Source organism: Rothia sp. HMSC066G02, from assembly GCF_001813145.1.
Taxonomy (GTDB): Bacteria; Actinomycetota; Actinomycetes; order Actinomycetales; family Micrococcaceae; genus Rothia.
This window is the reverse complement of record NZ_KV811583.1, coordinates 182,662-239,391: the sequence shown is the minus strand read 5'-3', so window position 1 is coordinate 239,391 and position 56,730 is coordinate 182,662. Positions and strand designations below refer to the sequence as shown.

The following is a 56,730-nucleotide window of genomic DNA, read 5'->3' as shown; positions in this document are numbered from 1 at the left end:
GTAACGATACCGGCGCGAAGGCCCGTAAAAGGTCCCGGACCGGTACCGGTCAGAATTGCATCCAAATCTTCGCCGCGCACGCCAGCGTCCTGCAGGGCCGCCTGCGCGTAGGGACCCATCACCTCGGCGTGGGAGCGGGTATCTTCACTCTCGTAGCGGGCGAGGATTTCGAAGGACGCACCGGCTTCGGAGCCGTGCACACGGGCGAGCGCCACAGATGCGGTGGCGGATGAATCAAGGGCAAGTACTAGCACCCTATCATTCTAACGCGCGGGCTCTAGGCGCTCTGCAGGGCCTCTTTCAGTGCGTCAAAAGCGTGCTCCCAGCGGGGGCCGAAGGCGCGCACCCGCAGCAGGCGAGGCTCAGGGGTGTCCGCTTCCTCGTCGCTTTCGTCCTCGTCTTCGTCGTCCCAGCTGAACTCTTCGGCCCCCGAGTAGGCGAAGCGTGCATCCGCGCCGGTCAGGCGGGTGAAGTCCAGCTCCAGGCGGGAATCGCTCAGGTGCTCAGCCTTATCGCGGCCCCACTCAATGACGGTCACAGAGCGCGGCAGGGAGAACTCCAAATCCAGGTCGTCGAGCTCTTCGGCGCTGGAGAGGCGATAGGCGTCTACGTGCACCAGGTCGGGGCCGCCGGGTCGGGGGCCGTCCGGCAGGTTCGGGTGCACGCGCGAGAGCACGAAGGTCGGTGAGATAACGCCTTCGCGCACGCCCAGGCCTTCACCCAGGGAGCGGGTGAACGTGGTCTTGCCCGCACCGAGCTCGCCCGAGAGCAACAGTACGTCCCCGGCGTTCAGGTGCTGCGCCAGGGTGAGCGCCAGGCGGCGGGTATGGTCGGGGCCGGTCACATCCAGGTCGAGTGCGGCAGAAATGTACTCAGCGCTCATTAGTCCTCCTGCTCCTGCCCGGTACCCCACAGCTCGTTCAGCTCAGCTTCAACCCAGGAGCCGCCAACGTAGAGGCGCTCCACGCGGGACGAAATGCGGGTCACGATTTCGTAGTTAATGGTCTGTGCGGCCTCCGCCCACTCTTCCACAGGCGGGTTCTCACCGGCACCAAAAAGGATGGCGGGCGCACCCAGGTACCCCAGGGCAGGGTCACTCAGGCCGGGTTCGCCCAGGTCAACGACCATCTGGTCCATGGCGATGCGGCCGACCACGCGGTAGGTCTTGCCTTCCGCGTTGTTAGGCCCGGAGCCGTTCTCCGCGTTCTGCGCGCCCGGGTAGATGCGCACCGGCGCGTTCTCCGCAATACGCGGCACGCCGTCAGCGTAGCCGAGCGGCACCAGCGCCAGGGTGGTTGCCTTGGGAGTGTGATAGCGCAGACCGTAGGAAACGCCCTGACCTGCAGGAACTTCCTTCACGGCGGCAATGTAGCTGCTCACCGTCATGACGGGCTTCAACCACAGGTCCTCAGCGGTGACCTCCGGCAGCGGGGAAAGACCGTACAGCGCGAGGCCGCAACGCACGCCGTCACCGAGCAGACGCTCCTCCGTATCCCAACCCTCCAGCGAGGCGGTCAGGGTCGCCGGGGAGTTCGCCAAATGCACGATCTTCGGGTCCAGGCCAGCCTCACGAGCCTGAGCCACAAAAGTATCCAGGGCATCGAGCTGCTGTGCAGTCTCGGCGCGGGTCGGCTCATCAGCAACCGCCAGGTGGCTAAAAATACCCTCAACCGTAATCAGTCCAGACTCCTCCAGACAGGCGGCGCGAGCCACCAGTGCAGGCCAATCCGCCGCGGTAGCACCGTTACGACCCAGACCGGTATCAGCCTTCAGATGCACGATAGCGCGCTCGCCGGTGCGTTCAGCGGCGGCGGCTACCGCCTCCAGGTCCCAACCGGAAACACCCAGACGGATCTTCTCCTGCAGAGCCGCCTCAAAATCGGTGGAGGGAGTGTGCAGCCACGCCATGAGTGGCGCCTCAATACCGTCAGCACGCAGTTCCAGCGCCTCGTTCACGTGCACCACACCCAGCAGGTCAGCACCGGCGGCAATAACCGAACGTGCCACCGGGTACGCGCCGTGACCGTACGCATCCGCCTTAATCACTGCAATGAGCGCGCGGTCGCCAATAAGTTCCTTGAGTCGGCGCACATTATGTTCTAGCGCATCAAGGTCAATGGTGGCGCTTCGCTCTGCCTCTGCCGGGGTGCAGGGCGGGCAGTAGAGCGGTTCGGCAGGCTGCTGAGGGTGAGTCATGGTCCTTCACGGTCCTTCTGACGGCGGGTACTACAGGCTGCGCTTGGACAGCCTCTCTTCTACTAAATTCTAGACCTCCCGGTGTGCGAAAGTCCTATCGCGCTACACTAGGTAAGGTACACCTTTGAGAGAGGAAAGCATCGATGAGCACTCTGCCGCCGGTTCGGACGGTTCACGTGTATTCCATGCACACCGACCCTTTTGCGCAGCCCGGTAGCGGAGATGCAGGCGGCATGAACGTCTATATTGCCCGGTCGGTGCATGCCATGCTGGAGCTCGATCCCGAGCTACGGGTTGAGGTTTTCACGCTGGACCGCGGTGAGGCGCTTCCGGCTGATTCGCCGTTCCGTCAGCCTCCTCAGCCCGGCGAGCGCATTGTGCGCCACAGCCTTGATATTCCGTCTGCTCGTGGTCTTTCGAAGAACGAGTTGGCTACGGTCACCGATGATTTTGCTCGGGCGTGCGTGGAGCAGGCACTGTACACCCCGGATATTATTCACGCCCACTATTGGCTGTCTGGTCAGGCTGCGGCTCGCGCATCCCAGCTGTGGTCGGCTCAGGGCGCCGGCTTCCCGGTCCCCGTTCTTTTCACTCCGCATACGACGGCTGCCGCCAAGGATGCGCGCCGCGGCGAAGGTGAAGCACCCGAGCCTGAGGAACGCTACCGAGCCGAGCGCCTCATGAGTAGCTCCGCGAGCCGGGTGATTGTGAATACTCCCCTGGAGGCGCAGCAGATGGGCGAGTACTACGGTACGGACGCGCAGAAGCTTGCCATTATCCCCCCGGGTGTTGACACCTCGATTTTCCATACGATTCCTGGCGTGCATCCGCTCAATGACACCTCGGAGACTCGTTGCCGCATTGTGTTTGCCGGTAGGCCTCAGCCGTTGAAGGGCCCGCATCTGCTGGTGGAGGCGCTCGCGCTGCTCCCCTCCGACCTGCAGGTGGACGTGGATATTATTGGTCGCTCCGATTCGGATTATGAGCGCCGCCTGTTGCAGCGTGCAGCTGAGCTGGGTGTGGCAGAGCGGGTGCATTTGAAGGACCCGGTTCCGGCGTCTGAGTTGGCGAATATTTTCCGTGCCGCCGATATCGTGGCGTCCCCGTCGTCGTCTGAGACGTTCGGGTTGGTGGCTCTGGAGGCGCAGGCGTGCGGCGCGGCGGTGCTCGCTACGGATGCTGACGGTCTGCGCTTTGCGGTGGAGAACCACCGCACGGGCCTGCTGGTGGCGCCTCGTACTCCGCAGCGTTGGGCTGCAGCTATTGAGCGTCTGGTGCGTGCCCCATATCTGCGTCATTCGTTGGGTGCGAACGCCGCGGCGCGTGCCCGCACGATGGGTTGGGAGCAGACGGCGCGTAAGACCCTGGAAGCTTATGCCGAGGTACGTGAGGGTATCTCGCAGTAATGTATTTTTCACGTTGTGAGGAGTTTTAATGTCTTTCTCGATGAGCCGCGATGAGTTCGCCGCGTACCTGGATTCTGTGCGTATTACCGGCGAGGTGGCAACCGCCCGAGAGAATAACCTGGACCACATTCAGGGTTTCCTGGATGGTAATGAGCACCTTGAGTTTGGTGTGCAGTGGACCCGCGAGTGGGATTACGATTCGGTGTTTGAGGTGATGGTCCGCCGCGCGGGCCTGAACCCGGACCGTTCGCATACTCACGGCCAGGACACTATTGGTGCTGAGCAGTGCATCAGCGCGCTGGAGGAGTACGCCCGTATCTTCGGTGAGGCGGTGCGTGCGGGTTCTCGTATTCTATTTGCGACAGGTCACCCGGCGGGCCTGTTCCCCATCTATGCGGTGATGGCTGCGGCTGCGAAGGCTGCCGGTGCTGAGGTTCTCCAGATTGAGGAGGGTGAGCGCTTCCTGGACGGCGATGTCCGCCAGATTATGGATGTCGTGATGTTTGAGCAGTACGGTAATCTGCAGCATACGCATTTCCCCGGCCCGATGCGCATCGCACTGGATCAGTTGAAGGCGCGCGGTGTGACTCCGGATCTGGTGGTTTCGGATCACGGTATGGCTGGTTATGCTTCCTCGACCTGTAAGTTGCTGACGATTGGTATTGCGGATTGTAATGATCCGGGTCTGTTTGTGGCGGCTGAGCAGGGGGACCTGCCGGTGTGCGTGCCGATGGACGATAACGTTCCGCCGCGTCGTTATGAGCCGATGATTGATTTCATTTTGGATCGTGCGGGGCTTGAGCGTCCTTAATGTCTCTTTTACACCGTGTGTGTAGGGTTTGTTATTGAGCCTCCGGGGGTTGTCGTTTTATGTGCCGGTTATTGTTTTTTCTGCAGGTGTGTGAAACAGTCTGGTGTTTTTAGGAGTTTCTTAGCTCCACTAGGCATTCTTCTCGGGGGCTCTTATTCTCTTCTTTTTCTGTGATTGATTTCATCACACCGGAGCGACTTTGCCTCTTCATTCTTCGAGACGGAAGACCCCCGACCCCGTAGAATAGTTTACGGAACACGTTTATGCGCTCTGTGGGCTCATATAACGCTCCACTAGGCGTCTTACCAGCGCCTTTGCCGTAGTCTCTGCCATTATTTTCACTCAGTAAGATTAAGGGTTCACTCATTCATCAGGACAAAGACTAGGACACGATTCCCTATTCACCGATAATTAGGGGTAAATGTGCCTATTCGCCGCTCTCAGTCCACGACACAGGACAAATTTCCGGGGAAGATTACACCGTTGAAAGTACAAGATCGTCTTAAAAAAATGTGGGGTTCAGACTTCGTCGTCAAGCGAAGCTGGCATCCCAAGGTTCAGCGTGCCCTTTACTTTGGCGATTTTCTCGCCATTGCTATTGCGGTTGTCGCTGCGCATCTGATTCGTTTCGGGTGGGAGAATGCTGACCTGCCCTATGTGAACGTTTGGCCTATTAACGCCCTGGATGGCCGTATTCCCGCTATTGATTACATCTTCCTGGGCGTTGGTATGGTTGTCGGCTGGTGGTTTATCCTCCAGGTGAACGGCTCCCGCAGCCTGCGCATCATGGGGTTCGGCACTGAGGAGTACCGCCTCATTACTCGCGGTACTACTTACTTTTTCTGCCTGCTGATTATTGTGGCGTTCTTCCTTAAGGTTGACGTCACCCGTATGTACCTGCTGATTGCTTACCCGCTGGGTCTGTTCCTTCTGCTCGTTGAGCGTTGGCTGATTCGTCAGGGTCTGGTGCGTTCGCGTACTCGCGGTCGTGCGTTGACTCGCGTCATGATTATTTCTGATGTGACGACCGGTCAGCACCTGTACAAGAACCTGAAGGATGTGGTTGCTTCCGGCCTGTCCCCCGCTGCGTTCTACCTGCCCGGTTTCACCCCGGGTACTACTGTTGCTGGCGCTCCGATTCCGGTCCTTGGTTACAGCACTTCTCCGGCTGACATTATGGAGGCCATCCGCGAGAACGATATTCACATGGTCGCGGTTACGAATGGTCACCACTTGAGCCCGGATCAGGTTCGTCTGCTGGGTTGGAAGCTTGCTGATGCGCATATTTCGCTGATTATGGCTCCTGCGACGACCGATATTGCTGGTCCGCGTATGCACATGCAGCCGCTGAATGGTCTGCCGCTGGTGCACGTGTCGACGCCGCGTATTACCGGTCTGTCGGCGTTCTTCAAGCGCGCTGTGGATGTTGTGTCTTCGGGTCTGGGTTTGATTCTGCTGTCTCCGCTGTTCCTGGTGGTGGCGCTGCTGGTCAAGCGTGATGGCGGTCCGGTCTTCTTCCTGCAGAACCGTGTGGGTCTGAACGGTGAAATGTTCAAGATGGTGAAGTTCCGTTCGATGCGTACTGACGCCGAAGAGGTTAAGAAGCGCCTCCTGGAGCAGAACGAGGGTAATGGTGTGCTCTTCAAGATGAAGGACGACCCGCGTATTACCCCCATCGGCAAGTTCATCCGTAAGTACTCGATTGATGAGTTGCCTCAGCTGTGGAACGTGTTCATTGGCGATATGTCGCTGGTGGGTCCGCGTCCTCCGCTGGTTGAGGAAGTTGAGCAGTACGAGGACATTGCGTACCGCCGTCTGCTGGTGAAGCCCGGTATTACCGGTCTGTGGCAGGTTTCTGGCCGTAGTGACCTTTCTTGGGAAGAGTCGGTTCGTCTGGATCTCTACTATGTTGAGAACTGGTCGCTTACCGGTGACCTCATTATTCTTCTGCGTACTGTCCGTGCGGTTTTCGCTAAGGAAGGCGCGTACTAAGAAGAGTTGGGGGTCTCTCGCTGGTATGTATGCCGTTTTTGAAGATGCTGTTCCGGCACAGGCAGCTTGGCATCATCCATTGATATAAACGCACAGAAGGGGCGTGAATCCATTTCCGGTGGATTCACGCCCCTTCCTTTGTGCCTTCTGCCTGGTTCATTGAGAGACGCTCTAGAATCTCTGGAGGGCGTTAGGCTGGAGGCGGCGTACTGGGCGCCTCTGCCCTATTCGGCGATGAGTCGCGCAATGACTTCGGGGAGCATCTCCGCGACGCGGGTTGCCGGGGCGGGGCCCAGCAGCGCGTCCTTGACGCTTCCGGTGGTGCTGGCGCGTGCGGCTTCACCGTGCAGGTAGACTGCGAGCGCACCGATGGAGGCGTAGGTGCAGTCTTCCAGGGCTTCTCCGCGGACGTCGAAGGCGGCTACGGTTTGGGCAAGCAGGGCGCCGTAGATGCCGGTGAGGGTGTCGCCGCTGCCTGCGGTGGCGAGCCAGGGGCTTCCTCCGGCAACGCTGTAGGTGGCGCCGTTGGGTGCCGCAATGAGCGTGTAGCCGCCCTTGAGCATGACAGTGGCGCCGGAAAGTTCGGAGGCGGCGCGCACCCAGCGGAAGGGTTCTGCGTCGATATCCTTGCGGCTGGGTACGATGGCGTCGCCCAGGTGCTTCTTCCAAGTTTCGGGGGCGAGCTCGTGCACGATACGCAGGAAGCGTTCGAGCTCTGCGGCGTGCGGGGTGAGGATTTTGTGGGAGCCGAGGTGCTTACCGGTTGCCAGGTATTCTGCCGCCAGGTCGCAGGCGCCCGCGTCGAGGATGGCGGGTTCGGGCGAGTGGAGCAGGTAGCGGTTCTTGTCCAGCGAGTCGTGGCTAGAGCCGGAGCCGCCGGCCCAGACGGTGACCCTCTGCAGGGCGGGGGCGCCACTGAAGTAGACGGTTTCGGGGTTGTGGGCAATCATGAGCTGGCGTAGCTCGTGGGAGTTGGCACCGAAGCGAACCATACCAACGCCGGTGTTGAGGGCAGCACGCACACTCATGAGGGCTGCGCCGGGGTATTCGAGGCTTCCAGTGAGCATGCCGAGTACGCCGCGAGTGTACTTGTGGGAGTGCTCGTCGGGGATTTCGATGAGTTCGCGGTAGTCTTCGCGGTCGAGAACACGCAGGGCGGGCTTGTGGGCGTCGAGGGCTTCGGGCACGCCCAGGTCGTAGAGTTTGATGTCTCCGGAGTGGACGCTGTGGCTGGTGCCTGCCGGCAGCTTGTGACCGATGAAGGTGACGGTGCGGTCGGCACGCAGGGAGGGTTCGTGCACGGTTCCGCGGTTGTTGTCGACTCCGGAGGGGGTGTCGACGGCGAGGACTGCGCCGAGCTTACCGTCGAGCTGCGCGGCGCGGAGTACGCCAAGGTATTCACCGGCGCTACCGCGTACGGCGCCGCTGGAGCCGGTACCCAGGATGCCGTCAATGGTCAGGTCGTAGCCTGCAAGCTGTTCGAGGGTATGTTCGGGGTCGAGCACGCGGGTGCCTTCGCCGCCTTCGCGGGCGATGAGTTCGAGGTTCTTTTCGCTGGAGTCGAAGATGACTGCATCAACGCGGTGTCCCTTGGCGCTGAGGCGGGCGCCGGCGTAGATGGTGTCTGCACCGTTGTTGCCCGGGCCGATGAGCAGCAGGATTTTTGCTGTGTCTTTGCCGTGGAGTAGCTCCTGTGCTTCGGCTGCGACGGCGTCTGCGGCGCGTTGCATGAGGTAGCCGTCGTAGTCGGCGGCTTCGATGTAGGGCTTTTCTGCTTCGCGTACCTGGGAAGCAGTGTAGATGAGCTTCATTGCTGTCTCCTTGGGTGGCACCGTGCGGGCCTTAGGGGTCACCGGGTGTGGTGTTGATGTGGCTCTGCGTTAATCGTCGGTGGCGTTAGTTTTCGTCGGTGTCGTCGCCGGCGATGACGCTGAGTCGGTAGCTTTCGGGGTTGAACTTTTGCAGGTGCGCCAGTTCTGCGTCGCTGAGGTATTCGGCGGTTGCGATGGCGATGGCCATGGGTTCGTCGTGGGTCAGCGAGAGGTGGATGCGGTTGATGCCGAGTTCTTTGGCTCGGCGGGCGATGGTGCCCTGAATGATGAGGTAGGGCTGGCCGCTTTCGGCGGTGGCGACTTCGCAGTCTTGCCAGTTGAGTCCGGCGGGTGCTCCGAGTACTTTTGCGACGGCTTCTTTGGCGGCAAATCGTACGGCTTGGGAGCGTACGTTCCGGGTGCGTTCGTTGGGGGTGAAGACGCGGCGGACGAAGGCTGGTGTTTCGGTCACGATTCGCTCGAATCGTTCAATGTTGACGGTATCTACGCCGATTCCCATGATCATGAGCTGCACCTTTTACGGTAGGGGTGGTAACCGCGTCCTGTTTGCGGTTTCTCTTGTTTTAAGTCTAGCGAGATTCGTTTCTTTTAGGTGGGATAGCGTCAAATATGACGCATGGTTGATGCCTGTTTCACAGCGTCATTTGTGTTGGTTAATCCACGAATAACCGCCCGATTAAACGACAAGGGCGGTGGTTGAGTTCTTAGAGAACTCAACCACCGCCCTTTCGTTATCGCCGAGGCGATTTCCGAGGATTACTCCAGATGATTACTTCTGAGGACTACTCCACGGTCACGGACTTTGCGAGGTTACGCGGCTGGTCAACGTCCAGGCCCTTAGCTTCTGCCAGTGCGCATGCGAAGATCTGCAGGGGCACAGTTGCCAGCAGGGGCTGCAGCAGCGAGGGGCATGCCGGGACGGTGATGAGGCGGTCTGCGTAGGGCTTGACGGCCTCGTCGCCTTCCTCGGCGATGACGATGGTGAAGGCGCCGCGAGCGCGCACTTCCTGGATGTTGGAGACGACCTTGCCGTGCAGGGAGTCGCGACCGTTTGCGGAGGGAACCACTACGATGACCGGCTGGCCTTCATCGATCAGTGCGATGGGGCCGTGCTTGAGCTCGCCTGCTGCGAAGCCTTCAGCGTGGATGTAGGTGATTTCCTTGAGCTTGAGTGCGCCTTCCATTGCGACGGGGAAGCCCACGTGGCGGCCGAGGAAGATCACGGAGGAGGCATCCTTCATTTCGACGCCCAGTTCCTTGACCTGGGTGTCGTTGTCGATGACCTTCTGAATCTTTGCGGGCATGTTCTGCAGCTCGGCGAGGATCGAAGCGATTTCGTCCTTGTACTTGTTGCCGCGCAGCTGTGCCAAGTACAGGCCGAGCAGGTATGCTGCGGTGATCTGTGCCAGGAATGCCTTGGTGGATGCCACTGCGATTTCGGGGCCTGCGTGGGTGTACAGCGCAGCGTCGGATTCGCGGGGCAGGGTCGAGCCGTGGGTGTTGCAGATGGAGATAACCTTTGCGCCCTGTTCGCGTGCGTGGCGCACTGCCATCAGGGTGTCCATGGTTTCACCGGACTGCGAGAGTGCCACGATGAGGGTCTTCTCGTTCACGATGGGGTCGCGGTAGCGGAACTCGTGTGCGAGCTCGACCTCGGTGGGGATGCGGCACCAGTGCTCGATGGCGTAACGTGCCACCTGGCCTGCGTATGCTGCGGTACCACATGCGACGACGATGATCTTGTCGATGCTGCGCAGCACCGAGTCGTCAATGTTCAGTTCGTCGAGGGTGAGGTTACCGTTCTCGTCGAGGCGGCCCATGAGAGTCTGCTCGACGGCTGCGGGCTGCTCGTGGATTTCCTTCTCCATGAAGGAGTTGAAGCCGCCCTTTTCAGCTGCTGCTGCGTCCCATTCGATGTGGAAGGGCTTGCCCTCTGCGGGGTTACCTTCGAAGTCAATGATGGAGTAGTCGGTGCCGGTGATGGTCACGATCTGGTCCTGACCCATCTCGACGGCTTCCTTGGTGTAGTCAATGAACGCGGAGACGTCCGAACCGAGGAAGTTCTCGTTCTCGCCCAGGCCGATGACCAGCGGGGAGTTGCGGCGGGTTGCCACGACGCGGTCCGGGTGGTCGGCGTGGATAGCCAGGATGGTGAATGCACCTTCGAGGCGGTTGGATGCGACGCGTACTGCCTCGGTGAGGTCACCGGTACCGAGCTTGTTGTAGATGCTTGCGATGGTTGCTGCAGCTACCTCGGTGTCGGTCTGGGATGCGAACTCTACGCCTTCGGCGAGCAGTTCGGCACGCAGTTCGGCGAAGTTTTCGATAATACCGTTGTGAACGACGGCGAGGCGGCCGTTGTCGACAACGTGGGGGTGAGCGTTGTTGTCGGTGGGTCCACCGTGGGTTGCCCAACGGGTGTGACCGATACCAATCTGGGAGTCCGGCAGGGGGTGTTCCTTGACCTCGTTCTCAAGGTTCAGGAGCTTGCCTGCCTTCTTACGGAATACGATGCCGTCGGGGCTTACAACTGCCACGCCAGCAGAGTCATAGCCGCGGTATTCCTGGCGGCGCAGACCTTCGAGGACCACATCGTATGCGTTGTGATCAAACTTGTTACCGTCCGGAGCAGTGTCCAGACCTACATATCCTACGATTCCACACATGCTATAAGTTTATCCCACAAGTATCCAGATATGCGCACGGTGAAATACCGTTATACGTCACGTTTATTGTGGCTTTCCTAGCTTTATTGGGTTTTGTCCTTTTCTTCTCATAAATTTATTTCTTCAAACAAACCGTGAGGGCGGGTATTTTCCCCGCGGGCTGAAAGTTCGTACACTTAGATAAATGAGCACCGCACCGTATTTTTCTAGCGATGACCGCTTCATGCATCTAGACCGTTCCCGTTGGTCGCACCTAGCCGATGAGATTGCTGTTCCCCTCAGCGCTGAGGAAATTGAGTCTCTTCGAGGCCTGGGTGAAACTGTCGACCTTGAAGAGGTGCAGCGTATTTATCTGCCGGTTTCTCGTCTTCTGAATCTGTATGTGACTGCTGCTTCTTCACTGAACCATATGACGAATGATTTTCTACATGTGTCTCAGCGGCGTGTCCCGTTCATTATTGGTGTGGCGGGCTCTGTTGCTGTGGGTAAGTCGACCACGGCGCGTATTTTGCAGGCTCTTTTGAGTCGCTGGCCGTCTACTCCTAATGTTCAGCTAGTGACGACGGATGGTTTCTTGTACCCGAACGCGGAGCTTCAGCGTCGCGGCATTATGCACCGTAAGGGTTTCCCGGAGTCTTATGATCGCCGTGCTCTGTTGAATTTTGTGTCGCAGGTGAAGTCCGGTGCTGAGCGTGTGGTGGCGCCGAAGTATTCGCACCTGTATTACGACATCATGCCGGATGAGCATATTGAGGTCACGGCACCGGATGTGCTGATTCTTGAGGGTTTGAATGTTTTGGCGCCTTCTCAGGCTGAGGGGCCGGAGACTTCTGATCTGACGCTGAGTGATTTCTTTGATTTCTCTATTTATGTGGATGCCCGCACTGAAGATATTGAGCGCTGGTATGTGAATCGTTTCTTGACTCTGCGTTCTTCGGCTTTTGCGAATCCGGAGTCGTATTTCAAGCGTTATGCGGAGCTGAGCGATGAGCAGGCGGTTGAGGTTGCGACCGGCATTTGGAAGAGCGTGAATGAGCCGAATCTGTTGCAGAATGTTTTGCCTACTCGTGCTCGTGCGCATTTGATTCTGCAGAAGGGCGCCGAGCATACCGTGGAGCAGGTTCTTCTGCGTAAGAACTAGAGGTTCTTTAGGTTTTTATCGTTCGTGTGCGGCTTTTAGTTGCCTGTGTAGCGCGTTTGTGGTGCATTCTAGTAGAAGGCGCCGGAGGCTCCACTCCCTCGCGGGGTGGGTTTAGGCTTCTGGCGCTTTTTGTTTGCATCTACGCCATGATGAGGAGTTATTGTGAAGTCTCTGCACCGTACGTCTACCGCTCAGGAGTCTCTTAATAGTTCTGCGCTGAACCGCCGCACTCTCTTGGGTGCCGCTTTGGGGGTTGGCGGTACCGCCTTGTTGGCGGCTTGTGGCTCGCAGGGTCAGGGTGCGTCTTCTTCATCTTCTGCTGCGAGTGCTTCTGAGTCTGCGGCGGCTTCGGCGGCTTCTTCTAGCGCCTCTTCCGCTGCGTCGGCATCTTCTGCCGCGCCCTCCCCTGTTGCTTCTGCTACCAGTGCTTCTGCAAGTGCTTCGGCTTCTGCGAGCGTGTCTTCTTCCCCGTTGGCGCTTGCTCAGCCGAGTGTTGAGTCTCAGCCGGATTCTTTGCGTTGCCTCGTGAATAAGATGCGTCCCTTTGCGCAGCAGGATTGGGAGCCGAGTGACCTGGTGGAGTTCTACGGTCATCAATTGCGTGCTGAGGCGGCTAAGGCGGCGGACACGATGATTGATGCGGCGGCGACCGACGGCGTGACTCTGCTTGTTTCTAGCGCGTATCGTTCGTATGCGGTGCAGCAGCAGACCTATCAGTATTGGGTTTCGGTGAACGGTCAGCAGGTAGCGGACCAGTTGTCTGCACGTCCCGGCTATTCGGAGCATCAGACGGGTTTGGCGATTGATTTTGCCTCTCCTGAAGGTTGCCGCTTGGAGGAGTGTTACCGCGATACGCTGGCTGGTCAGTGGTTGGCGAAGAATGCTCCGCGTTACGGATATATTTTGCGTTTCCCTGATGGTCGTCAGTCGGTGACCGGTTATCGTTTTGAGCCGTGGCATTACCGTTATGTGGGTGTGCAGATTGCTCAGGAGTATGTGTCTTCGGGTGCGAAGACTTTTGAGGAGTTTATCGGTACGGGTGCGGCACCCGATTATGCAAGTGCGAGCTAGGCTCTGGGCTAAGCTTTCAGCTTTGCCAGGTGCGCTAAGCGGTGATGTGTGTCGTATTTCTAGGTTTCGTACCGGGAATAAATAGGCACAGTAGATGCATATTTTTTCGCATACACACCCCGTAAATCCGCGGTTTTTCGCAGGTTTTAGAGATTTTTGCTCAGGTTCATGTGAGCTAGACTTTAAGTATCGGGCGCCATAGGACCACTGTGAAGAAAAACACATGCTTTACAATGAAAATTTTCTCAGAATATGGCATTTTCTGAGGTGAAAAGGCGCTATTCTATATCTCATGCTTAAGGGTTTTAAAGATTTTCTGATCCGCGGTAACGTCATCGACCTCGCAGTTGGTCTGATTATGGGTACCGCCTTCACCGCTGTGGTGACCTCGCTTGTCCAGGCCGTCCTGATGCCGGCTATCTCCATGCTGGTTGGCTCCCCCAACTTCGACGAGTTCCTGGTCTTCGGCCAGATCAAGGTTGGCGTGTTCCTAACCGCTATTGTCAACTTCATCCTGATTGCAGCTGCTGTCTACTTCGCAGTTGTTGTGCCCACTCAGAAGCTGACTGAACTCGCACTGGCTAAGAAGAAGGCTGAAGACGAGGCTGCTGAAGAAGAGGAAGAGACCGAGCTTGACCTCCTGAAGGAGATCCGCGACGCTCTGGCAAAGAAGTAATTTCTCTGCTCTCTACCACTAATTTTTTAGACCCCCGTATCCCCTGTGGATACGGGGGTTTTCCGTATCCTCGTCCCCCCCCCCCCTCCCCCGCCCAAGATAACGAAGAAGGGCTGGGAAGGTAACACCTTCCCAGCCCTTCTCTATCCTCCACTGCGGTCTTCGCACCGGAAGAATACGTTTAGAGTGCCAGTTCCTTAGCTACAACGTCAGCCAGCTGCTGAGCAACCTCATCAGCCTGCTCCTGGGTTGCAGCTTCAACCATGACGCGAACCAGAGGCTCGGTGCCGGATGCACGCAGCAGCACGCGGCCGCTCTCACCCAGTACACCTTCAGCCTCGCTCACAGCGGTAGCGAGCGCCTCATTGGTCTTCACAGCCGCACGGTCAACGCCCTTGACGTTAATCAGGCGCTGCGGGGTGGGCTGCATACGGGATGCCAGCTCCGAGAGGGTCTGACCGCTACGAGCCACCTCTGCAGCCAGCTGGATGCCGGTCAGAACGCCGTCACCGGTGGTTGCGTAGTCGCTCATGATAACGTGGCCGGACTGCTCGCCGCCAAGGTTGTAGCCGTGCTCGCGCATGGACTCGAGGACGTAACGGTCGCCCACAGCAGTACGGCCCAGGGTAATACCGTGCTCGCGCAGGTACAGTTCCAGACCCAGGCTGCTCATCACGGTTGCGACGAGAGTGTCCTTTGCGAGCTTACCTTCGCGCTTAGCGGCAACAGCCAGGATAGCCATGATCTGGTCGCCGTCTACCAGGTTGCCCTTTTCGTCAACTGCCTGGCAACGGTCGGAGTCGCCGTCGTGGGCGATGCCGAGGTCCGCGCCGTGCTCAACGACAGCCGCCTGCAGCTTCTCGGGGTGGGTGGACCCCACGCCGTCGTTGATGTTGGTGCCGTTGGGCTCTACAGCCAGTGCGACAACCTCTGCACCCAACGCTTCGAAAGCTGCGGGAGATGCTGCGTATGCCGCACCGTTTGCGCAGTCCAGAACAATCTTCTTGCCTGCGAGGGGCTTGCCTTCAGGCAGGGTGGAGACCAGGTGCTTCACGTAAGCCTCGGTACCGTTCTCCAGGGGCTTGACGGTACCCACAGCACCACCGGTCGGGTAGCGGAAGGACTTCTCACGGTAAACGCGCTCAATGGCGTCCTCAACGGAGTCTTCCAGCTTCTGGCCGCCTCGGGCCAGGAACTTAATACCGTTGTCCGCTGCCGGGTTGTGCGATGCAGAAATCATCACGCCGAAGTCAGCACCGGTGTGTGCCACCAGGTAAGCTGCTGCGGGGGTGGGGACAATGCCGGCGTCCAGCACGTCAACACCTGCGCTAGCGAAGCCAGCCTTCATCGCAGAGACAATAAAGTCTGCAGAGGATCGGGAGTCATTTGCAATCACGGCACGGGGGCGTACGCCCTCTTCTACCGTGTCAAAGCCCAGAACAATAGAAGCCGCCTGCGCGAGCTCCATAGCCAGGGCGGGAGTAATTACATCGTTTGCCAGACCGCGTACGCCGTCGGTTCCAAAAAGTCGTTCAGTCACCCTTTTATTTTACGTTGTGCGTAACTCTGCTTAGGCGCATACACCGTAAATTCTTCATAATCAGAAAGTGATTTTCAGCGGCTATATATCTGCTTCATAGCTAATATTTCTGCAGACGCGCAAAGGTGCCTGCTCTCCGTTCCCGGGGTTGGGAAAAGAGAGACAGGCACCTTCATAATGCAAGCTATTTGGCGGCTCTATCGCCGTAGGGTTGAGTTTTTATTCTCCCCTATTTATCCACGCTTACTTGACGACGGGGAAGCCGTCGGGGGAGTCACCGGACTCGTCCTCGAAGACGTGTGATGCGGAGCGAACGATCAGCGAGTCGAGCTCGCCCACGACTGCCTCGTCCTTGGAGGGGTAGTCGAACTGGGAGAGCACGTAACGCATTGCTTCCAGACGTGCGCGCTTCTTGTCGTTGGACTTGATAACGGTCCAGGGGGCGTCACCGGTGTGGGTGTAGAAGAACATTGCTTCCTTTGCCGCGGTGTAGTCGTCCCACTTGTCCAGAGATGCCAGGTCGGTGGGGGAAAGCTTCCACTGGCGGACCGGGTCGGTACGGCGGGAGGTGAAGCGTGCGAGCTGCTCTTCGCGGGTGACGGAGAACCAGAACTTGATGATATGGATACCGGAGTTCACCAGCATGCGCTCCAGGTCCGGAACTTCGCGCATGAACTCGAAGTACTGTGCCTGGGTGCAGTAGCCCATAACGCGCTCAACGCCGGCACGGTTGTACCAGGAGCGGTCCATCAGGACGATTTCGCCGCCGGAGGGCAGGTGCTTGATGTAGCGCTGGAAGTACCACTGGGTCTGCTCGATGTCGGTCGGCTTCTCCAGTGCCACAACGCGAGCGCCACGGGGGTTCAGGTGCTCGGTGAAGCGCTTGATGGAGCCGCCCTTACCTGCTGCGTCACGGCCTTCGAAGATGATGAGAATCTTCTGACCGGTGGACTTAGCCCAGAGCTGCAGCTTCAGCAGCTCAATCTGCAGGGCGCGCTTTTCCTTCTCGTATGCCTTACGGCTGAGCTTGGTGTCGTAGGGGTAACCCTTCTTCCATGCCTGCGAGGTTTCGTCGTCCTTCTTGTCCTTGCCGAGGGCGCGGGTGAGGGAAGCCATTTCGTCCAGCTCTGCCGAGTAGTCTTCAACGACGGAGGTACGGCGTGCCTGGGGCTTCAGGGCTTCCTTGATGGCTTGTTTCTTCTCAGAACCGGTGTGTGCGTGTGCGCCTCCAGCGGCGTGCTGGTGGGCTTCAGTCTGAGGAGCCTCCACTGCCTTCTCTTCGGGCTGGGTGGAGGGATTCTGCTCTGCCATGAGTACTCTTTTCTTCCTGTCTGCTTTGACTCTTTAACTCTACCGGTGTGCTCTTCGATGAACAAACGTAACAGTTATATGCACCCTATAACCTTGTAACGCTCACGGTGAGTAGATACGCAAAACGCCCCGACTCTCCCGAAGGAGAAGCGGGGCGTAACGCTTCGTGAAAACCAGCGATTAACGCTTGGAGAACTGCGAAGCCTTGCGTGCCTTCTTAAGACCAGCCTTCTTACGCTCGATGACGCGTGCGTCACGGGTCAGGTAACCAGCCTTCTTCAGTGCGGGGCGGTTGTTCTCGCGGTCAATCTCGTTCAGTGCACGAGCGATACCCAGGCGCAGAGCACCTGCCTGACCGGAGGGGCCACCACCGTTGATGCGTGCGATGACGTCGTATGCACCCTCGAGCTCCAGGAGCTTGAAGGGCTGGTTGACGTCCTGCTGGTGCAGCTTGTTGGGGAAGTAGTCTTCCAGGCTACGACCGTTGATGGTCCAGTTACCGGAACCGGGCACAACGCGAACGCGTGCCACTGCTTCCTTGCGGCGACCAACTGCTGCGCCTGCAACGGTCAGTGCCGGACGTGCTGCCTTAGCCGCTGCGGGGGTAGCGGACTCCGAGGTGTAGCTGGTCAGCTCTTCCTCGACTACGATCTGCTCTTCGTTCTGAGCCACGATTTCTCCTATTGTTTCTTCGTAGGCCCGAATTACTGGGCGACCTGGTTGAATTCGTAGGTCTTGGGCTGCTGTGCCGCGTGCGGGTGCTCGGGGCCAGCGTAGACCTTCAGCTTCTTGAGCTGCTGTGCAGCAAGCTTGTTCTTGGGCAGCATGCCCTTAACAGCCTTCTCAACCGCGCGAACGGGGTTGGTCTCAAGCAGCTCTGCGTAGTTCACGGACTTCAGACCGCCGGGGTAACCCGAGTGGCGGTATGCACGCTTCTGCTCGAGCTTTGCACCGGTCAGGGCGACCTTCTCAGCGTTCACGATGATAACGAAGTCACCGGTGTCAACGTGGGGAGCAAAAGTCGGCTTGTGCTTACCGCGCAGCAGGATAGCGGTCTGGCTTGCGAGGCGGCCGAGAACAACGTCGGTGGCGTCAATGACGTGCCACTGGCGCTCGACTTCGCCGGGCTTGGGAGTATAAGTGCGCAAAATATTGGCCTTTGTCTCGAAATGTACATACGGCGCTTAGTTGGGTATCGCGCCTTTTACTTACGTGCATGACGAACACCCGGGTGAGGACCGAGCTGCCGCCCGTTCTGCCCGTACTCTATACCGCCTTAACGTCCTGCAACTAGACAGCGATTTAGAGCGCGCTCGGGTAGAACACGCACAACATATCAAGACTATACAGGACGTCGAGTGCTTAATCCACCGCCAAAGCCTTAAAAATAGGGCTTTTTTTGCCTTAAACACATTTTAAATTCCATCCGTGTAATTCACCTGAGGTAGTTGCGCTCCCCCGCGACGCTTCACGGTGCATGAGCAACGTGACGGGGCTCAATATATACAGGGCGTTAAGCGCTCTGTACTTCGTGGTCCTCACGCTTTGCTCGAGCACGTTCCGCCTGCTCTCCATACAACTCCGGGGCAGGGTAGTAAATCTCAGCTAGTGCCAGAGCATGGGGAGGCGCCAGAGTCAGCGAAGCCTCGCGTCCCGGGTTCTCGATCCGCTCACGCAACCAGGCGGCGTCACGTTTACCCGTGCCGTAGAGTACCAGCGCACCCACAAGTGAACGCACCATGTGATGACAGAAGGCATCAGCCACCACACGCACCTCAATAAGGCCACTTTCAGTACGAGTGAAGCTAAGCTCTCGCAGCTCACGAATCGTGGTCGCTCCTTCACGCGGCTTGCAGAAGGAGAGAAAATCACGCAGGCCGAGTAGCTGCTGGGCCGACTGGTTAAGATCAGCACAATCCAGGTGCTCAGGTACCGCCCAGGTGTAGGTACGGTGCAGAGGGTTAAGACCGTCCGCCGCGCCATCTGCAACGCGATATACGTAGCGGCGACCGGTAGCCGAGAAGCGTGCATCAAATTCAAAAGAAACTTCGCTCACGCGGTGAATCTGAATAGCACCCTGCAGAATACCGCGAACGTTCTTCGGCAAATTCAACTGCTCTTCCGCATCGTAGAGGCAGCGTTGCAGGGCACCGGTGAGGCGGCGTCCCAGGGCAGCCGTCGGATCGTCCTCCCCCGTTCGGCCTTGCAGGCGAGTCCAGTCCTCATCACTCAGATCGCAGTGCAAGGTTTGGGCTTCTGCGTGGACTCCCGCATCCGTTCGACCCGCAACCACCACACGGTGAGGCGCCCGCAGAATCAGCTCGAGGGCGTTCTCGATAACTCCCTGCACGGTGACCAGGTTCGGCTGGGCTGCCCACCCGCTGAAAAGAGAACCGTCGTAAGCACAATCAATTCGCACGCGGTGCGTAGCGGTGAAGGGCTGCTCTTCGTAATTCTCTAAAGAAGTAGCGTTATGCATTGGTGTGCCTTTCAGCGGTAAAGGACGATTGAAGACTACGGGCCGGCTCTTGGATAGCGAATGCGCAAAGAACCGTGTCCTCTTAAGTATGCAGATACACCAATCCGCCGCCCACAGCAGTGGACGGCGGATTGACATATTTTAGGCTTAGCCTAAATCAGCTGGGATCCGTATTACTCGGAAACCTTCTGTGCTGCTGCGCCACCTGCGGGGGCGTAACCTGCAGCCTCTGCCGACTCAGCGGAGTCGAACCAGATTTCAGCCTTGGTGCTGGAGTACCAGCGGGAACCGGGCACGTGGTACTTCATGGAATCGGCGTTACCCTTAACCTCGAAGCCCTCGGGAGCCTCGCCGGACTCCAGGGGTGCGTGGGAACCTGCGGGCAGGCCCTCAGCTGCTTCAGCCTTGGGAGCCTCAGCTGCCTTCTCAGCAACCTTGGTTGCCTCAGCAACTGCACCCTTGGTTGCAACGGGCTCCATGACGAGCTCGATGACTGCCATGGGAGCGTTGTCACCCTTACGGTTACCGATCTTGATGATGCGGGTGTAACCACCGGGGCGCTCTGCCATTGCCGGAGCAATAACGGTGAAGAGCTCGTGCACGACGGACTTGTCGGTGATGGAACGCAGCACGCGACGGCGAGCAGCCAGGTCGCCCTTCTTACCGAAGGTGATGAAGCGCTCTGCCACCGGACGCAGGCGCTTTGCCTTGGTCAGGGTGGTGGTGATGCGCTTGTGCTGGAACAGCTGCGCCGACAGGTTGTTGAGCATGTGGCGCTCGTGGGTCGGGGAACCGCCGAGGCGGGGACCCTTAGTGGGAGTAGGCATAGTTAAATCTCCATAGTTGCGTTCCCTAACGCCCCAGCAGCGGAGCCTCTTAGGGAATCAAGTTTGACTGATCCCGGTGGAACCGGGTGAACTATTCGGTCGAAATTATTCGCCGGAACCGTCTTCGTCATCAAGCGGGCGTGCAGCAGGCTCGAAACCGGGAGGGGAGTCCTTCAAAGCCAGGCCGAGCTCGATGAGCTTTGCCTTGACCTCGTCAATGGACTTAGCACCGAAGTTACGGATATCCATCAGGTCAGCTTCACTGCGGGTCACGAGCTCACCCACGGTGTGGATGCCCTCGCGCTTGAGGCAGTTGTAGGAGCGGACGGACATGTTCAGGTCCTCGATCGGCAGTGCCAAATCAGCGGCCATGGACTCGTCGGCGGGCGACGGGCCAACTTCGATACCCTCAGCTGCAATGTTCAGCTCACGTGCAAGGCCGAAGAGCTCGACCAGGGTGCTGCCTGCAGAAGCAACGGCGTCACGCGGTGCGATGGCTTCCTTGGTTTCGACGTCCAGGGTCAGGCTGTCGAAGTCGGTGCGCTGCTCAACACGGGTCGCGTTCACGCTGAAGGTAACCTTCAGAACCGGGGAGTAGATGGAGTCAACCGGGATACGGCCAATCTCGCCATCGCCGACCTTGTTCTGAGCTGCAGTCACGTAGCCGCGACCGCGCTCGATAACCAGCTCAGCGTTGAAGTTTGCCGAGGCGTTCAGGGTTGCCAGGTGCAGTTCCGGGTTGTGGATCTCCACGCCAGCGGGAACCTCGATGTCGCCTGCGGTCAGTTCACCTTCGCCCTGCTTGCGCAGGTAGGCCACGACGGGCTCGTCGTTCTCAGAAGAGATGGAGAGCTTCTTGATGTTCAAGATGATCTCAGTGACGTCCTCGGTCACGCCGGGAACGGTGCTGAACTCGTGCAGTACGCCATCAATGCGGACGCTGGTAACAGCGGCGCCGGGGATGGAGGACAGCAGAGTACGGCGGAGGGAGTTACCCATGGTGTAGCCGAAACCGGGCTCCAGAGGCTCGATGGTGAAGCGCGAGCGGTTGGGCGCTACGACCTCTTCAGTCAGAGTGGGGCGCTGTGCAATAAGCACTTTGTTTCCTTTCGGTGAGCTCCGCTATATGAGCCCACAGGTTGGGGAAAACATATCTTAGGAAGCAGACGGGTGTCTGTACTCTCCGGGTACAGCTCCGTGCGGAGTGTACCCGTCGAGGGATTAGGTCGAGACCTAATTAGACGCGGCGGCGCTTCGGGGGACGGCAACCGTTGTGTGCAACGGGGGTAACGTCCTGGATCGAACCGACCTCGAGGCCTGCAGCCTGCAGGGAGCGGATTGCGGTTTCGCGACCGGAACCGGGGCCCTTGACGAACACGTCAACCTTGCGGACGCCGTGCTCCTTGGCGCGGTTTGCAGCAGCCTCAGCAGCCAGCTGTGCGGCGTAGGGGGTGGACTTACGGGAGCCCTTGAAGCCCATGTCGCCAGCGGAGGACCAGGAGATCACTGCACCGGTGGGATCGGTGATGGAGACGATGGTGTTGTTGAAGGTCGACTTGATGTGAGCCTGACCAGCAACGATGTTCTTGCTAACCTTGCGGCGGTTGGTCTTACGAGCTGCCGCAGCGCGAGTCTTGGGAGGCATTTTTGATTCTCCTACAAAGGTTTTCTAATACGTTGGTCGGATAGAGATATCCAACAGAGCAACGTTGCTTACTTCTTCTTACCTGCGACGGTACGCTTCGGGCCCTTGCGGGTACGTGCGTTAGTCTTGGTGCGCTGACCGTGAACCGGCAGGCCGCGGCGGTGGCGCAGGCCCTGGTAGGAACCGATTTCAACCTTACGGCGGATGTCAGCTGCAACCTCGCGGCGAAGATCACCTTCAACCTTGTAGTTGCCTTCGATGAAGTCACGAAGTGCCACGAGCTCCTGGTCAGTCAGGTCCTTGACGCGGGTGTCAGGGTTGACGCCGGTAGCAGCGAGGGTTTCGTGTGCACGGGTCTTGCCCACGCCGTAGATGTAAGTGAGAGCAACTTCCACGCGCTTTTCGCGGGGAATATCAACTCCAGCGAGACGTGCCATACTGGCTTCTCCTTGTTGTTTTCCAGAGGTCTATAGCATCACTGCCCGGGTTGTTCTGACCCGGTCCCCGGCCTCTGAGTCCGGAGGTATCCGAAGTCGCCTCGTGGGCGTTGCTTCGGAGCGGTGCCTATGACAATTCCGCCCCCTGTTGGGGCGGTTATGAAGTCAGCTGCTAGGGATTAGCCCTGGCGCTGCTTGTGGCGCGGGTTTTCGCAGATCACCATGACCACACCGTGACGGCGGATCACCTTGCACTTATCGCAGATCGGCTTAACGCTCGGCTTGACCTTCATCGCATTCCTTTTGATTGCAACTTGATTACTGGCGAGATAAGAGGTTCCCTCACTTACGTTGGGGAACTGCGTTATCCCTTTGAACACGATTTAAACGCCGCCAGGGGCGACGTTTATCTCGGGTTTACTTGTAACGGTAGACGATACGACCTCGGGAAAGGTCGTAGGGGCTCAGTTCCACTACTACTCGGTCCTCAGGCAGGATGCGAATGTAGTGCTGACGCATCTTGCCCGAGATGTGTGCGAGAACCTTGTGGCCGTTATCCAGCTCAACACGGAACATCGCGTTGGGCAGAGCTTCAACCACAGAGCCTTCAATCTCGATGACGCCGTCTTTCTTAGCCATATCCTCCGCTAACGTCGGTGCCCGTCGCAGGTGCGGCGGGCAATTGTATCTTCTGTTTGTGAGCTCACCTCGGTGAGGCGATAGGGCGTTTTAAGGCGCACTTAACACTGGCACAAACAACCAACTGTTAACTCTACGGCAAAGGCCGTGGAAAAACAACCGTGATTTTTATGACATCAGGCACTTAATGTTTAAAAGGAAGAAGCCCCTCCCCCACGTTCCTGAAAGTCTTATTGACTTCCCTCCGCAGGAAAGGGGCACCGTTCACCGGTCACAGCTCAACTGCTTAGTCTTCCTTAGCGGCAAGCTGACCGCATGCTCCATCAATATCGGAACCGCGAGTATCACGAATAGTCGTCGGAATACCGTGGGCACGCAGACGCTCCACAAAGTTCTGCTCAACGCCCTTACGGGATGCCGTCCACTTCGAACCCGGGGTCGGGTTCAGCGGAATCGGGTTCACGTGCACCCAACCACGGCCGCGCTGCGCCAGCTTCTTACCGAGCAGATCCGCACGCCAGCCCTGATCGTTAATATCGCGAATCAGCGCGTACTCAATGGAGACGCGGCGGCCGGTCGTACGGTAGTAGTCGTACGCAGCGTCCAGAGTCTCGTCGACCTTCCAGCGCTGGTTAATCGGGATCAGCTCATCACGCAGCTCATCATCCGGAGCGTGCAGAGACAGCGCCAAAGTAATGGGCAGCTTCTCCAGCTCAAACTTACGAATACCCGGCACCAGGCCCACGGTCGACATGGTCAGACCGCGAGCAGAAATACCGAGGCCCTCGGGCGAAGGGTCAATCAGGCGGTGCACAGCACCCATGGTTGCCTTGTAGTTAGCAAGCGCCTCGCCCATACCCATGAAGACAATATTGGAAACACGCAGCGGACGAGTATCCTCAGAACCGCCTTCTGCTTCTTCCAGGCCCTTCATCTGCTTCAGGTAGCGGGCACCGGCAACGACCTGCTCCACAATTTCCGCGGTGGACAGGTTGCGAGTCAAACCCTGCTGACCGGTCGCACAGAAGGGGCAGTTCATACCGCAGCCAGCCTGCGAAGAGATGCACATGGTCACGCGGTTGTCATAACGCATGATGACAGACTCAATGAGCGCACCATCAAAGAGGCGGTGCACAACCTTCAGGGTGTCGCCACCGTCAGCCTCGAGGGTACGGACCGGGGTCAGAAGCTGAGGCATCGCCTGTGCAACCATCTGCTCGCGGTCCTTAGCCGGCAGGTCAGTCATCTCAGCGGGGTCAGTGACCAGACGCTCAAAATAGTGCTTGGACAGCTGGGATGCACGGAACGACTGGTAGCCAAGTTCCTTCAGAAATTCACGGCGGCCAGCCATGTCGAAGTCAGCGATATGCTTGGGCGGCTTCGCACGGCGCGGTGCTTTCAGGGCAATCTGGCCGGGTGCGGGGCGAACGTTCGAGATTTCAACCGGCACCTTGGTCGCAGCGGGTGCGGTTGCCTCGCCGCTATTGAGAGTTTCGCTCATGGAGCTTCTTCCTTGTGATGTGGATGCTTTCGGATGCGCTATCACGCACCGGACCGGATTCGCCGGTTTCTTCGGGTGGAGGTGGGGCAGCTAAAGGTGGATACCCCTCCCCTAGTGGTGGGACTTAGGCGGGGATCGGAACCGGGGTTACGCCAAAGCGAGCAAGTTCGCTTGCACCACCGTCTTCTGCAGTCAGGACCCAGATACCTTCGCTATGCACAGCAACGGAGTGCTCCCACTGGCAGGCATCGGAGCCGTCAACGGTTACAACGGTCCAGTCGTCGGAGAGCACCTTGGTCTCGATGGAACCAGTCACAAGCATCGGCTCAATAGCGAAAGCCATGCCGGGCTTGATCTTCGGCCCCATGTCACGCACTGCGTAGTTCAGTACGTCCGGTGCCATATGCATCTGGGAACCGATGCCGTGGCCCACGTAGTCTTCAATAATGCCGTACTTATCGCCGTATTCTTCGGTCACATATGCTTCGATGGCAAGGCCGATTTCGCCGACCTTCTTTGCGGTTGCCAGAGCGGCGATGCCGTGCCACATTGCCTCGCGAGTGACGGCGGAGAGCTCTGCGCGTGCTTCGCTCACATTGTCACCGACCAGCACAGTACGTGCCGAGTCGCCGTGCCACTGGCGGTTGGTTGCGGGGTCGATAACGTATGCGCCACCGTCGATAGAAAGGATGTCGCCGTCCTTGAGCACGTAGTCGCCGGGGATGCCGTGAACGACCTCATGGTTGACGGAGGTGCATACGGTTGCCGGGTAGTCGTAGTAGCCGTAGAAGTTGGAGGTGCCACCCAGTTCCAGCATGGTGCGTTCAAAAGCGGCGTTCACCTCTGCGGTGGTTGCGCCGGGGCGAGCTGCCGCCACTGCCGCATCGAGCGCGCGGCTGGTGATGACTCCTGCACGAGCCATCTGCTGAAGCTGTGCATTGGTTTTAATTTCGACTCGTGCCATTCTGGCTCCTTAGGTATAGGGGCGGTGCGCCCAAGCTTAGAACTCTACAGACAGCACTGTACCCCCGCAAGTCTTTGTGATGCATCATGCACCTCAAATTGCGGGGGTACAGCAGAAGATTACTTCAGAGCGTCGAGGATGCGCTCGGTGACTTCAGCAATCTCGCCGAGGCCGTTAACTTCCTTGACGATGCCGCGTTCGCGGTAGATTGCGATCAGCGGTGCGGTCTCTTCTTCGTAGACCTTCAGGCGGTGACGAATGACCTCTTCGTTGTCATCGGTACGACCCTGCTCTGCTGCGCGGTTGAGCAGACGCTCAACGAGTTCGTCGTTGTCTGCAACCAGCAGGAGAACTCGATCGATCTTCTCACCCTTGGCTTCGAGGATGGAGTCTAGCTCGTGCACCTGGGAGGTGTTGCGGGGGTAGCCGTCGAGCAGGAAGCCGTTGACGACGTCGCTTTCCTCCAGACGTGCGCGCACCATGTTGTTGGTGACAGAGTCGGGAACCAGGTTGCCGGAGTCGATGTACGACTTCGCTTCCATGCCCAGCTCGGTCTCTTCCTTGATGTTCTTACGGAAGATATCACCGGTGGAAATCGCGGGAATCTTCAGCGCTTCAGCGATCTTGACGGCCTGGGTGCCCTTACCTGCACCGGGAGGGCCGACGATGAGCAGACGGTTCATCGGAGCAGTCCTTCGTAGTTTCGTTGTTGGAGCTGAGCGTTGATCTGCTTGAGAGTATCAAGACCAACACCCACCACGATCAGCAGCGAGGCGCCGCCGAACGGGAAATTCTGGTTTGCGTTGAATAGGATAAGCGCTACCAGGGGAATCATGGAAATTACACCCAGGTAAAGTGCGCCAGGCAACGTAATTCGGTTGAGTACGTAGCTGAGGTAACGCGCGGTGGGCTTACCCGCACGGATGCCGGGAATGAAGCCACCGTACTTCTTCATATTGTCCGCTACTTCTACCGGGTCGAAGGTGACCGCCACGTAGAAGTACGCGAAGCCAATAATCATGAAGAAGTAGAGAGCAATGTACAGCGGGTGATCGCCGCGCACCAGGTATGCGTTAATCCAGTTGACCCAGTCCGGCGGGGTGGAGCCGTCGGTGGGGGTGTTGAACTGGGCAATCAGGCCGGGCAGGGTCAGCAGGGAGGACGCGAAGATCAGCGGGATCACGCCGGCCATGTTGACCTTCAGCGGGATGTAGGTGCTGGTGCCGCCAATGGTGCGTCGACCAATCATGCGCTTTGCATACTGCACGGGGATACGGCGAACGGACTGTTCCACGTAGACCACGGCAAGCATGACCAGCAGGCCAATACCGCAGACAGCCGCGAAGATACCCCAACCGTGGGTGCGCTGGATAGAGCCCAGAGCGCTCGGGAAGGAGGAAGCGATGGAGGTGAAGATCAGCAGGGACATACCGTTGCCGACGCCACGCTCGGTAATCTGCTCACCCATCCACATGATGACGGTGGTACCTGCACACAGGGTGACGATAATCAGCAGGATGTGCAGTACGTCGTCCTGGGGGATGATGCCCGGGCAGTTACCCAGCAGAACGCCAGAGCGTGCCATCGAGACGATGGTGGTTGCATTCAGCAGAGCAAGAGCGATGGTCAGGTAGCGGGTGTACTGGGTGAGCTTTGCCTGACCCTGCGCGCCCTCATCGTGCAGCTCCTGGAATCGCGGGATGACCACGCGTAGCAGCTGGATGATAATGGACGCGGTAATGTACGGCATCACGCCGAGGGCAAAGATCGAAAGCTGCAGCAGTGCGCCACCACTGAAGAGGTTGACGATATCGTAGACGCCACCGCTTGTAACATTGGCGTTCAGACACTGCTGTACATTTCCGTAGGAAACGCCTGGCGCGGGGATGAAAGTGCCCACGCGGTACAGCACAATCATTGCCAGGGTAAACAGCAGCTTACGCCGCAAATCGGCGGTCTTGACGACTCGCCCGAATGCGCTCAGCACATGTCCTCCTGTAAGTCTATGGGGCGCCCATCCCTCTCAAAGAGTTTTAGGGCGCAGTAAACACATCTTCCAGTCTATCGTGTTTGGAGCGGGTAACGATAACTCCCTAGCAGATTATGTAGCTTTTATATTCTCTTAGCGTGATTTTTGAACGCCAAATGTGGCGCACACCAAGCGTTCAAATATACGAATACAGGAATATATCCCGTTGTGAGTCTTTCCGAGCAGCAAAAAGCCCCCGCCGTACAGTGTACGGACGGGGGCTTTCTCGTCTTGAAGACTACTTAACGGTTACAGAACCGCCAGCGGCCTCGATCTTCTCAATAGCGGAAGCCGATGCCTTGTCAACAACAACGTTCACCTTGACGGAGATTTCGCCGTTGCCCAGAACCTTCACGAGCTCGTTCTTGCGAACGGCACCCTTAGCAACCAGTGCCTCGACGGTGACGTCGCCACCGTTGGGGAACAGTTCCTGGATGCGGTCCAGGTTAACAACCTGGTACTCGGTGCGGAAGGGGTTCTTGAAGCCGCGCAGCTTCGGCAGGCGCATGTGCAGCGGCAGCTGGCCGCCTTCGAAGCCTGCACGAACCTGGTAACGTGCCTTGGTACCCTTGGTACCGCGACCTGCGGTCTTACCCTTGGAGCCTTCACCGCGGCCAACGCGGGTCTTTGCCTTGTGGGCACCCGGTGCCGGGCGCAGATCGTGAATCTTGATAGCTTCTGCCATCTTTACTTGACCTCCTCAACCTTCACCAGGTGAGCAACGGTGTTAACCATGCCAACGGTGACGGGGTCAGCAGTGCGGACTACCTTGTTGCCGGGGCGCTTGAGGCCCAGGGAACGCAGGGTGTCGCGCATGTTCTGCTTCTGACCAACATAGGACTTGACCTGGGTGATTTCCAGCTTTGCGTCGCTGGGCTGAATACGCTTGGCCATTACTACGCACCTGCCTTTTCAGACTTGGTGTTGCGCAGGTAGCTGGGGATAACCTCATCGGTGGGCAGGCCACGGCGGGCTGCCACTGCCAGGGGCTCCTCGAGCTCCTTGAGTGCTGCAACAGTTGCGTGAACGATGTTGATCTGGTTGGAGGAACCGAGCGACTTGGACAGCACGTCGTGAATGCCTGCGCACTCGAGTACTGCACGCACGGGGCCACCTGCGATAACACCGGTACCAGCGGTTGCCGGGCGGAGCATCACAACGCCTGCAGCTGCCTCACCCTGCACACGGTGCGGGATGGTGCGGCCTTCGATGCGGGGAACGCGGAAGAAGTTCTTCTTTGCTTCCTCGACACCCTTGGAGATTGCTGCGGGAACTTCCTTAGCCTTACCGTAGCCAACGCCGACCAGGCCGTTACCGTCACCAACGACGACCAGTGCGGTGAAGCTGAAGCGACGACCACCCTTGACGACCTTGGAAACGCGGTTGATGGTCACAACGCGCTCGATGTACTTGTCCTTCTCCTCCTCGCGAGCGCGGTTGTTACGGCGCTCACCACGGCCACGACGCTCGCCGCGGTTGTTGCGGCGCTCCTCGCGCTGGTTGGAGGTCTCAGCGGTTTCAGCTACTACTGCTTCGCTCACCTGAGTTTCCTTTACGTTCTGCTCGCTCATTAGAGTGCAAGACCTCCCTCGCGTGCACCGTCAGCAACGGCTGCAACACGGCCGTGGTACTTGTTACCACCGCGGTCGAACACGACTGCCTCAACACCAGCTGCCTTGGCGCGCTCTGCTACGAGCTCACCAACGCGCTTTGCCTTAGCGGTCTTGTCCAGGTCAGCTGCACGCAGCTCTGCTTCCATGGTGGAAGCGGATGCCAGGGTTACGCCCTTGACATCGTCGATAACCTGAACGAACATGTGACGGGTCGAACGGGTGACGCACAGGCGCGGACGCGCAGCGGTACCCGAAACGTACTTGCGGATGCGAGCGTGACGACGTGCACGCTGCGCTGCCTTCGACTTGATAGCCATGTTTACTTACCAGCCTTTCCGACCTTGCGGCGGATGTGCTCACCTGCGTAGCGAACACCCTTACCCTTGTAGGGATCGGGCTTACGCAGACCACGAATGTTTGCTGCAACCTGACCAACGAGCTGCTTGTCGATACCCGACACGGTCAGCTTGTTAGCACCCTCCACTGCGAAGGTAATACCCTCGGGAGCGGTGATGTTGATCGGGTGGGAGTAGCCCAGAGCGAACTCCAGGTCGTTACCCTTCGGGGTCACACGGTAACCGGTACCAACGATTTCCAGCTTCTTTTCGTAGCCGGAGGTAACGCCGATAATCAGGTTCTGAATCAGGGTACGAGTCAGACCGTGCAGCGAGCGAGACAGGCGCTCGTCGTTCGGACGAGATACAACGATCTCGTTTTCGTTCAGAGCCACGGTGATGGGGGAAGCTACCTTGTGGGAGAGCTCGCCCTTCGGGCCCTTAACGGTAACCAGGTTGCCATCGACCTTAACCTCAACGCCGGCGGGAACCGAGATGGGGAGACGTCCAATACGTGACATTATTCTCTTCCTTTCTCTTCTAACCGACTACCAGATGTAAGCGATGACTTCGCCGCCCACGCCCTTCTTCGCAGCCTGCTTGTCAGTGAGCAGACCCGAAGAGGTGGACAGGATTGCGATGCCGAGGCCACCCAGAACCTGGGGCAGGTTGGTGGACTTTGCGTAGGTACGCAGGCCCGGCTTGGAAATACGACGCACGCCAGCGATGGAACGCTCGCGGGACGGACCGTACTTGAGGACGAGGGTCAGGGTCTTGCCGACCTTTGCATCCTCAACCTTCACGTCGGCGATGTAGCCCTCAGCCTTCAGGATCTCAGCAATGCGAGCCTTCAGCTTGGAGTAGGGCATGGATACGGTGTCGTGGTATGCGGAGTTTGCGTTACGCAAACGGGTCAGCATATCTGCGACCGGATCAGTCATAGTCATTGTGGGCTTTAGCCCTTCCTCGTTGTGGTTTCCCTACCCCGCGGTAACGGGGTCTGGACCTACAACGTAGTCGTTAGTTGGTCTTGAACGGGAAGCCCAGTGCCTTCAGGATTGCACGGCCTTCTTCGTCGGTCTTCGCGGAGGTCACCACGGTGATGTCCATACCACGCACGCGGTCGATCGAGTCCTGATCGATTTCGTGGAACATGGACTGCTCGGTCAGACCGAAGGTGTAGTTACCATTACCGTCGAACTGGCGGTCCGAGAGGCCGCGGAAGTCGCGGATTCGGGGCAGCGCCAGGGTGACGAGGCGGTCCAGGAATTCCCACATGCGGTCGCCACGCAGGGTGACGTGTGCGCCGATGGGCATACCTTCGCGCAGCTTGAACTGTGCGATGGACTTCTTAGCGCGGGTAACAATCGGCTTCTGACCGGTGATTGCGGTGAGATCGCGGATTGCGCCGTCCATGAGCTTTGCGTCGCGAGCTGCCTCGCCAACACCCATGTTTACGACGACCTTAACGATCTTCGGGGTCTGCATGACGTTCTCGTACTTGAACTCTTCCTGCAGAGCGGGAACGACGACCTCAGCGTACTTGGTCTTGAAGCGGGGGGTGATCTTGGTTTCGGTCATTAGATGTCCTTACCCGAACGCTTAGCAACGCGCACGCGAACGGTGCGCTCCTTGCCGTCACGCTCTACAGTCTCGAGGCGGAAACCAACACGGGTCGGCTTCTTGGTCTCGGGGTCAACAATCGCAACGTTAGAAACGTGGATCGGTGCCTCAACCTTCTGAATGCCGCCTGCTGCGCCGGTCAGGGGGTTAGCCTTGGTGTGCTTGGTGACGACCTTGACGCCCTCAACAATCACGCGGTTTTCCTTGGGGAGAACCTTCAGAACCTTGCCCTGCTTGCCCTTATCTGCACCGGAAATAACCTGAACCAGGTCGCCGGACTTGATCTTAGCCATGAATTAGAGCACCTCCGGAGCCAGCGAAACGATCTTCATGAACTTCTTGTCGCGAAGCTCACGACCCACGGGGCCGAAGATACGGGTACCACGGGGATCACCATCAGTGTTCTTCAGGATCACTGCGGAGTTCTCGTCGAACTTGATGTAGGAGCCGTCGGGACGACGGGTTTCCTTCTTGGTGCGGACGACGACTGCCTTAACAACGTCACCCTTCTTTACGGTACCGCCGGGGATTGCATCCTTGACGGTTGCGACAATGATGTCGCCAATGCCTGCGTAGCGACGCGAGGAACCACCGAGAACACGGATGGTCAGGATTTCCTTCGCACCAGTGTTGTCGGCGACCTTCAGTCGCGACTCCTGCTGAATCATATTTCTCCTGTCGTCTCGCCGGTTCCGACTCGCTTTAGGCGCGAGCCAGCCTTGCGGAACATTTTTACGGGATTGGTTGACGCCCCGGGCCCCAACTCTATGGAAGGGGTTAGCGGAAACGCCTGGGGCAAACCCATGCCAGAAGCATTTGGACCCGCGTGAAGCGGGCGTATCCCACCCGTAAATAGCGGCATTATGCACTGGCACGAGAAGCCCGTGGTTGTGCGGCTATTTGGATACAGCCACACAGTCTTAACACTGTACAGGAAGCAGGTATGTAGCGCAAGAGTTTGCCGACTATGATTTCAGTCTCCTCCACCCTATCTCTGGGGATAGCCGGGCTTAGAGAGCAAAAACCCCATACCCCACATCACCATCGATTGAGAAGGCCCCTTATTTGACACTTAAAGCAGGAGGCCCCTTCGTGTAGTTCCTGACGCATAAGAAACTGAAGGGGCCTCGAGAAATCTATCAAACAATGTGTCAAACAAAGAAGATAGATATTAATATTTTACTACGCTTTAATGTCCCTCCACGACAGACTTGCCGCAGTACTGGCAAGAGACCCCCCCGGTCCTACTCCCCACCTCTCAGACATACGCACAGTGCTAGAGCGCGGCACGCACTACGTTGATATATCAGCTGCTCTCAGTCGCTCTTCACTCATCAGCTAGGGCATATATACTTTCGCGATACCGTCACGAACGATAGGGCGAGGAGGTTCTCCCGGTCGAGTCTCTTCTGCAGCCTCATAGTATTCGCCAGAGTTTGCATCCAGCACGTAGGGAACCTCAGCTGCGGGGTAGTCTCCTGCTTTATCGACAGCAATGACACTCCCGTCCTTCAACAGGACCTGGTGGTTAATGCGGGTGGGAGCCACCTGCACGGTGTCAATAATGGCTCGATTGAGCGTATTAATGACGGTAATAGTTCCGCCACCAGCAACTGCCGCCTCCCCCTTGCCACCGAAATCAGCAACATAGAGCAGGTGACGTTCTGCATCGAGCAAGATATCGGTGGGCATCTTTCCGAACGGAAGATAAGCGAGGTGCTCACCCTCAAAGCTCAGAACATACAGACCGCCATTCTTACCCTCGCGCCCTTGCGCAGAGACATATAGTTCACCGCGCGTCGAAACAATCTCCACACCGTGAACACCGACTGGAGTATTGGCGTCTTCCCCGCCAATTACGGGCAGCTTGCGTGCAAGCTCCCAGGTATTCATATCCACAACCCAGATTTCATCTCGCATAATATTCGGGATGTACAGGAGGCTACGGCTTTCGTCCGCTACGGGTCCTAGTAGCATGGCAGGGCCTTCCCCTTGAAGGGGGCTAACCCTACGTTCCCCCTCTGCGGTGGGTGCAGAAATCACCTGGTAGCCGCCCATTCCGGTAACGAGTACGGCACCGTTGGGTGCGACGTATAGCTCACGCGGAGTCAGCATCTCTACTTCTAGAACGAGAGAATCCCATACGCGCGATAGGTCCTTTTGGGAGTATGCGGTAACCGAGTTTGTGTGGGTTCCTCCGGTCCAGAGAAGCCCCCGTTCATTGTCTGCGGCTAACCCATAGGCAGCTTGAACCTGGAAGAGGTTTGCTAGTTCGGGGTTATTTTCCGGGATAACGGGCAGAGTAGCCGTCTGCTCAATCTGCAGGGTATCCGCGTTTATGCGAGCAATTGTGGCGCAGAGAGTGCCGTGGGTCTTTGTGTGGTTATAGCTTCCACTTACAAAAAGAACGTTCTCTTCAGGGTTGTATGCCACTTGATACTGGCCAGCAAGTCCCGCGGAACGATCCACGGAAAAACGCTTAGCATCCGGCACGTTCTTCTGCTCTTCTCCTGCGACAGGGGGAACCATAAGTATCTCCAGAGTTGTGTAGTTTGGAGGCTAGCTCACCTTATATTTTGCGGGCTTAGCATCCGGAGCTTTCTGCTGTATATCTTACGCTTTGCCCACCATTTTGAGGCTTTTCTAGTGCAGTCCATGCACTACGAAATTCATCCTCAAGAGGTCCTATATTGGCATCCGGAGCTGTTCTCCCCTCCGGCTCTGAGCGGGGCAAATTTACCCCATGAAAGCTTTACAATCTAAACATAATTAGCATAAAAGACATATATCTAGAACTATCGGCATCTTCTAGAACTAAAAGACTTATATCGAGTCGACCAGAGCCATAGATTTTGTAATATTTCTTCACCTCTGACCCCCTCAAAACAGCGTTCTGAAAAAATCTGCTTAAAAATTTAGAAATTAAGGGTTGTTTTTTCAAAAATCAAGTTTTTTAGCAAAAATCGCGATTCAAGGTGCGAAAATCAGCGAGATGTACCATAATAGAAGAGACGCATGCGTCAAACAAGAGGTTCGGTCCTTATCGGACAGATTTCTTGGGTCCCTTTTTCCTCGCTAATCCGTTTGTCTAGGGACCGAACCTCGCTTTGACACTAAACCCGCACTTCGGTGCGGGTTTTCTTCGTATTTGAGGCGTTAGAATCCCGCACTTCATTCTTCAGGCTGTTAACTCGTCAAATAAGGGCGGGCGAGCGCAGAGGGTGCGCTTCACCCTTCCTCCGCTTCTCTTCCGCTCTCCCCCGCTACTACTTCTGATCCTGGTCTAGGCCTTCCGCTCGAATACAGACGTATAGGCAAAACGATAGGGGCGGTACCCATCGGTTCGATGGGTACCGCCCCTTTCAGCGCCTATCGGCAGTTTCAGAGAGTCAAGCGGGTTCTTGAATATCTAGCAGATCCCGCTCTACCTCTTTCGCTACCGCCAAGCGGTAGTATCGTGGGCTGCCGTGGGGTACGGGCTATGCCTTGCGGCGACGTGCTACCAGCACGGTTGCGCCAACGACCAGGGCAAGAACGCCGATTCCTGCAGCAACGACGATGCCCGAAGCACCGGTGTTAGCCAGCGAAGACTTCGAGGAGCTCGAAGCGGTGGAGCCGTTGTTGGAAGAGGTGACGTTCTGCGACGAAGAGCCGGAGGTCTTCGGTGCAGTGCTGTCCTTCTTCTGAGCATCAGACTTCAAAGAATCCGCGGGAGCCTTGGACTGATCCTTAGCGTTTTCCTTTACCTGTTCCTTGGAGTCTGCCGGTGCGGAAGGCGCCTCAGAGGGGTTAGTTACAGGTGCATTAGCCGATTCGGATGCCTTCGGTTCCGAAACCTTCGGCGCAGGTGCCTGGTTTTCAACGCTGAAGGTGTATTCTGCAGCCACACCACCGCGCACGTTATCGTTCTCGGTCAGGGAACCGGAGAGCAGGTAGATAGCAACGCTATCGCCGGTCTTCAGTTCTTCAGTCAGGTTAGAGTTTGCCACGGTGGGGCGGTCGATGGTTGCGGTGAAGTTACCGTTTTCGTCCGCCTTGATGTATGCCCAGATGCCTGCGCTATTGCCTTCAACGCCTTCGAGCTTGGGCTCTTCCTTCGCGGAAATAGCGCCCTTGTTCAGCTTGACCGCGATAACGGAGCCCTTACCGTCCAGAGTCTTGAAGCCTTCACCGCGGAAGGTCAGCTTCTGGCCGTCCCAAGTCTTGGGGAAGTAGACCTTAGCGCCGTCCTTGTACTCGTGCACAACCTCATTGGAATTTGCGCTTTCGGAGGGTGCCGGGGTGCTCGGCTCGGGCTTAGCAGACTCGCTCGGAGCCGGAGTAGTCGGCTCAGGCTTAGCAGACTCACTCGGAGCCGGAGTGGGCTCGTTGCCACCAGGCAGGCTCAGCTTAGTACCGGCGGGGTAAGTGGTAGTCACGCCAGAGGGAGCAGCAGCGACCTGGGTAGTTTCTGCCGGTGCGCAGGTCGCAGCGGTGTCTGCCTTCTTCTCTGCAACAGTTGCGGAGAGCGCTTCACCACCACGTGCGGTATCGCCTTCAACCATGGAGCCGGAGAGCAGGAAGACAGATACCTTATCGCCGCTCTTCAGGTTTTCCTTCAGGTTGGAGTTTTCAGTGGTCGGGTACGGCAGCTCAGCGGTGAAGTTACCATTCTCATCTGCCTGGATGTACGCCCAGACGCCGGCGCTGTTGCCCTCAGCACCGTTGAGCTTCGGCTCTTCCTTCGCGGAGATGCGGCCCTTGTTCAGCTTGACTGCGAGTACGGAGCCCTTTGAACCGTCCTGAGTCTTGAAACCTTCGCCACGCAGCTTCAGGGTTTCACCGGTGGTCCAGTCCTTCACGGCGTAGAGCTTAGCGCCGTCGGCGTAGGTCTTCACCAGTTCTTCAGAAGAAGCCTGTGCAGCAGGCTTCGCGGTGGTTTCAACGGTGGTGTTGATCTTCACCATGACGCCGGGAGTAATCGGGGAGTCTGCGTTGTCCTTGCCCTTGGGCTCGGTGCTAGAGGTGCGGTATTCGCCGGTGGTCTTATCGATGGTGTAGTCGGTTTCGATAGCGGAAGCGCCTTCAATGCTGCGTGCTACAGCGTATGCACTGCCGTCTGCGGTGACCAGAACATCATTTGCGCCGCTGGTCGCACCGGTAGACACCTGAGAAACAACGGTGCCGGTTCGTGCATCAACAACACCGACGTTGCCGGTACCGTAATCGGTCACGTACAGCAGGTCACGGGCTTCGTCGGAGGCGAGAGCGAGGGCCTGGTTGCCGAAAGGAATGGTCTTCTTGTAGGCACCAGTTTCCAGGTCGTAGACGGTGATACCGGAGTTAGTGCCCTTACGGTCACCCTGGGTGCTGACGTAGATTTCCTTCAGGGACTTGTCGATAGTGACGTCCGAGGGGTTCAGAGTAGCTTCAGCATTTTCCTTGTGCAGCTGAATGGTCTTCTCAACCTCGTAGCTCTTGGTGTCAATCACCTTCACGGTGCCGGCACTCAAGGAGGGTACGTAGAGCTTGCCATCAGCGGAGTCTACGTGCATGTTCATTGCGATGTCAGATTCGCCCTTGGCGTCGGTGAATTCAATCTTCTTGACCAGGGCGTGCCGAGTGGTGTCGAAGACACTAATGCCGCCGGAGCCAGATACAAAGACCTTGCCGCTGGAGGGGTCGATGCGTACCTCACGAGGGTGGTTGACGTCGCCTTCTGCACTGCTCCAGATAATCTTGTTGGTCGCGGGATCGAAGACAGATACCTTGTTGACGCGGGTCTGGGTCACCCATACGTATCCGGTTGCTTCGTCGTAGGCAATACCGTAGGGAGATTCAATCTGCTTACCGGTCGGTGCGGTAGCGCCACGTGCAATAAAGTCCGTGGTCGGGAACTGGTAGACAGTAGCAAGGCTCGGGGTGGATGCAACGTTCCAGGTGCCGACGCCACCGGTCAGAATCGGCGGGCGGCCGGAGGAGAAGGAAGTGTAGAGGGAGGAGGTTGCTGCCGAGTATGCCAGCTGGTACTGGCCGGGCAGGCCCTGGTACTGGGTAGCGCTCACTGCAATGTGGCGGCATTCCTCAGTGGAGTTCTGGGAGTTCCCGCCGGGAACGGATGCGGAGACGTTTGCCGCAAAGGTAGCGGGAACGGCAGCGAAAGAGCCTGCAACAACGGAAAGTGCGCCAGCAATGGCGAGCAGCTTACGTGAGGGCTTGGGTGAAGAAGTCATGATAATCCTCAATGATGTGTAGTGGTACTTCTCCAAAGGTCGTGCAACCTCCGGAAGGTGCAAAGCCACCCGACTAATTATTAGGAAAGGTTATGCTAAGCAACTATAAAGTTGATAATAAGTCCCTAATCAGGTTGTTTTCAAGTGTTGCTCATCGGATTCCGCAGACCCCAGGCGCCTTACTCACGTATTACTTTTCATTTTTTCGCCCTAATTCCGCCTCCACATGCGTTTTCTTCTCTAGCAGCGTCTACTCATGGATTGCGCCATCAACGCGAGAGAAAAATATTGCTTTCTCGTATGACATATCAAGACATTTATGACAAATGTTGTCTTAGCGCCTGTTATTAGCCCGTGCCATAGGGCGCCCGCCCCGGTTTTTCCCGTACAAAGGTTAAAAGCAAAGAGCCCCTCTCCTACCGAAGTAGGAGAGGGGCTCTTTTACTGCTCTAGCAGAGAGTCATGAAGAGAGCTTACTTAGCCTTCTCGATGATCTCCACGATACGCCAGCGCTTGGAAGCGGACAGCGGACGGGTCTCTGCAATCAGAACGAGGTCACCGATGCCAGCAGCGTTCTGCTCATCGTGTGCCTTGATCTTGGAGCTACGGCGAACGACCTTGCCGTACAGTGCGTGCTTCACGTGGTCCTCGACCTCGACGACAACGGTCTTGTCCATCTTGTCGGAGACAACGTAGCCGCGGCGGGTCTTGCGGTAGCCGCGCTCTTCGTTCTTTACTTCACTCACTTGGACTCACCTTCAGTTGCGGGACGAATACCGAGCTCGCGCTCACGCAGCACGGTGTAGATACGTGCGATGTCGCGCTTGATAGTGCGGCGACGACCTGCGTTAGCCTGACCGGTGACTTCCTGGAAGCGGATGTTGAAGAGTTCCTTCTTCGCTTCGCTCAGCTTTGCAGCCAGCTCTTCGTTGGAGAGCTCTGCGAGCTTATCGATGCTCAGGTCCTTGGATCCTACTGCCATCTCGCTTATTCACCACCTTCGCGGCGACGCACAACACGTGCCTTCATCGGGAGCTTGTGGATTGCCAGGCGCATTGCCTCGCGAGCCACTTCTTCGGACACACCGGAGAGTTCAAACATGACTCGACCCGGCTTGACATTTGCGACCCACCACTCGGGCGAACCCTTACCGGAACCCATACGGGTTTCAGCGGGCTTCTTGGTCAGCGGACGGTCGGGATAAATGTTGATCCAGACCTTACCGCCACGCTTGATGTGACGGGTCATTGCGATACGTGCAGCCTCAATCTGGCGGTTGGTCACGTATGCGGGCGACAGGGCCTGAATGCCCCACTCACCGAAGCTAACCTCGGTGCCGCCCTTTGCGAGACCACTACGCTTGGGGTGGTGCTGCTTGCGGTACTTTACTCGACGGGGAATAAGCATTTATGCCTCACCGTTCTCTGCAGTCTTGGCCTCGACCTTTGCCGAAGCGTTCTCGTTGCGGCGCTCGCGACGAGGACCACGGTTGCCCTGGCGGCGGCGGTCACCATCGCGGCGGTTGCCACGGCGGTTGTTTGCTGCCTGCTGAGCTGCCAGCTCCTTGTCGGTCAGGTCGCCCTTGTAGATCCAGACCTTCACGCCGATGCGACCGAAGGTGGTCTTAGCCTCGAAGAAGCCGTAGTCGATGTTCGCACGCAGGGTGTGCAGGGGCACACGGCCTTCGCGGTAGAACTCGGAACGGGACATTTCAGCGCCACCCAGACGGCCGGAGCACTGGATACGGATACCCTTTGCGCCTGCACGCTGTGCGGACTGGATTGCCTTCTTCATTGCACGGCGGAATGCAACACGCGATGCGAGCTGCTCTGCGATGCTCTGTGCAACCAGCTGAGCGGAGAGGTCGGGGTTAGCAACCTCGAGGATGTTCAGCTGAATCTGCTTGTTGGTGAGCTTCTCGAGCTCGCCGCGGATGCGGTCTGCTTCTGCGCCACGGCGGCCAATCACGATACCGGGACGAGCGGTGTGGATGTCCACACGCACGCGGTCACGGGTACGCTCGATCTCGACCTTTGCAACGCCTGCGCGATCCAGGTTCTTTGCCAGCAGCTCGCGGATCTTTACGTCCTCGCGGACGAAGTCAGCGTAACGCTCGCCGGGCTTGTTGGAATCAGCGAACCACTTGGAGACGTGGTCAGTGGTGATGCCCAGTCGGAAACCGTTCGGGTGAATTTTCTGACCCATTTAGCGGTCCTCCTCCTTCTCCGGGGTAGCAACTACCACGGTGATGTGGCTGGTGCGCTTGTTGATTCGGTATGCGCGACCCTGAGCGCGGGGCTGAATGCGCTTCATGGTCGGGCCCTCGTTCACGAATGCTTCGCTGATGAACAGCTCTTCCTCGCGGAAGGGCAGACCCTGCTGGGTTGCCTTCTGACGAGCGTTAGCTACTGCCGAAGCAACGATCTTGTATACCGGTTCCGAAGCTGCCTGGGGGGCGAACTTCAGAATCGCCAGAGCCTCTTCCGCCTGCTTACCACGGATCAGGTTGACGACACGGCGGGCCTTCATAGGCGTAACGCGAACGAAACGCGCTGATGCCTTGGCTTCCATTGCCTATCTCTCTTTCGTCTATTGCCGAAAGGGAAACGTTAGCTTATCGGTGTGAACCGATTAGCGACGCTTGCCCTTACGGTCGTCCTTCACGTGGCTGCGGAAAGTGCGGGTCGGAGCAAACTCACCGAGCTTGTGACCAACCATCGACTCGGTGATGAACACCGGCACGTGCTTGCGACCGTCGTACACTGCGATGGTGTGACCGAGCATGTCGGGGATAATCATCGAGCGACGCGACCAAGTCTTGATTACGTTCTTGGTGCCCTTCTCGTTCTGAGCTGCAACCTTCAGGTAGAGGTGCTGATCAACGAAAGGGCCCTTCTTCAAACTACGAGGCATGTTTCAGGCTCCTTAGCGCTTCTTGCCAGTACGACGGCGACGAACGATGAGCTTGTCGCTTTCCTTGTTGGGACGGCGGGTACGACCCTCGGGCTTACCGTTGGGGTTAACCGGGTGACGACCACCGGAGGTCTTACCTTCACCACCACCGTGCGGGTGGTCAACCGGGTTCATGACCACACCACGGACGGTCGGGCGGATGCCCTTCCAGCGGTTACGGCCTGCCTTACCCCAGTTGATGTTGGACTGCTCAGCGTTGCCAACTTCACCAACGGTTGCGCGGCAGCGAACATCCACGTTGCGGATTTCGCCGGAGGGCAGACGGAGCTGACCGTACTTGCCTTCCTTAGCAACCAGCTGTACAGAAGCACCTGCGGAGCGAGCCAGCTTTGCGCCGCCGCCGGGGCGGAGCTCGACACAGTGAATCACGGTACCAACGGGGATGTTGCGCAGGGGCAGGTTGTTACCGGGCTTGATGTCAGCTGCGGGGCCGGACTCGACGATGTCGCCCTGAGCGAGCTTGTTCGGAGCGATGATGTAGCGCTTGGAACCATCGAAGTAGTGCAGCAGCGCGATGCGAGCGGTACGGTTGGGATCGTACTCGATGTGTGCAACGCGTGCGTTAACGCCGTCCTTGTCGTGACGACGGAAGTCGATCAGACGGTACTGGCGCTTGTGGCCGCCACCCTTGTGACGGGTGGTGATGCGACCGGTGTTGTTACGGCCGCCGGTCTTGTGAAGCGGACGAAGCAGGGACTTTTCCGGGGTGGAGCGGGTGATCTCGGAGAAATCAGCAACGCTCGAACCGCGGCGACCCGGGGTCGTCGGCTTGTACTTACGAATACCCATTTAGATATTTCTTCCTTCGTTAAAGTGGTCTCCGCGGGGCTTATGCCTGCGGACCGCCGAAGATGTCGATGGTGCCTTCCTTGAGGGTCACAATCGCACGCTTGGTGTTCTTGCGAGCGCCCCAACCGAAACGGGTGCGCTTGCGCTTGCCCTGACGGTTGATGGTGTTGACGGAAGCAACCTTGACGTCAAAGATCTTCTCGATGGCCTGCTTGATTTCCAGCTTGTTGGAATCGGTAGCGACCTCGAAGGTGTACTTACCTTCGTCGAGCTGACCGTAGCTCTTCTCGGAAACGACGGGAGCGATGATCACGTCGTATACAGACTTGGTGGAAACGCTCATTACTTAGCGCCCTCCTTCTTCTGAGCTGCAGCAACGAATGCGTCGAATGCTGCCTTGGTGAAGACCACGTCGTCAGAAACCAGCACATCGTAGGTGTTGAGCTGATCTGCGTACAGAACGTGAACGTTCTCCAGGTTACGTGCGGACAGAGCCACAACGTCCTCTGCACGAGCAATCACAAGAAGGATGTTCTTGCGCTCGGTGATAGCTGCGAATGCAGCCTTTGCAGCCTTGGTCGAGGGGATTTCACCGGAGATGAAGTTCTCGACAACGTGGACGCGGTCGTGACGAGCGCGATCAGAGAGAGCACCGCGCAGTGCAGCGGCGATCATCTTCTTGGGGGTGCGCTGTGCGTAGTTACGCGGGGTCGGACCGTGAACAACGCCACCGCCGGTCATGTGCGGTGCACGGATGGAGCCCTGACGTGCGTTACCGGTACCCTTCTGCTTGAAGGGCTTACGGCCTGCACCGGAAACCTCGCCGCGGTTCTTGGTCTTGTGGGTGCCCTGGCGTGCAGCAGCGAGCTGTGCAACGACAACCTGGTGCAGCAGGGGCACGGATGCCTGCGCGTCGAAAATCTCTGCGGGCAGGTCTACCTTAAGGGTCTTAACAGCCATGATGTATTAGGCTCCCTTCACAGCGGTACGAACCAGAACAACGCCGCCCTTGGGACCGGGGATTGCGCCCTTGATCAGCAGGACATTGTTCTCTGCGTCCACACCCTGGATAGTCAGGTTCAAGGTAGTGTGACGTGCTGCGCCCATACGGCCAGCCATGCGCATACCCTTGAACACGCGTGCGGGGTAGGATGCGCCACCGATGGAACCGGGCTTACGGTGGTTCTTGTGCTGACCGTGAGACGCGCCAACACCCTTGAAGCCGTGACGCTTCATAACACCTGCGAAGCCCTTACCCTTGGTCTTACCAACGACGTCGACCTTCTGGCCTGCTTCGAAGAGCTCAACGGTCAGTTCCTGACCGAGGGAATACTCAGAAGCATCTGCGGTACGCAGCTCGACGATGTGGCGACGGGGGGTAACACCGGCCTTCTCGAAGTGACCAGCCAGGGGCTTGGTAACCTTGCGAGAGTCGATTGCACCGAAACCGATCTGAACAGCTTCGTAGCCGTCAGTTTCCTGGTTACGGATCTGGGTAACAACGTTAGAATCAGCCTTGACGACGGTGACGGGCACGAACTTGCCGTCCTCGTCCCAGACCTGGGTCATGCCGAGCTTGGTGCCCAGCAGGCCCTTCACCTGGCGCTCGAATTTGTTAGTCATTAGATGCGATCCTCTACAGCTTGATCTCGATGTTTACGTCTGCCGGCAGGTCGAGACGCATGAGGGCATCAACAGCCTTGGGGGTCGGATCAACAACGTCGATCAGACGCTTGTGCGTACGCATCTCGAAGTGCTCGCGGCTGTCCTTGTACTTGTGGGGAGAACGAATAACACAGTAGACGTTCTTCTCGGTCGGCAGCGGCACGGGGCCAACTACAGTTGCGCCTGCGCCCTTGACCGTTTCGACGATTTTCCGTGCCGAAGAATCGATGACCTCGTGGTCATAGGACTTCAGACGGATGCGGATTTTCTGTCCCGCCATCTGTCGGACTCTCTTTCTTGATGTATTCCCTGTATCGGAGCTTTTGCCCCTTTGTTATAGCGCTTAAGGAACGCGATATATTCATCACGTGCGCCACTCAGAACGGACTGAATCCGGCTTTGCCGGGTTCCTCACCCCGCCTGAGTACCGACCCCCGAACTCGGGCGTGTCGCCTATTTTCTAGACAAACTCGTCCCGTCATCCTTCGGACCGGGTCATACGTGGGCCTACCTTTAGTGCAGGTAGACGCTTTGACAACGTCGTCAATTCTCTCAGAGATAGAGCGCTTACGCAATACAAACACGAGTTAAGTGCTTAAGAACACTTAACTGTCTCTGTCAATTTGAGGCACTTCCCTGAATGCAACTCTCAGGGAGCTTTCAATCTACTTTCAGTAAGTTCCATGCGCTTTATTGCTCGTAATAAAGCTTTTAGGTCTAAAGACTCTCGTATCGTAGAAGTATCACTACAGCCTAAGGAGAAACCATGTCTCAGCCGACACAACCTCATCAGGCATCCTCTAGCTCTCACTCTTCGTCTCAGAGCCCTCAGTATGCTCAGCCGCAAGGTCTCGGCTTGTACGTTCCCCCGTCCCTATCGAGTCCGTATCCTCAGCCTCCTGCGCAGCGACGCCGGGTCAATGAGGATATCTTCCTCAATATTGTTCTGTACATCGGCTCGCTCCTGCTCATCGGCGCTGCAGGTCTTTTTGTCACCTCGGTAACTTCTTCTCAGGATGAAACGGCTATCTTCCGTGTACTCGCAATGGCGCTTGGAGCAATTGTCTTCTACGGAGCCGGTCTGCTCACCTACCGTTTCGTAGAGCGCCTGCGTATTGCCTCCTACTCTTTTGCAGCAACGGGTCTTGCGTTTATTCCTCTGACCGGCGTTGCTATCTATGTCCTCAAGATTTGGACTGAAGGACGCTACATTTGGCTCCTCACGTCTCTGGTTGGCACTGCAGCCATTATTGGAGCCTGCGCCCTCATGCGTAACCGTGTGATGGCGTACCTGCTGATTTCGTTCATTGTTTCGGATTCATTGGCGGCTACGAAGGTAGCGGCTCTGCCTTTCGTTTGGTATTTTGTTTCACTGACTGCGGTTGCCACCGTTCTGGGTTTGGTTCTGCATTTTGCCCCGAATGCTGCTCCGAAGGGCATCCGCGAAGGTCTTGTTGATTCTTCCCGCATTTTTGTTCCGGCTACTGCCATCGCTATTTTCTTCTTCACCAACGATCTGAGCTACACGGATGCGGGTATTGCGTTTGCAGTCATGTCTGTGCATGCCATTCTGTTCACCTGGCTGAACGGTACGGCGGATTACTATGCCCAGGCACGTATCTACCCGATTGCGTCTGTTCTCTCCTTCATCATGGACTCGGATCACGGCCCGTGGTTCCCCAGCATTTTCTTCGTCTCGGTCCTGGTTGTTAACCTGATTTCTGCCTACGTATTTATTCCTCGTCTGCAGAAGACTATTGCTGGTTCTGCTCCTGCTACTGATGAACAGCCCGAGCAGGTTCAAAGCACCCCGGCTATCCCCTGGGCGAAGGAAGCTCCTCACCATCCCGCTCACAAGATGGAGTGGTTGCCGGCAATTGACGCATGCGTCGGCGTGTTCTTCTCTTTCTTCGCTCTCATTGATGCCTTCTTCACTGCTCATGCTGCCGATAGCCCTGTATACGCAACGCGCTGGAGCGCTTTCCTTCCTTATGCAGAAGGTAATCAAGGTATCTTCCCTGCCCCCTGGGTTATTGGTGTCCTCTGCATTGTGAGTTTCTTGCTGTACCGCAAGGCAATCCAGCCTCTGCTACTCATGAGTTTTGTAGCGCTCATTCCAGTTGTTGGCATGTACGCGTCCCCCGGCAATCAGGGTACTTTCTACCTCTTCTTTACCGCGGCAGTAGTCATCTATCTGGTCAGTGCTAAGGCCCCTGAGGCACGTACCGCTGGAGCGGTACTGAGCAACATCGGTTATGCCATTGGTATGATTCAACTCTTCCTCGCTCTCATTCCTGAGATGCAGACTTCTGAGTCGCTTTTGATGTTTGCGTTGGTCTGCGCCGTTATTGCGCTACTGACTTTTGTCCTCTCTCAGGGCGTTGCAGCGCAGAACGCAAGCTACCGTCTTGTAGAGATGTCGGTCTACCTCTTCTTGGGCGTTTTTGCTCTCTTCGTCGGGTACGTAGCTAACCATGCTGATGGCGGAGCGCATGGCCGATTCTGGATTGGTTTCCCTCTCTTCTCGGGTGCCGTCCTCTTCTTGAGCGTGCTGGGCGCTCTTATTCTGGCTCGCGCGTTGCGACTTTCGGACGTTGGGTCCTTCCGCTCCACGCTTGTCATGTTTGTCCGTATCGCGTTCTACTCGACTCTGCTTATCGCGACGATTGGCTCGCGACACTACCTGCTGTACGACTTGCAGAAGGAGTACATCGCTGTAGCACTGCCGGCGCTCCTGACCGTCGTCTACGGTGCGCTTGGTTTCTTTATGCCGGCTGGCTCTTCGATTCGTTCGGAACTACTCACCGTTGCACGATTCCCCATCTGCTGGTCTGTCATTCTGCTCGCTATCAGCGGCAATATGAAGGAATCGCTTGTAGACTTCCTCGTACTTGCCCTGCTGGCGGTTCAGGCGCTGTGCAGCGTGCTACTCTACGCGTACTCCAAGCGAAACTACGAGGCATACGCAGCAGCGACTTTCTTTACTCTTGGTTCTATCCTGAGCGTAGGCCGTTTCATTGGCGACTTTGATAATCTTCTGTTCGCAGTAGCAACTCCGATGATCTTCATCGCCGTATGGGTACTTGCACTCATCTTCAGGATCCCCCGCATGCAGATTGGTGCCTCCATCAGTATCACGACGTTCTGCATTGGTTCTCTATGGAATCTCTTCAACACGAGGGAAAGCACAATGGTGATGACTCTTCTGGGCTACTACGCTCTGATTGCCGTCGTTATCCTGTTCGTTCTGAAGGTCACGCTCCCGATTGAGGTCTTCGGTGTGAACGCTAATGTTCGTCCGCGCATCGCTGTCCCGGTTGGTAATACGATGGTTGATTTGCCGATGCACGGCCCGTTGGGTGCCCCTTACGCGCGTTTCCTGTCTCGTCGTCCCCTGAGCCAGGGTATCTATGCACCGGTCAATACGCTGCTGATGATTCCCGCTCTGGCGACGCTGGGATTCTACACTTTCGTTGGGCTGGTTTTTGAGCCCAGGCAGGTGGAGCTCAACGCACTTCTCTGGGGTCTAGGCGCTCTGTCCTTCGTGTCTGTCACCAAGGCGAAGAACCTGCCGATCGTCTGCACCACGGCGTTCAGCCTCTTCATTGCCCGTCTGGTCATTGATTACTCGAAGTCCAATCCTCTGAGCGTCATTCTTGAGGTTGCTCTCCTGATTATGCTGGCTGTTGTGGCCGCCAAGGTCCTCAAGAACTTCATCGCAAAGAGGCCTGTAGATACGCAGGTATCGGATTCTCCTCTGTACTGGGCTTTGGGCCTGCAGGTATTCCTCACCCTGGTAACGTGGGCAGTTCCCGCTGACGGTCCGGATATCGTGGTGCTGGTACTCGGCATTGCCCTGACTCTCCTGAGCGCTCTGCTGCTCGACCGAGTCTGGACCTATATCGCAACTGCGCTAGTCACCCTCGACCTGGCAATTTTGCTCAACGGTCTGAACCCGCTGACTCTGCTGATTATCTCTATTCTGCTCATTGCCGGCGTTATCTGGCGCCTGCTGGTGCGACAGAACAAGCAGGATGCAGCAGCTCCGCACCAGGATTCTGAGCAGCTCGGGAATTTCCCGCACACTCAAGATCAGCCGGATATGTATCCGCAGGGCAACGTCCAGATGCAGCAGCCCCCGGCTCCTCAGCAGGGCTACCAGCCTCTCCACGAGGAAAACCTCTAGCGATCAGCACACATAGGTTCTATTCCTACGGCATTCTGTAGTAGGATTAGCTATGTCCCTTCCGAGGGGCAGTCATTCGAATTGCGGTTCCCAGCCTTCGGGCTGGGAACCGTTTTTCTTTGTCCGCAGATTCTATATTCCATCTACAGGGTCTGTAGTCGCTCCCCCGCCGCAAGCCGGTCCGCATGACCCAGATTCTGTCTCGAGCCAGCAGATCTCTGAACGGAGTAGGCAATCGTTCCCCTACCCAGGTTCTTTCCATGTCCAGCTTCTTTCCATATCCAGGAGTTCAGAATCTACGGCTAGAAGGTACGGACATGTCATACCGCCGCCGAGGAGGGTGTTCCCTGCCGCTACAGATTCACCATGAACTCCGCTATCGGCCACGTATACCCCTTCAGAAGCCTTGAGCGGCTGCTGAGACGAACTGATAACGCTCAGAGCGGGGTTTTTATACAGCCCAGCAGATAATGTCGCTCTCTCCTTCGCCGGAGCCTTCAGCAACCCGCAAAAGGGCATAACAAAAGGACCCCCGCAGATGCGGGGGTCCTTGAGTATCGCTACCTGATGGAGAGTTACCTCTCCGGCAGATCTTTAGCGAATTGTCGTAAATTTACGGCAATTACTTGATGATCTTGGTAACGCGACCCGAACCAACGGTGCGGCCACCCTCACGGATAGCGAAGCCGAGGCCCTCTTCCATTGCGATGGGCTGGATCAGGGTAACGGTCATCTCGGTGTTGTCACCGGGCATAACCATCTCGGTGCCCTCGGGGAGGGTGATAACGCCGGTCACGTCAGTGGTACGGAAGTAGAACTGAGGACGGTAGTTGGAGTAGAAGGGGTTGTGACGGCCACCCTCATCCTTGGAGAGGATGTAGACGTTTGCCTCGAACTCGGTGTGGGGGGTGATGGAGCCCGGCTCCACGACAACCTGACCACGCTCAACATCGTCACGCTTCAGACCACGCAGCAGCAGACCACAGTTCTCGCCTGCCCATGCTTCGTCGAGCTGCTTGTGGAACATCTCGATACCGGTAACGGTGGTCTTCTGAATCGGACGGATACCGACAATCTCGACCTCGGAGTTGATCTTCAGGGTACCGCGCTCTGCACGACCGGTAACAACGGTGCCACGACCGGTAATGGTGAAGACGTCCTCGATGGGCATGAGGAAGGGCTTGTCCTTCTCACGCACGGGGTCCGGAATGTAGGTGTCGACTGCGTCCATGAGCTCCTCGACCTTAGCAACCCACTCGGGGTCGCCTTCGAGAGCCTTCAGTGCGGAAACGCGAACAACGGGAGCGTTGTCGCCGTCGAACTCCTGCGAGGAGAGGAGGTCACGGACCTCCATCTCGACGAGGTCGAGGAGCTCTTCGTCGTCAACCATGTCTGCCTTGTTCAGTGCAACCAGCAGGGTGGGGACGCCAACCTGGCGAGCGAGCAGAACGTGCTCGCGGGTCTGTGCCATGGGGCCGTCGGTAGCAGCAACCACGAGGATTGCGCCGTCCATCTGAGCCGCACCGGTAATCATGTTCTTGACGTAGTCAGCGTGGCCGGGAGCGTCAACGTGTGCGTAGTGGCGCTTCTCGGTCTGGTACTCGATGTGAGCAATGTTAATGGTAATACCGCGCTGGCGCTCCTCGGGAGCGGAGTCGATCATACCGAAGTCGCGCTTCTCGTTCAGGTCCGGGTACTTGTCAGCCAGAACCTTGGAGATTGCTGCGGTCAGGGTGGTCTTACCGTGGTCAACGTGACCAATGGTACCGACGTTAACGTGAGGCTTGGAGCGCTCGAACTTAGCCTTAGCCAAGAGTGTTCCTCCTAGAACGATTGAAAACATGCACGCGGATCTTCGCTCCGGCGCATCCCGTTATAAAACGGTCTAGCGTCTACAATAGCGGATTACGCCGCAGAGATGAAACTGTTCATGCTCTCAATAATGGATTTAATTGAAAATTTTAGCGTGGGCCACAGGTTTTTAGCCCGTGGCCCACGGGTGAGACGCGAAAATTACTCGCCGCGGCTCTTCTGGATGATCTCGTCAGCGACGTTCTTGGGAACCTCGCCGTAGCTGTCGAATGCCATCGAGAACACTGCACGACCCTGGGTCTTACCACGCAGGTCGCCAATGTAACCGAACATTTCGGTCAGGGGCACGATAGCCTTGATGATCTTAACGCCGGATGCGTCCTCCATGGAACGAACCTGGCCACGGCGGGAGTTCAGGTCGCCGATAACGTCGCCCATGTACTCCTCGGGGGTACGAACCTCAACGTCCATCAGCGGCTCGAGCAGGACCGGGTTAGCGCGCTTAGCGCCTTCCTTGAAGACCATCGAACCAGCGATCTTGAACGCCATTTCGGAGGAGTCGACGTCGTGGTATGCGCCATCGATTAGGGTTGCCTTCACGCCCACCATCGGGTAGCCAGCGAGGACACCGAACTTCATAGCGTCCTGGATACCAGCGTCGACCGAGGGGATGTACTCGCGAGGAACGCGGCCACCGGTGACCTTGTCCTCGAACAGGTACAGCTCTTCGCCATCCAGGGGCAGGGGCTCGAAGGAGACCTGCACCTTTGCGAACTGACCGGAACCACCGGTCTGCTTCTTGTGGGTGTAGTCGACCTTCTCGACTGCCTTCTTGATGGTCTCGCGGTAAGCAACCTGAGGCTTACCAACGTTAGCCTCAACCTTGAACTCACGCTTCATACGGTCAACGATGATGTCCAGGTGCAGCTCACCCATACCACCAATTTCGGTCTGACCGGTTTCTTCGTTCAGCGAAACGGTGAAGGTGGGGTCCTCAGCGGAAAGCTTCTGGATAGCGGTGGACATCTTCTCCTGGTCACCCTTGGTCTTGGGCTCAATAGCCACGAAGATCACGGGATCGGGGAAGGTCATCGACTCGAGGACAATCGGGTGTGCGGGGTCGCACAGGGTGTCACCGGTGGTGGTGTCCTTCAGACCGATTGCTGCGTAAATGTGACCTGCGGTAATCTCCTCAACAGGGTTCTCCTTGTTGGAGTGCATCTGGAAGAGCTTACCGATACGCTCCTTCTTACCCTTGGTGGAGTTCAGAACCTGCTGGCCCTGAGCTGCGGTACCGGAGTACACACGGGTGTAGGTCAGCTGACCGTAGAACGGGTGAGCTGCAACCTTGAACGCCAGTGCTGCGAAGGGCTCGTCTGCGGATGCCTTACGGGTCAGCTTCTCTTCCTCGTTGGAGGGGTTGGAGCCGACAACGTCCGGAACGTCCAGCGGGGAGGGCAGGTACTCGATCACAGCGTCCAGCATGGGCTGAACACCGCGGTTCTTGAATGCAGAACCACAGAGAACGGGGAATGCCTCGCCGGAGATAACCAGCTGACGGATACCCGACTTGATCTCGGGGATGGTCAGCTCGCCCTCTTCGAGGTACTTCTCCATGAGCTCTTCGTTGGCCTCAGCAACAGCCTCAACCAGCTCAGCGCGGTACTGCTCAGCCTTCTCAACCAGGTCAGCAGGAATGTCCTGAACCTCGTAGGAGGCACCCATGGACACGTCACCCTTGGCGTCGCCGGGCCATACGTATGCCTTCATTTCGAGCAGGTCAACGACACCGATGAAGTCGCTCTCAGCACCGATGGGGAGCTGAACAACCAGCGGGCGAGCGCCCAGGCGGTCGATGATGGTCTGAACGGTGAAGTAGAAGTCCGCACCCATCTTGTCCATCTTGTTGACGAAGCAGATACGGGGGACGTCGTACTTGTCAGCCTGACGCCAAACGGTCTCAGACTGGGGCTCAACACCTTCCTTGCCGTCGAACACAGCAACTGCGCCATCGAGGACGCGCAGGGAGCGCTCAACCTCAACGGTGAAGTCAACGTGACCGGGGGTGTCGATGATGTTGATCTGGTTGTCCTTCCAGAAGCAGGTGGTTGCTGCGGAGGTAATGGTAATACCTCGCTCCTGCTCCTGAGCCATCCAGTCCATGGTGGAAGCGCCGTCGTGGGTCTCACCGATCTTGTGGTTAATACCGGTGTAGAACAGAATGCGCTCAGTGGTGGTGGTCTTACCGGCGTCGATGTGCGCCATAATACCGATGTTGCGGACCTTGTTAAGGTCGGTGAACACGTCAAGTGCCACGTTATTCTCCCTAAATGAGATACTCCGAAAGCCTGCCGACTCGAATCGACTCGGCAGGCTCTAAACGGAGAATTACCAGCGGTAGTGTGCGAAGGCCTTGTTGGACTCGGCCATCTTGTGAGTGTCCTCGCGACGCTTCACAGCGGCACCGAGACCATTGGATGCATCCAGGATCTCGTTCATCAGACGCTCAGTCATGGTCTTCTCGCGGCGCTGCTTGGAGAAGCCAACGAGCCAGCGGAGAGCCAGAGCGGTGGAACGGCCGGGGCGAACCTCAACCGGAACCTGGTAGGTTGCACCGCCAACGCGGCGGGAGCGAACCTCGAGAGAAGGCTTAATGTTGTCCATAGCCTTCTTCAGGGTTGCGACCGGGTCAGAACCGGTCTTCTTCTCGACGCCCTCGAGGGCACCGTAGACGATGCGCTCTGCGACGGACTTCTTGCCATCCAGCAGAACCTTGTTGATCAGCTGAGTGACCAGAGCAGAACCGTAAACAGGATCGTTTACGAGGGGACGCTTGGGAGCGGGACCCTTACGAGGCATTACTTCTTCTCCTTCTTAGCGCCGTAGCGGGAGCGAGCCTGGCCGCGACCCTTAACACCCTGGGTATCCAGAGCGCCACGAACGATCTTGTAGCGAACACCGGGGAGGTCCTTCACACGACCACCGCGAACGAGCACGATCGAGTGCTCCTGCAGGTTGTGACCCTCACCGGGGATGTATGCGGTAACCTCGACGCCGCCGTTGAGCTTGACACGAGCGACCTTACGCAGTGCCGAGTTCGGCTTCTTCGGGGTGGTGGTGTACACACGGGTGCACACGCCACGCTTCATGGGGTTGCCCTTCAGTGCGGGCGCCTTGGTCTTAACGACCTTGGGAGTCCGGCCCTTACGGACCAGCTGCTGAATAGTAGGCACGTTTTCTCCGTTGCTTGATCGGGTTCTTCGTTAGAAAATCCCGTATAAACTTACTGGCCCCCATCACGTTGGATGGGTGCTCTCGGTTATCAGAAACGCTCGGATGCATATCCGGTTGGTTTCTATAGGTTCCTCGACATCTCGGCGAGTTCTCAAGGCTAAAATTCCCCACCATCAGAGGTGAAAAAGTTTTTGGGCACGCTTAAAAATGGCATTTAGGCGTCAGCAAAAAGCAACGCCAAAGGACGGTATCCATACTGCCATTGATTCATCATGCCCGTGCCCTCGGGAAATATCCCGCGTAAACCCACCGGGGGTGGATCCTTGTGCACCGAGCTCAAGTACTTCGGATAAGACTATACAGGTTAAATCCCGCTTAATCTAGCGCCAGAGCAGGGATTCTTTGCTTTTAAGCCCCCATCTAAGGGTAAAAACTGATGATTTACCTCACTTAATTACATCTTTGGGATTTACCGCTCCCCCGCGGCCTCCTCCACCACCTCTGTTTCTTTTGCCTCTTTGACGCAATTTAAAGCAGAAGGCCGCCAAGAACCTCTCAATGATTCTTGGCGACCCCAACAGATACGGGAGGCGAGCGCATATCTACACCCGCCTCCCGCAATCCCGCAAGAGAATATTCAGTTATTGGTCTGCCACAGTAGCTACTGGGCTAGGCCACCTGGAAGAGACTACGCCACCTGGAAGACTCGAGTCTGACCCTCAAACGGGGTGATAGTCTTCGAATTCTTCTTAGCATTGCCGTAGTAGCGGATGCGGTACTGCCCCTTAGGAGTATTAGCCGGCACCTTCCAGCGAACCGTCACCTGAGACGCCGAAACGCCAATGCGCTTCCATTCAAAGAAGGTATCCGGGTTGTTATCCCCGGTGTAGTACCTCCAGGTATTACCCACACGACGCTCAATCACGAAGTAGCTACCATCGTGATGCATGTTGTTATTGGGGTGAGCACCAGCAAAACGAGCCGTTACCTCTTCGCGGCCGGCAATAGCGTCCTGAGGCTGCTGAGTGACCTGGCCGTAACGCATACCAAACATGGGGGTATCGTAGACGACCTTACCCTGCAGGCTGGCTACCGGGCGACGATCATTCGGACGGTCGCCAATACCCAGTGGAGTGCCGTTCTTCAGCGAAGTTCCAACAACATTAATGGTCTGACGGAACGCACTGGAGGTGTAACGACCGAAGAGGGTCGCACCACCTTCATACTGCTGAGAGTCATACTCCTCAGGAGTCGTCACGTAGTGGTCGTAGGCGTTGGTGTAGCCCTGCAGAATAATATGCGATTCGGGAACACCGAAAAGCTTGGCAGCATCCTGGCGGTATTGCACACCTACCGCACCGGTGAACTCACCGGGCATACCCAGCAGGTAGTAGTCACCGAAGCGCATAATCTGCACCGGATACTTTTCCTGAATGATCGTTCCATTTTTTGCAGAGAAGAGAATACCCTTCGGCTGCTGGCAACGCGCCTGCGCGGCGCTCGGAGTGAACACCAAAGTACCCAGAATAGAGGGGCGACCAGAGCCTTCCTTATAAACAGCCCAACCACCACCGCCGTCCTCAGTGGAACCGGCACCAAACGGAGTACCCAGGAAGCCCTGGCAGGTGCGCTCATTATGGCCGCTACCGGTGTACTTGGCATCCACGTTCATACCCGAGAAATTGAAGTACGAAATACGCGAATCCAGACCCTTACCCACCGGAGTACCCGCGCTCTTGAGCTGAGAACGCACAGCATTAGCCTGCTTCTCACCCTGAATCTTCACATTCTTGAACTGGTCATTAGTGGGACCCTGACCAGGCCTCAACCAAGTATTCGGGGAAACATCACCAGCATTAGCATTTGCAAACGCCGCAACGAAACCATCACCGCTACCGGGAACATTGCGATCAACACCATGATCCTGAGTCTCCAGCAGATACTCCGCATAACCCTTGTTATCACTCGAAATCAGAGTATTCTTCGAGGTCAAAGAAGTCGGGTGAATCGCATACCAGTTCAACACCGCACGAGTCTTACCGTTGCGCTCCAGACGCAGAGTCATATTGGTCGGATCGGTACCGCCGGGCAACTTAGAACGCAACTGGGGAGAATCCAGATTAAACGCCTCGCGGGAACGGTTAGCACCAACACCGGTCAGCTTCGAAGACGAAATCGTCAGGTTACCCGGTGCCAGATCCTTGGTCGCCTGGCGGATTGCCTTCAGCGAACCGTCCACCTGGGCATTGAAGGTGTCCTGATGGAAACCCAGAGTCGTAATGTTGTACAGGCTCTGGTGCGTAATGCCACCCGGAGTCGCATGAGTGTGGGTCGCGGTAATCATAATGTTCGACTCGTCGTACGCGGAGCCAAACTCTGCACGGATGCGCTTCACCAGTTCATCACGCAGAGACTGCCAACCGGTCAGAGAGTCCAGAACAACGATGAGGTTGCGCTTACCCGAGGCGCGATCCACCGCAATAAAAGCACGAGCATACTGGCGAGTATGCACACCGCTACCCTTCTGGGAAGAGTCACCATAGCCCATGAAGCCGACTTCACCGGGCTCACCGGTAATATCCGCCGCACCCGCACCCACCAGGTAGGGGGTGGCGCTAGAGCTCTGAGAAGCAGGGGCTGCGGTCGCAACCTGACCGGCAGGAAGAACTGCGGAAGCCGCAATAAGGCATGCTGCACCAATGCGAGCAAGAGAGTGGGTGGGTGCCTTAAAACGCGAAAAAACAGAGGAGCGCTTTTGCTCCCCTGCAGACAAGGAGGAATTCTGTTCAGACATCTGAGGTCGAGATGCTCCGGAAGACAGTCGGGTACCCTGATTCGTCACCCGTCCGGAAGAGAATGGAGTGATATGCATGCTTTCAAGAATAGAACCTAGTCAAAGGGCTTTCCAAGTTGAATTAGCATTATTCAAATATAGAATATTTATTCTTTATATAACCCAAAGAAAAACGAGCAAGTATTCTATATATGGCATTATTAGGGCGAATTACAAGGGGTCTCACAATATTTGACCGCCATCTAATTTCTTGCCCATTCAAGAAATTTTCCCAGTTTGAAAAATCATGCACTCCAATAATTTTTTCATAAATAAATCCGTCCACTAGGCAAAAAATATGCAACCTTCCCCTGAAGGATAAAGAATATTAAAGTACCGGTTAAAAGAAAGTCGCCTCTCCCCCACCTATTCGTTAAACAACAAAGAACGCGGATACCCGAGACAAACTCGAATATCCGCGTTCTTTATCAAGGACCAAGCCGGGTCTCTAAACCTCCAACCTGCCCCTCACGGCAGAAGCCTTAGTCCAGACCACGACCGTACTCATCCAGCGAAACAGCCATAAAGCCGCCGTTGCCGTAAGTGTACACCTCGTTATCCATCTGGAATGCGCTCGGGTAACCACCAAAAGTGTCCAGAGCCTGCATACGCTCAGCAGTAGCCTGGGCGCTGGGCTCAACCTCAATATCGTTGTAACGTGCCAGACCGGTACCGGCGGGAACCAGCTTACCGATGATCACGTTCTCCTTCAGGCCGAGCAGCGGGTCAGTCTTCGCCTCCATAGCTGCCTGAGTCAGGACGCGGGTGGTCTCCTGGAAGGAGGCCGCCGACAGCCAGGACTCGGTAGCCAGCGAAGCCTTGGTAATACCCATCATTTCCGGACGGCCAGCTGCGGGCTTCTTACCCTCAGCCAGTGCCTTGCGGTTAGCAGTCTGGAAAGCAATGTTATCAACCAGCTCACCAGGCAGCAGATCGGTATCACCGGACTCAATCACGGTCACGCGACGCAGCATCTGGCGAACAATAACCTCAACGTGCTTGTCGTGGATTTCCACACCCTGCGACTTGTACACGCCCTGAACCTCGCTCACCAGGTGCTTCTGAGCCTCACGAGGACCACGAATACGCAGAACCTCCTTCGGATCAACAGAACCGGTAGCCAGCTGATCGCCAACCTGAACGTGATCGCCGTTCTGCAGCTTAGAAGCTGCACGACGCAGAACAGTGTAGGACTGGGGCTCGGAACCATCGTCCGGGGTCACCACAATCTTGTAGGACTTCTCAGTATCCTCAATGGTCACGCGACCAGACACCTCAGAAATCGGGGCAACACCCTTGGGGGTACGAGCCTCGAACAGCTCCTGAATACGGGGCAGACCCTGAGTAATATCGTCAGCCGAAGCCACACCACCGGTGTGGAAGGTACGCATGGTCAGCTGGGTACCGGGCTCACCAATCGACTGAGCCGCAATAATACCAACAGCCTCACCAATGTCCACCAGCACGTTCGAAGCCATCGAACGACCGTAGCACAGTGCACACACACCAATAGCGGACTCACAGGTCAGAACCGAACGGACGCGAACATCCTTCACACCTGCCTTGAAGAGCTTCTCAATGAGCTCATCAGAGACATCGGAACCAGCAGCAGCCAGAACGTTGCCAGCCTCGTCCTTCACGTCAACCGCAAGGGTACGACCGTGAATCGAAGTCTCAACATCCTGGTGCAGACCGCCATCCTCATCAATCAGAGGCAGAACCAAACCGCGGCGAGTGCCACAGTCGTGCTCGCGAACGATAACGTCCTGCGAAACGTCCACCAGACGACGAGTCAGGTAACCCGAGTTAGCGGTACGCAGCGCGGTATCAGCCAGACCCTTACGTGCACCGTGGGTCGCGATGAAGTACTCCAGAACCGACAGGCCCTCACGGTACGAGGACTTAATCGGGCGAGGCATAATCTCGCCCTTCGGGTTCGACACCAGACCACGGATACCCGCAATCTGACGGACCTGCATCCAGTTACCACGTGCACCGGAGGTCACCATACGGTAAATGGTGTTCAGACCACCGTGAGAGCTCAAGTTCTCACGCATAGCCTCTGCAACCACGTCGGTAGCCTCGGTCCAAACCTTAATCAGCTCCTGACGACGCTCTTCGTCATCGATGGTACCAATCTCGAAGTCGTCCTCAATTGCAGCAGCCTGCTTCTCGTAGCGCTCCATAATTGCCGGCTTCTCAGAAGGAGTAGCAATATCGGAAACAGCCACGGTCACGCCCGAACGAGAAGCCCAGTAGAAACCGGAGTTCTTCAGGTTATCCAGGGCACGA

General features: G+C 57.2%; 56 protein-coding genes (2 of these 56 cut by a window edge). 7 read left to right on the top strand and 49 right to left on the bottom strand.

Annotation, left to right across the window (positions count from 1 at the left end):
* The 3 genes in view from tsaB to alr are tightly spaced (at most 23 nt apart) and all read right to left on the bottom strand, a layout consistent with a single transcriptional unit that may run on beyond the window.
* Positions 1-254: the beginning of a tRNA (adenosine(37)-N6)-threonylcarbamoyltransferase complex dimerization subunit type 1 TsaB gene (gene tsaB / locus HMPREF2894_RS02070; protein ID WP_070666077.1), read on the bottom strand. It extends 583 nt beyond the left edge of the window; 254 of the gene's 837 nt are visible here — the first part of the coding sequence; the start codon lies at positions 252-254; its stop codon lies beyond the left edge, outside the window.
* Between the two features lie 23 nt (positions 255-277).
* Entirely contained in the window at positions 278-883 is a 606-nt protein-coding gene (tsaE, locus tag HMPREF2894_RS02065; protein ID WP_070615083.1) for a tRNA (adenosine(37)-N6)-threonylcarbamoyltransferase complex ATPase subunit type 1 TsaE, read from the bottom strand.
* Positions 883-2,196, bottom strand: coding sequence for an alanine racemase (alr, locus tag HMPREF2894_RS02060; RefSeq protein WP_070677605.1), 1,314 nt, complete (start codon positions 2,194-2,196; stop codon positions 883-885). Before alr ends, tsaE begins: the two co-directional genes overlap by 1 nt.
* A 143-nt stretch (positions 2,197-2,339) precedes the next feature.
* On the opposite strand from alr, the gene HMPREF2894_RS02055 reads away from it, so the two are divergent.
* The 3 genes from HMPREF2894_RS02055 to HMPREF2894_RS02045 all read left to right on the top strand — a co-directional run bounded on the left by HMPREF2894_RS02055 (position 2,340) and on the right by HMPREF2894_RS02045 (position 6,405).
* Positions 2,340-3,602, top strand: coding sequence for a glycosyltransferase (locus HMPREF2894_RS02055; RefSeq protein WP_070677603.1), 1,263 nt, complete (start codon positions 2,340-2,342; stop codon positions 3,600-3,602).
* A gap of 28 nt (positions 3,603-3,630) precedes the next feature.
* Positions 3,631-4,413 carry a phosphatase gene (locus HMPREF2894_RS02050; protein ID WP_049338094.1) on the top strand — a complete coding sequence of 261 codons (783 nt, stop codon included), beginning with the start codon at positions 3,631-3,633 and terminating at the stop codon, positions 4,411-4,413.
* A 510-nt stretch (positions 4,414-4,923) separates the two neighbouring features.
* Complete coding sequence (locus tag HMPREF2894_RS02045; RefSeq protein WP_044150222.1) at positions 4,924-6,405, top strand: sugar transferase; 1,482 nt, start codon at positions 4,924-4,926, stop codon at positions 6,403-6,405.
* Between the two features lie 224 nt (positions 6,406-6,629).
* Here HMPREF2894_RS02045 and HMPREF2894_RS02040 read toward each other — a convergent pair whose 3' ends face one another.
* The 3 genes from HMPREF2894_RS02040 to glmS form a co-directional block, all read right to left on the bottom strand.
* On the bottom strand, positions 6,630-8,216 hold the full coding sequence (locus HMPREF2894_RS02040; RefSeq protein WP_070677601.1) for a bifunctional ADP-dependent NAD(P)H-hydrate dehydratase/NAD(P)H-hydrate epimerase: 1,587 nt from the start codon (positions 8,214-8,216) through the stop codon (positions 6,630-6,632).
* Positions 8,217-8,301: 85 nt separating this feature from the next.
* Positions 8,302-8,742 (bottom strand): holo-ACP synthase, encoded by a 441-nt coding sequence (locus HMPREF2894_RS02035; RefSeq protein ID WP_049349274.1) that lies wholly within the window; start codon positions 8,740-8,742, stop codon positions 8,302-8,304.
* A 277-nt stretch (positions 8,743-9,019) separates the two neighbouring features.
* Positions 9,020-10,903 carry a glutamine--fructose-6-phosphate transaminase (isomerizing) gene (gene glmS, locus HMPREF2894_RS02030; protein WP_070677599.1) on the bottom strand — a complete coding sequence of 628 codons (1,884 nt, stop codon included), beginning with the start codon at positions 10,901-10,903 and terminating at the stop codon, positions 9,020-9,022.
* 184 nt (positions 10,904-11,087) lie between these two features.
* Between glmS and coaA the strand changes: the two genes are divergently transcribed.
* The 3 genes from coaA (at position 11,088) to mscL (ending at position 13,791) form a co-directional block, all read left to right on the top strand.
* Positions 11,088-12,044 carry a type I pantothenate kinase gene (gene coaA, locus HMPREF2894_RS02025; protein WP_049356361.1) on the top strand — a complete coding sequence of 319 codons (957 nt, stop codon included), beginning with the start codon at positions 11,088-11,090 and terminating at the stop codon, positions 12,042-12,044.
* Positions 12,045-12,206: 162 nt separating this feature from the next.
* The gene (locus HMPREF2894_RS02020) at positions 12,207-13,115 is read left to right on the top strand and encodes a M15 family metallopeptidase (RefSeq protein ID WP_070677597.1); all 909 of its coding nucleotides are present in this window, start codon (positions 12,207-12,209) and stop codon (positions 13,113-13,115) included.
* Positions 13,116-13,407: 292 nt separating this feature from the next.
* Positions 13,408-13,791 (top strand): large conductance mechanosensitive channel protein MscL, encoded by a 384-nt coding sequence (gene mscL, locus HMPREF2894_RS02015; RefSeq protein ID WP_049341785.1) that lies wholly within the window; start codon positions 13,408-13,410, stop codon positions 13,789-13,791.
* A 181-nt stretch (positions 13,792-13,972) separates the two neighbouring features.
* Here mscL and glmM read toward each other — a convergent pair whose 3' ends face one another.
* From glmM to rpsJ, 37 genes are all read right to left on the bottom strand, one after another.
* Positions 13,973-15,331: a phosphoglucosamine mutase gene (gene glmM / locus HMPREF2894_RS02010; RefSeq protein ID WP_070677595.1), complete on the bottom strand. Its 1,359-nt coding sequence runs from the start codon at positions 15,329-15,331 to the stop codon at positions 13,973-13,975.
* A gap of 243 nt (positions 15,332-15,574) precedes the next feature.
* Positions 15,575-16,642 (bottom strand): polyphosphate kinase 2, encoded by a 1,068-nt coding sequence (gene ppk2 / locus HMPREF2894_RS02005; protein WP_049346444.1) that lies wholly within the window; start codon positions 16,640-16,642, stop codon positions 15,575-15,577.
* Between the two features lie 180 nt (positions 16,643-16,822).
* Positions 16,823-17,314: a 30S ribosomal protein S9 gene (gene rpsI / locus HMPREF2894_RS02000; protein WP_070677593.1), complete on the bottom strand. Its 492-nt coding sequence runs from the start codon at positions 17,312-17,314 to the stop codon at positions 16,823-16,825.
* 32 nt (positions 17,315-17,346) lie between these two features.
* Positions 17,347-17,790 (bottom strand): 50S ribosomal protein L13, encoded by a 444-nt coding sequence (gene rplM, locus HMPREF2894_RS01995; protein WP_005505035.1) that lies wholly within the window; start codon positions 17,788-17,790, stop codon positions 17,347-17,349.
* 365 nt (positions 17,791-18,155) lie between these two features.
* Positions 18,156-19,121 (bottom strand): tRNA pseudouridine(38-40) synthase TruA, encoded by a 966-nt coding sequence (gene truA, locus HMPREF2894_RS01990; protein ID WP_049346446.1) that lies wholly within the window; start codon positions 19,119-19,121, stop codon positions 18,156-18,158.
* 173 nt (positions 19,122-19,294) lie between these two features.
* On the bottom strand, positions 19,295-19,948 hold the full coding sequence (gene rplQ, locus HMPREF2894_RS01985; protein WP_005505032.1) for a 50S ribosomal protein L17: 654 nt from the start codon (positions 19,946-19,948) through the stop codon (positions 19,295-19,297).
* 105 nt (positions 19,949-20,053) lie between these two features.
* Entirely contained in the window at positions 20,054-21,046 is a 993-nt protein-coding gene (locus HMPREF2894_RS01980) for a DNA-directed RNA polymerase subunit alpha (protein WP_005505031.1), read from the bottom strand.
* A 139-nt stretch (positions 21,047-21,185) separates the two neighbouring features.
* Positions 21,186-21,593, bottom strand: a complete 408-nt coding sequence (gene rpsK, locus HMPREF2894_RS01975; protein ID WP_005505028.1) for a 30S ribosomal protein S11 — start codon at positions 21,591-21,593, stop codon at positions 21,186-21,188.
* A 68-nt stretch (positions 21,594-21,661) separates the two neighbouring features.
* A complete protein-coding gene (gene rpsM / locus HMPREF2894_RS01970; RefSeq protein WP_005505026.1) occupies positions 21,662-22,030 on the bottom strand; it encodes a 30S ribosomal protein S13 in 369 nt (122 codons plus the stop codon).
* A 179-nt stretch (positions 22,031-22,209) separates the two neighbouring features.
* Positions 22,210-22,323 (bottom strand): 50S ribosomal protein L36, encoded by a 114-nt coding sequence (gene rpmJ, locus HMPREF2894_RS01965; RefSeq protein ID WP_004005257.1) that lies wholly within the window; start codon positions 22,321-22,323, stop codon positions 22,210-22,212.
* Between the two features lie 124 nt (positions 22,324-22,447).
* Positions 22,448-22,669: a translation initiation factor IF-1 gene (infA, locus tag HMPREF2894_RS01960; RefSeq protein ID WP_005505018.1), complete on the bottom strand. Its 222-nt coding sequence runs from the start codon at positions 22,667-22,669 to the stop codon at positions 22,448-22,450.
* Between the two features lie 286 nt (positions 22,670-22,955).
* Positions 22,956-24,170: a dual-specificity RNA methyltransferase RlmN gene (rlmN, locus tag HMPREF2894_RS01955; RefSeq protein ID WP_044150213.1), complete on the bottom strand. Its 1,215-nt coding sequence runs from the start codon at positions 24,168-24,170 to the stop codon at positions 22,956-22,958.
* A 124-nt stretch (positions 24,171-24,294) separates the two neighbouring features.
* The gene (gene map / locus HMPREF2894_RS01950) at positions 24,295-25,134 is read right to left on the bottom strand and encodes a type I methionyl aminopeptidase (protein WP_049341779.1); all 840 of its coding nucleotides are present in this window, start codon (positions 25,132-25,134) and stop codon (positions 24,295-24,297) included.
* A gap of 119 nt (positions 25,135-25,253) precedes the next feature.
* Positions 25,254-25,817, bottom strand: a complete 564-nt coding sequence (locus tag HMPREF2894_RS01945; protein ID WP_049358732.1) for an adenylate kinase — start codon at positions 25,815-25,817, stop codon at positions 25,254-25,256.
* Positions 25,814-27,121 carry a preprotein translocase subunit SecY gene (gene secY, locus HMPREF2894_RS01940; protein WP_012903060.1) on the bottom strand — a complete coding sequence of 436 codons (1,308 nt, stop codon included), beginning with the start codon at positions 27,119-27,121 and terminating at the stop codon, positions 25,814-25,816. The genes HMPREF2894_RS01945 and secY overlap by 4 nt, the downstream gene beginning before the upstream one ends.
* A 280-nt stretch (positions 27,122-27,401) precedes the next feature.
* A complete protein-coding gene (gene rplO / locus HMPREF2894_RS01935) occupies positions 27,402-27,848 on the bottom strand; it encodes a 50S ribosomal protein L15 (RefSeq protein ID WP_005505008.1) in 447 nt (148 codons plus the stop codon).
* Positions 27,849-27,850: 2 nt separating this feature from the next.
* The gene (gene rpmD / locus HMPREF2894_RS01930; RefSeq protein WP_004005265.1) at positions 27,851-28,057 is read right to left on the bottom strand and encodes a 50S ribosomal protein L30; all 207 of its coding nucleotides are present in this window, start codon (positions 28,055-28,057) and stop codon (positions 27,851-27,853) included.
* 2 nt (positions 28,058-28,059) lie between these two features.
* Entirely contained in the window at positions 28,060-28,704 is a 645-nt protein-coding gene (gene rpsE / locus HMPREF2894_RS01925; RefSeq protein WP_171840195.1) for a 30S ribosomal protein S5, read from the bottom strand.
* Positions 28,705-28,733: 29 nt separating this feature from the next.
* Positions 28,734-29,093 (bottom strand): 50S ribosomal protein L18, encoded by a 360-nt coding sequence (rplR, locus tag HMPREF2894_RS01920; RefSeq protein ID WP_005505006.1) that lies wholly within the window; start codon positions 29,091-29,093, stop codon positions 28,734-28,736.
* Positions 29,094-29,095: 2 nt separating this feature from the next.
* The gene (gene rplF, locus HMPREF2894_RS01915) at positions 29,096-29,632 is read right to left on the bottom strand and encodes a 50S ribosomal protein L6 (protein WP_005505004.1); all 537 of its coding nucleotides are present in this window, start codon (positions 29,630-29,632) and stop codon (positions 29,096-29,098) included.
* A gap of 27 nt (positions 29,633-29,659) precedes the next feature.
* The gene (rpsH, locus tag HMPREF2894_RS01910; protein WP_005505003.1) at positions 29,660-30,058 is read right to left on the bottom strand and encodes a 30S ribosomal protein S8; all 399 of its coding nucleotides are present in this window, start codon (positions 30,056-30,058) and stop codon (positions 29,660-29,662) included.
* 73 nt (positions 30,059-30,131) lie between these two features.
* On the bottom strand, positions 30,132-30,692 hold the full coding sequence (gene rplE, locus HMPREF2894_RS01905) for a 50S ribosomal protein L5 (RefSeq protein WP_005505001.1): 561 nt from the start codon (positions 30,690-30,692) through the stop codon (positions 30,132-30,134).
* Positions 30,692-31,027: a 50S ribosomal protein L24 gene (gene rplX / locus HMPREF2894_RS01900; protein ID WP_005504988.1), complete on the bottom strand. Its 336-nt coding sequence runs from the start codon at positions 31,025-31,027 to the stop codon at positions 30,692-30,694. Before rplX ends, rplE begins: the two co-directional genes overlap by 1 nt.
* 3 nt (positions 31,028-31,030) lie before the next feature.
* The gene (gene rplN / locus HMPREF2894_RS01895) at positions 31,031-31,402 is read right to left on the bottom strand and encodes a 50S ribosomal protein L14 (RefSeq protein WP_005504986.1); all 372 of its coding nucleotides are present in this window, start codon (positions 31,400-31,402) and stop codon (positions 31,031-31,033) included.
* Between the two features lie 670 nt (positions 31,403-32,072).
* The gene (locus HMPREF2894_RS01890; protein ID WP_239663299.1) at positions 32,073-32,849 is read right to left on the bottom strand and encodes a YncE family protein; all 777 of its coding nucleotides are present in this window, start codon (positions 32,847-32,849) and stop codon (positions 32,073-32,075) included.
* Between the two features lie 1,364 nt (positions 32,850-34,213).
* The gene (locus HMPREF2894_RS01885; RefSeq protein WP_070677591.1) at positions 34,214-36,946 is read right to left on the bottom strand and encodes an LPXTG cell wall anchor domain-containing protein; all 2,733 of its coding nucleotides are present in this window, start codon (positions 36,944-36,946) and stop codon (positions 34,214-34,216) included.
* Positions 36,947-37,419: 473 nt separating this feature from the next.
* Positions 37,420-37,692, bottom strand: coding sequence for a 30S ribosomal protein S17 (rpsQ, locus tag HMPREF2894_RS01880; protein WP_005508401.1), 273 nt, complete (start codon positions 37,690-37,692; stop codon positions 37,420-37,422).
* Complete coding sequence (gene rpmC / locus HMPREF2894_RS01875; RefSeq protein ID WP_005504969.1) at positions 37,689-37,928, bottom strand: 50S ribosomal protein L29; 240 nt, start codon at positions 37,926-37,928, stop codon at positions 37,689-37,691. Before rpmC ends, rpsQ begins: the two co-directional genes overlap by 4 nt.
* A 5-nt stretch (positions 37,929-37,933) precedes the next feature.
* Positions 37,934-38,353, bottom strand: coding sequence for a 50S ribosomal protein L16 (gene rplP, locus HMPREF2894_RS01870; protein ID WP_005504968.1), 420 nt, complete (start codon positions 38,351-38,353; stop codon positions 37,934-37,936).
* Positions 38,354-39,151 (bottom strand): 30S ribosomal protein S3, encoded by a 798-nt coding sequence (rpsC, locus tag HMPREF2894_RS01865; RefSeq protein ID WP_005504966.1) that lies wholly within the window; start codon positions 39,149-39,151, stop codon positions 38,354-38,356. It abuts the gene before it with no gap.
* Positions 39,152-39,517, bottom strand: coding sequence for a 50S ribosomal protein L22 (rplV, locus tag HMPREF2894_RS01860; protein ID WP_005504964.1), 366 nt, complete (start codon positions 39,515-39,517; stop codon positions 39,152-39,154).
* Between the two features lie 60 nt (positions 39,518-39,577).
* Positions 39,578-39,859, bottom strand: a complete 282-nt coding sequence (rpsS, locus tag HMPREF2894_RS01855) for a 30S ribosomal protein S19 (protein WP_004005282.1) — start codon at positions 39,857-39,859, stop codon at positions 39,578-39,580.
* 12 nt (positions 39,860-39,871) lie between these two features.
* On the bottom strand, positions 39,872-40,708 hold the full coding sequence (gene rplB, locus HMPREF2894_RS01850) for a 50S ribosomal protein L2 (RefSeq protein ID WP_005504961.1): 837 nt from the start codon (positions 40,706-40,708) through the stop codon (positions 39,872-39,874).
* A 40-nt stretch (positions 40,709-40,748) separates the two neighbouring features.
* On the bottom strand, positions 40,749-41,051 hold the full coding sequence (rplW, locus tag HMPREF2894_RS01845; RefSeq protein WP_005504959.1) for a 50S ribosomal protein L23: 303 nt from the start codon (positions 41,049-41,051) through the stop codon (positions 40,749-40,751).
* Complete coding sequence (gene rplD / locus HMPREF2894_RS01840) at positions 41,051-41,668, bottom strand: 50S ribosomal protein L4 (RefSeq protein WP_049341134.1); 618 nt, start codon at positions 41,666-41,668, stop codon at positions 41,051-41,053. Before rplD ends, rplW begins: the two co-directional genes overlap by 1 nt.
* 6 nt (positions 41,669-41,674) lie before the next feature.
* A complete protein-coding gene (gene rplC, locus HMPREF2894_RS01835; RefSeq protein WP_005504955.1) occupies positions 41,675-42,331 on the bottom strand; it encodes a 50S ribosomal protein L3 in 657 nt (218 codons plus the stop codon).
* A 13-nt stretch (positions 42,332-42,344) separates the two neighbouring features.
* Complete coding sequence (rpsJ, locus tag HMPREF2894_RS01830) at positions 42,345-42,653, bottom strand: 30S ribosomal protein S10 (RefSeq protein WP_004005287.1); 309 nt, start codon at positions 42,651-42,653, stop codon at positions 42,345-42,347.
* A gap of 486 nt (positions 42,654-43,139) precedes the next feature.
* Between rpsJ and HMPREF2894_RS01825 the strand changes: the two genes are divergently transcribed.
* On the top strand, positions 43,140-46,559 hold the full coding sequence (locus HMPREF2894_RS01825) for a hypothetical protein (protein WP_049349251.1): 3,420 nt from the start codon (positions 43,140-43,142) through the stop codon (positions 46,557-46,559).
* A 622-nt stretch (positions 46,560-47,181) separates the two neighbouring features.
* On the opposite strand, the gene tuf is transcribed toward HMPREF2894_RS01825, so the two are convergent.
* The 6 genes from tuf to HMPREF2894_RS01795 form a co-directional block, all read right to left on the bottom strand.
* Positions 47,182-48,372 (bottom strand): elongation factor Tu, encoded by a 1,191-nt coding sequence (gene tuf / locus HMPREF2894_RS01820; RefSeq protein ID WP_005508397.1) that lies wholly within the window; start codon positions 48,370-48,372, stop codon positions 47,182-47,184.
* Between the two features lie 200 nt (positions 48,373-48,572).
* Positions 48,573-50,687, bottom strand: coding sequence for an elongation factor G (gene fusA, locus HMPREF2894_RS01815; RefSeq protein WP_049349249.1), 2,115 nt, complete (start codon positions 50,685-50,687; stop codon positions 48,573-48,575).
* Between the two features lie 72 nt (positions 50,688-50,759).
* A complete protein-coding gene (gene rpsG, locus HMPREF2894_RS01810) occupies positions 50,760-51,230 on the bottom strand; it encodes a 30S ribosomal protein S7 (RefSeq protein ID WP_005504941.1) in 471 nt (156 codons plus the stop codon).
* Positions 51,230-51,604, bottom strand: coding sequence for a 30S ribosomal protein S12 (gene rpsL / locus HMPREF2894_RS01805; protein ID WP_005504939.1), 375 nt, complete (start codon positions 51,602-51,604; stop codon positions 51,230-51,232). The genes rpsG and rpsL overlap by 1 nt, the downstream gene beginning before the upstream one ends.
* Before the next feature lie 689 nt (positions 51,605-52,293).
* Positions 52,294-54,399 carry a neutral/alkaline non-lysosomal ceramidase N-terminal domain-containing protein gene (locus HMPREF2894_RS01800; protein ID WP_049349247.1) on the bottom strand — a complete coding sequence of 702 codons (2,106 nt, stop codon included), beginning with the start codon at positions 54,397-54,399 and terminating at the stop codon, positions 52,294-52,296.
* A 521-nt stretch (positions 54,400-54,920) separates the two neighbouring features.
* Positions 54,921-56,730 carry the 3' end of a DNA-directed RNA polymerase subunit beta' gene (locus tag HMPREF2894_RS01795; RefSeq protein ID WP_049349245.1) on the bottom strand. The gene runs 2,093 nt beyond the window's last position, so the window shows 1,810 of its 3,903 coding nt (coding positions 2,094-3,903); its start codon lies beyond the right edge, outside the window — the gene reads right to left on this strand; it ends in the stop codon at positions 54,921-54,923.

What these genes read in the sequence shown, in the direction of transcription:
- HMPREF2894_RS01945 (WP_049358732.1), bottom strand. Translation starts at nt 25,817, where the DNA reads ATGAACCGTCTGCTCATCGTCGGCCCTCCCGGTGCAGGTAAGGGCACC.
- rplC (WP_005504955.1), bottom strand. Translation starts at nt 42,331, where the DNA reads ATGACTAACAAATTCGAGCGCCAGGTGAAGGGCCTGCTGGGCACCAAG.
- coaA (WP_049356361.1), top strand. Translation starts at nt 11,088, where the DNA reads ATGAGCACCGCACCGTATTTTTCTAGCGATGACCGCTTCATGCATCTA.
- rpsG (WP_005504941.1), bottom strand. Translation starts at nt 51,230, where the DNA reads ATGCCTCGTAAGGGTCCCGCTCCCAAGCGTCCCCTCGTAAACGATCCT.
- rplX (WP_005504988.1), bottom strand. Translation starts at nt 31,027, where the DNA reads ATGGCTAAGATCAAGTCCGGCGACCTGGTTCAGGTTATTTCCGGTGCA.
- rplF (WP_005505004.1), bottom strand. Translation starts at nt 29,632, where the DNA reads ATGTCACGTATTGGACGTCTCCCCATCTCGGTTCCCGCCGGCGTTGAG.
- HMPREF2894_RS01885 (WP_070677591.1), bottom strand. Translation starts at nt 36,946, where the DNA reads ATGACTTCTTCACCCAAGCCCTCACGTAAGCTGCTCGCCATTGCTGGC.
- HMPREF2894_RS02040 (WP_070677601.1), bottom strand. Translation starts at nt 8,216, where the DNA reads ATGAAGCTCATCTACACTGCTTCCCAGGTACGCGAAGCAGAAAAGCCC.
- HMPREF2894_RS01825 (WP_049349251.1), top strand. Translation starts at nt 43,140, where the DNA reads ATGTCTCAGCCGACACAACCTCATCAGGCATCCTCTAGCTCTCACTCT.
- rpmD (WP_004005265.1), bottom strand. Translation starts at nt 28,057, where the DNA reads ATGGCCAAGCGTATTCAGCCCAGCGACGCAAAGCTGGAAATCACCCAG.
- rplO (WP_005505008.1), bottom strand. Translation starts at nt 27,848, where the DNA reads ATGGCAGAAGCTATCAAGATTCACGATCTGCGCCCGGCACCGGGTGCC.
- rplQ (WP_005505032.1), bottom strand. Translation starts at nt 19,948, where the DNA reads ATGCCTACTCCCACTAAGGGTCCCCGCCTCGGCGGTTCCCCGACCCAC.
- HMPREF2894_RS02050 (WP_049338094.1), top strand. Translation starts at nt 3,631, where the DNA reads ATGTCTTTCTCGATGAGCCGCGATGAGTTCGCCGCGTACCTGGATTCT.
- alr (WP_070677605.1), bottom strand. Translation starts at nt 2,196, where the DNA reads ATGACTCACCCTCAGCAGCCTGCCGAACCGCTCTACTGCCCGCCCTGC.
- rplE (WP_005505001.1), bottom strand. Translation starts at nt 30,692, where the DNA reads ATGACCGAAACCAAGATCACCCCCCGCTTCAAGACCAAGTACGCTGAG.
- rpsJ (WP_004005287.1), bottom strand. Translation starts at nt 42,653, where the DNA reads ATGGCGGGACAGAAAATCCGCATCCGTCTGAAGTCCTATGACCACGAG.
- rplB (WP_005504961.1), bottom strand. Translation starts at nt 40,708, where the DNA reads ATGGGTATTCGTAAGTACAAGCCGACGACCCCGGGTCGCCGCGGTTCG.
- infA (WP_005505018.1), bottom strand. Translation starts at nt 22,669, where the DNA reads ATGGCTAAGAAAGACGGCGTCATCGAGATTGAAGGCTCTGTGGTTGAA.
- rplP (WP_005504968.1), bottom strand. Translation starts at nt 38,353, where the DNA reads ATGCTTATTCCCCGTCGAGTAAAGTACCGCAAGCAGCACCACCCCAAG.
- ppk2 (WP_049346444.1), bottom strand. Translation starts at nt 16,642, where the DNA reads ATGGCAGAGCAGAATCCCTCCACCCAGCCCGAAGAGAAGGCAGTGGAG.
- map (WP_049341779.1), bottom strand. Translation starts at nt 25,134, where the DNA reads ATGGCACGAGTCGAAATTAAAACCAATGCACAGCTTCAGCAGATGGCT.
- truA (WP_049346446.1), bottom strand. Translation starts at nt 19,121, where the DNA reads ATGCATAACGCTACTTCTTTAGAGAATTACGAAGAGCAGCCCTTCACC.
- glmS (WP_070677599.1), bottom strand. Translation starts at nt 10,903, where the DNA reads ATGTGTGGAATCGTAGGATATGTAGGTCTGGACACTGCTCCGGACGGT.
- rplD (WP_049341134.1), bottom strand. Translation starts at nt 41,668, where the DNA reads ATGGCTGTTAAGACCCTTAAGGTAGACCTGCCCGCAGAGATTTTCGAC.
- HMPREF2894_RS01890 (WP_239663299.1), bottom strand. Translation starts at nt 32,849, where the DNA reads ATGCTGACTCCGCGTGAGCTATACGTCGCACCCAACGGTGCCGTACTC.
- rpsM (WP_005505026.1), bottom strand. Translation starts at nt 22,030, where the DNA reads ATGGCACGTCTCGCTGGAGTTGATATTCCCCGCGAAAAGCGCGTGGAA.
- rplR (WP_005505006.1), bottom strand. Translation starts at nt 29,093, where the DNA reads ATGGCTATCAAGTCGAAGGCAGCGCAGCGTGCACGTCGTCACGCTCGC.
- HMPREF2894_RS02055 (WP_070677603.1), top strand. Translation starts at nt 2,340, where the DNA reads ATGAGCACTCTGCCGCCGGTTCGGACGGTTCACGTGTATTCCATGCAC.
- rplV (WP_005504964.1), bottom strand. Translation starts at nt 39,517, where the DNA reads ATGGAAGCCAAGGCATCAGCGCGTTTCGTTCGCGTTACGCCTATGAAG.
- rplN (WP_005504986.1), bottom strand. Translation starts at nt 31,402, where the DNA reads ATGATTCAGCAGGAGTCGCGACTGAAGGTCGCCGACAACACTGGTGCG.
- tsaE (WP_070615083.1), bottom strand. Translation starts at nt 883, where the DNA reads ATGAGCGCTGAGTACATTTCTGCCGCACTCGACCTGGATGTGACCGGC.
- rpmC (WP_005504969.1), bottom strand. Translation starts at nt 37,928, where the DNA reads ATGGCAGTAGGATCCAAGGACCTGAGCATCGATAAGCTCGCAGAGCTC.
- rpmJ (WP_004005257.1), bottom strand. Translation starts at nt 22,323, where the DNA reads ATGAAGGTCAAGCCGAGCGTTAAGCCGATCTGCGATAAGTGCAAGGTG.
- HMPREF2894_RS01800 (WP_049349247.1), bottom strand. Translation starts at nt 54,399, where the DNA reads ATGTCTGAACAGAATTCCTCCTTGTCTGCAGGGGAGCAAAAGCGCTCC.
- rpsS (WP_004005282.1), bottom strand. Translation starts at nt 39,859, where the DNA reads ATGCCTCGTAGTTTGAAGAAGGGCCCTTTCGTTGATCAGCACCTCTAC.
- rlmN (WP_044150213.1), bottom strand. Translation starts at nt 24,170, where the DNA reads ATGAGCGAAACTCTCAATAGCGGCGAGGCAACCGCACCCGCTGCGACC.
- HMPREF2894_RS02045 (WP_044150222.1), top strand. Translation starts at nt 4,924, where the DNA reads ATGTGGGGTTCAGACTTCGTCGTCAAGCGAAGCTGGCATCCCAAGGTT.
- rpsC (WP_005504966.1), bottom strand. Translation starts at nt 39,151, where the DNA reads ATGGGTCAGAAAATTCACCCGAACGGTTTCCGACTGGGCATCACCACT.
- HMPREF2894_RS02035 (WP_049349274.1), bottom strand. Translation starts at nt 8,742, where the DNA reads ATGATCATGGGAATCGGCGTAGATACCGTCAACATTGAACGATTCGAG.
- rpsK (WP_005505028.1), bottom strand. Translation starts at nt 21,593, where the DNA reads ATGCCTCCCAAGACTCGCGCTGCGGCAGCTCGTAAGACCAACCGCCGC.
- rpsH (WP_005505003.1), bottom strand. Translation starts at nt 30,058, where the DNA reads ATGACTATGACTGATCCGGTCGCAGATATGCTGACCCGTTTGCGTAAC.
- rplW (WP_005504959.1), bottom strand. Translation starts at nt 41,051, where the DNA reads ATGAGCGTTTCCACCAAGTCTGTATACGACGTGATCATCGCTCCCGTC.
- mscL (WP_049341785.1), top strand. Translation starts at nt 13,408, where the DNA reads ATGCTTAAGGGTTTTAAAGATTTTCTGATCCGCGGTAACGTCATCGAC.